Source organism: Winogradskyella costae (genome assembly GCF_013403865.1).
GTDB lineage: Bacteria > Bacteroidota > Bacteroidia > Flavobacteriales > Flavobacteriaceae > Winogradskyella > Winogradskyella costae.
This window is the reverse complement of record NZ_JABFDK010000001.1, coordinates 115,344-173,014: the sequence shown is the minus strand read 5'-3', so window position 1 is coordinate 173,014 and position 57,671 is coordinate 115,344. Positions and strand designations below refer to the sequence as shown.

The 57,671-nt window shown below is 32.8% G+C and carries 59 protein-coding genes (1 of these 59 only partly in view); 35 read left to right on the top strand and 24 right to left on the bottom strand.

The window, feature by feature from the left end:
* Positions 1-421: 421 nt before the first annotated feature.
* Positions 422-1,624: an NAD(P)-dependent oxidoreductase gene (locus tag HM986_RS00765; RefSeq protein ID WP_179333178.1), complete on the top strand. Its 1,203-nt coding sequence runs from the start codon at positions 422-424 to the stop codon at positions 1,622-1,624.
* Position 1,625: 1 nt separating this feature from the next.
* On the opposite strand, the gene HM986_RS00760 is transcribed toward HM986_RS00765, so the two are convergent.
* The 8 genes from HM986_RS00760 to HM986_RS00725 form a co-directional block, all read right to left on the bottom strand.
* On the bottom strand, positions 1,626-2,327 hold the full coding sequence (locus tag HM986_RS00760; RefSeq protein WP_179333177.1) for a hypothetical protein: 702 nt from the start codon (positions 2,325-2,327) through the stop codon (positions 1,626-1,628).
* 4 nt (positions 2,328-2,331) lie between these two features.
* Complete coding sequence (locus tag HM986_RS00755) at positions 2,332-2,997, bottom strand: DUF1361 domain-containing protein (RefSeq protein ID WP_179333176.1); 666 nt, start codon at positions 2,995-2,997, stop codon at positions 2,332-2,334.
* Positions 2,985-3,392: a ribosomal maturation YjgA family protein gene (locus HM986_RS00750; protein WP_179333175.1), complete on the bottom strand. Its 408-nt coding sequence runs from the start codon at positions 3,390-3,392 to the stop codon at positions 2,985-2,987. The genes HM986_RS00755 and HM986_RS00750 overlap by 13 nt, the downstream gene beginning before the upstream one ends.
* Before the next feature lie 15 nt (positions 3,393-3,407).
* Positions 3,408-4,022 carry a SanA/YdcF family protein gene (locus tag HM986_RS00745; protein ID WP_179333174.1) on the bottom strand — a complete coding sequence of 205 codons (615 nt, stop codon included), beginning with the start codon at positions 4,020-4,022 and terminating at the stop codon, positions 3,408-3,410.
* Positions 4,019-4,537, bottom strand: a complete 519-nt coding sequence (locus HM986_RS00740; RefSeq protein WP_179333173.1) for a hypothetical protein — start codon at positions 4,535-4,537, stop codon at positions 4,019-4,021. The genes HM986_RS00745 and HM986_RS00740 overlap by 4 nt, the downstream gene beginning before the upstream one ends.
* A 330-nt stretch (positions 4,538-4,867) precedes the next feature.
* Positions 4,868-6,262 carry a DUF4153 domain-containing protein gene (locus HM986_RS00735; RefSeq protein WP_179333172.1) on the bottom strand — a complete coding sequence of 465 codons (1,395 nt, stop codon included), beginning with the start codon at positions 6,260-6,262 and terminating at the stop codon, positions 4,868-4,870.
* Between the two features lie 99 nt (positions 6,263-6,361).
* Positions 6,362-6,655: a winged helix-turn-helix domain-containing protein gene (locus HM986_RS00730; RefSeq protein WP_179333171.1), complete on the bottom strand. Its 294-nt coding sequence runs from the start codon at positions 6,653-6,655 to the stop codon at positions 6,362-6,364.
* Positions 6,656-6,716: 61 nt separating this feature from the next.
* Positions 6,717-7,325 carry a hypothetical protein gene (locus HM986_RS00725; protein ID WP_179333170.1) on the bottom strand — a complete coding sequence of 203 codons (609 nt, stop codon included), beginning with the start codon at positions 7,323-7,325 and terminating at the stop codon, positions 6,717-6,719.
* A 107-nt stretch (positions 7,326-7,432) separates the two neighbouring features.
* Here HM986_RS00725 and HM986_RS00720 point away from each other — a divergent pair, with 107 nt between their 5' ends.
* The gene (locus HM986_RS00720) at positions 7,433-7,786 is read left to right on the top strand and encodes a hypothetical protein (protein ID WP_179333169.1); all 354 of its coding nucleotides are present in this window, start codon (positions 7,433-7,435) and stop codon (positions 7,784-7,786) included.
* A gap of 39 nt (positions 7,787-7,825) precedes the next feature.
* On the opposite strand, the gene HM986_RS00715 is transcribed toward HM986_RS00720, so the two are convergent.
* Positions 7,826-8,734, bottom strand: coding sequence for a transglutaminase domain-containing protein (locus HM986_RS00715; protein ID WP_179333168.1), 909 nt, complete (start codon positions 8,732-8,734; stop codon positions 7,826-7,828).
* A 97-nt stretch (positions 8,735-8,831) separates the two neighbouring features.
* Between HM986_RS00715 and HM986_RS00710 the strand changes: the two genes are divergently transcribed.
* Positions 8,832-9,200 (top strand): DUF1801 domain-containing protein, encoded by a 369-nt coding sequence (locus HM986_RS00710; RefSeq protein ID WP_179333167.1) that lies wholly within the window; start codon positions 8,832-8,834, stop codon positions 9,198-9,200.
* Positions 9,201-9,374: 174 nt separating this feature from the next.
* Here the strand turns inward: HM986_RS00710 and crcB are convergent, their stop codons facing one another.
* Both crcB and HM986_RS00700 read right to left on the bottom strand, forming a co-directional pair.
* Positions 9,375-9,740 carry a fluoride efflux transporter CrcB gene (crcB, locus tag HM986_RS00705; protein WP_179333166.1) on the bottom strand — a complete coding sequence of 122 codons (366 nt, stop codon included), beginning with the start codon at positions 9,738-9,740 and terminating at the stop codon, positions 9,375-9,377.
* A 189-nt stretch (positions 9,741-9,929) separates the two neighbouring features.
* Entirely contained in the window at positions 9,930-10,949 is a 1,020-nt protein-coding gene (locus HM986_RS00700) for an SRPBCC family protein (protein ID WP_179333165.1), read from the bottom strand.
* A 95-nt stretch (positions 10,950-11,044) separates the two neighbouring features.
* Between HM986_RS00700 and HM986_RS00695 the strand changes: the two genes are divergently transcribed.
* From HM986_RS00695 to HM986_RS00650, 10 genes are all read left to right on the top strand, one after another.
* Positions 11,045-13,081, top strand: coding sequence for a dipeptidyl-peptidase 3 family protein (locus HM986_RS00695; protein ID WP_179333164.1), 2,037 nt, complete (start codon positions 11,045-11,047; stop codon positions 13,079-13,081).
* 257 nt (positions 13,082-13,338) lie between these two features.
* Positions 13,339-14,493: a DUF3095 family protein gene (locus HM986_RS00690; RefSeq protein WP_179333163.1), complete on the top strand. Its 1,155-nt coding sequence runs from the start codon at positions 13,339-13,341 to the stop codon at positions 14,491-14,493.
* A gap of 215 nt (positions 14,494-14,708) precedes the next feature.
* Positions 14,709-15,380 carry a phosphoglycolate phosphatase gene (locus HM986_RS00685; protein ID WP_179333162.1) on the top strand — a complete coding sequence of 224 codons (672 nt, stop codon included), beginning with the start codon at positions 14,709-14,711 and terminating at the stop codon, positions 15,378-15,380.
* Between the two features lie 379 nt (positions 15,381-15,759).
* Positions 15,760-16,902: a toxin-antitoxin system YwqK family antitoxin gene (locus HM986_RS00680; protein ID WP_179333161.1), complete on the top strand. Its 1,143-nt coding sequence runs from the start codon at positions 15,760-15,762 to the stop codon at positions 16,900-16,902.
* 177 nt (positions 16,903-17,079) lie between these two features.
* Positions 17,080-18,447 carry a DUF3696 domain-containing protein gene (locus HM986_RS00675; RefSeq protein ID WP_179333160.1) on the top strand — a complete coding sequence of 456 codons (1,368 nt, stop codon included), beginning with the start codon at positions 17,080-17,082 and terminating at the stop codon, positions 18,445-18,447.
* A gap of 1 nt (position 18,448) precedes the next feature.
* Entirely contained in the window at positions 18,449-18,910 is a 462-nt protein-coding gene (locus HM986_RS00670; RefSeq protein ID WP_179333159.1) for a hypothetical protein, read from the top strand.
* Positions 18,911-19,071: 161 nt separating this feature from the next.
* Positions 19,072-19,641, top strand: a complete 570-nt coding sequence (locus HM986_RS00665) for a hypothetical protein (RefSeq protein WP_179333158.1) — start codon at positions 19,072-19,074, stop codon at positions 19,639-19,641.
* Between the two features lie 466 nt (positions 19,642-20,107).
* Entirely contained in the window at positions 20,108-20,788 is a 681-nt protein-coding gene (locus HM986_RS00660; RefSeq protein ID WP_179333157.1) for an ATP-binding cassette domain-containing protein, read from the top strand.
* A gap of 132 nt (positions 20,789-20,920) precedes the next feature.
* Positions 20,921-21,649: a tRNA-uridine aminocarboxypropyltransferase gene (locus HM986_RS00655; protein ID WP_262890545.1), complete on the top strand. Its 729-nt coding sequence runs from the start codon at positions 20,921-20,923 to the stop codon at positions 21,647-21,649.
* 153 nt (positions 21,650-21,802) lie between these two features.
* Complete coding sequence (locus tag HM986_RS00650) at positions 21,803-22,027, top strand: hypothetical protein (protein ID WP_179333155.1); 225 nt, start codon at positions 21,803-21,805, stop codon at positions 22,025-22,027.
* Positions 22,028-22,085: 58 nt separating this feature from the next.
* Here the strand turns inward: HM986_RS00650 and HM986_RS00645 are convergent, their stop codons facing one another.
* Positions 22,086-22,709 carry a LysE family translocator gene (locus tag HM986_RS00645; protein ID WP_179333154.1) on the bottom strand — a complete coding sequence of 208 codons (624 nt, stop codon included), beginning with the start codon at positions 22,707-22,709 and terminating at the stop codon, positions 22,086-22,088.
* A gap of 107 nt (positions 22,710-22,816) precedes the next feature.
* Here HM986_RS00645 and HM986_RS00640 point away from each other — a divergent pair, with 107 nt between their 5' ends.
* From HM986_RS00640 to HM986_RS00615, 6 genes are all read left to right on the top strand, one after another.
* Entirely contained in the window at positions 22,817-23,701 is an 885-nt protein-coding gene (locus tag HM986_RS00640; protein ID WP_179333153.1) for a LysR family transcriptional regulator, read from the top strand.
* Positions 23,702-23,719: 18 nt separating this feature from the next.
* Positions 23,720-24,211, top strand: a complete 492-nt coding sequence (locus HM986_RS00635) for an AAA family ATPase (RefSeq protein WP_179333152.1) — start codon at positions 23,720-23,722, stop codon at positions 24,209-24,211.
* Positions 24,212-24,225: 14 nt separating this feature from the next.
* Complete coding sequence (locus tag HM986_RS00630; RefSeq protein WP_179333151.1) at positions 24,226-24,876, top strand: hypothetical protein; 651 nt, start codon at positions 24,226-24,228, stop codon at positions 24,874-24,876.
* 42 nt (positions 24,877-24,918) lie between these two features.
* Complete coding sequence (locus tag HM986_RS00625; protein ID WP_179334360.1) at positions 24,919-26,400, top strand: pyridoxal phosphate-dependent decarboxylase family protein; 1,482 nt, start codon at positions 24,919-24,921, stop codon at positions 26,398-26,400.
* Positions 26,401-26,594: 194 nt separating this feature from the next.
* On the top strand, positions 26,595-27,839 hold the full coding sequence (locus tag HM986_RS00620) for a glycosyltransferase family 4 protein (RefSeq protein ID WP_179333150.1): 1,245 nt from the start codon (positions 26,595-26,597) through the stop codon (positions 27,837-27,839).
* A gap of 10 nt (positions 27,840-27,849) precedes the next feature.
* Positions 27,850-32,043 (top strand): phosphodiester glycosidase family protein, encoded by a 4,194-nt coding sequence (locus HM986_RS00615; protein WP_179333149.1) that lies wholly within the window; start codon positions 27,850-27,852, stop codon positions 32,041-32,043.
* 65 nt (positions 32,044-32,108) lie between these two features.
* Here the strand turns inward: HM986_RS00615 and HM986_RS00610 are convergent, their stop codons facing one another.
* From HM986_RS00610 to HM986_RS00595, 4 genes are all read right to left on the bottom strand, one after another.
* A complete protein-coding gene (locus tag HM986_RS00610) occupies positions 32,109-33,014 on the bottom strand; it encodes a TIGR01777 family oxidoreductase (protein ID WP_179333148.1) in 906 nt (301 codons plus the stop codon).
* A 195-nt stretch (positions 33,015-33,209) separates the two neighbouring features.
* Positions 33,210-33,890 carry a tRNA (5-methylaminomethyl-2-thiouridine)(34)-methyltransferase MnmD gene (mnmD, locus tag HM986_RS00605; protein WP_179333147.1) on the bottom strand — a complete coding sequence of 227 codons (681 nt, stop codon included), beginning with the start codon at positions 33,888-33,890 and terminating at the stop codon, positions 33,210-33,212.
* Positions 33,891-33,893: 3 nt separating this feature from the next.
* Positions 33,894-34,301 (bottom strand): hypothetical protein, encoded by a 408-nt coding sequence (locus HM986_RS00600; protein WP_246288437.1) that lies wholly within the window; start codon positions 34,299-34,301, stop codon positions 33,894-33,896.
* A 28-nt stretch (positions 34,302-34,329) separates the two neighbouring features.
* Positions 34,330-34,833, bottom strand: a complete 504-nt coding sequence (locus tag HM986_RS00595; RefSeq protein ID WP_179333145.1) for a DUF4920 domain-containing protein — start codon at positions 34,831-34,833, stop codon at positions 34,330-34,332.
* Between the two features lie 117 nt (positions 34,834-34,950).
* Here HM986_RS00595 and HM986_RS00590 point away from each other — a divergent pair, with 117 nt between their 5' ends.
* The gene (locus HM986_RS00590; RefSeq protein WP_179333144.1) at positions 34,951-36,018 is read left to right on the top strand and encodes a branched-chain amino acid aminotransferase; all 1,068 of its coding nucleotides are present in this window, start codon (positions 34,951-34,953) and stop codon (positions 36,016-36,018) included.
* Positions 36,019-36,085: 67 nt separating this feature from the next.
* Here the strand turns inward: HM986_RS00590 and HM986_RS00585 are convergent, their stop codons facing one another.
* Entirely contained in the window at positions 36,086-36,472 is a 387-nt protein-coding gene (locus HM986_RS00585; protein ID WP_179333143.1) for a pyrophosphohydrolase domain-containing protein, read from the bottom strand.
* A 41-nt stretch (positions 36,473-36,513) separates the two neighbouring features.
* Between HM986_RS00585 and HM986_RS00580 the strand changes: the two genes are divergently transcribed.
* The 4 genes from HM986_RS00580 to HM986_RS00565 all read left to right on the top strand — a co-directional run bounded on the left by HM986_RS00580 (position 36,514) and on the right by HM986_RS00565 (position 40,854).
* Entirely contained in the window at positions 36,514-36,699 is a 186-nt protein-coding gene (locus HM986_RS00580; RefSeq protein WP_179333142.1) for a hypothetical protein, read from the top strand.
* 187 nt (positions 36,700-36,886) lie between these two features.
* The gene (locus HM986_RS00575) at positions 36,887-38,755 is read left to right on the top strand and encodes a tetratricopeptide repeat-containing sensor histidine kinase (protein WP_179333141.1); all 1,869 of its coding nucleotides are present in this window, start codon (positions 36,887-36,889) and stop codon (positions 38,753-38,755) included.
* A complete protein-coding gene (locus tag HM986_RS00570; RefSeq protein ID WP_179333140.1) occupies positions 38,752-39,372 on the top strand; it encodes a response regulator transcription factor in 621 nt (206 codons plus the stop codon). The genes HM986_RS00575 and HM986_RS00570 overlap by 4 nt, the downstream gene beginning before the upstream one ends.
* Positions 39,373-39,531: 159 nt before the next feature.
* Positions 39,532-40,854 carry a DUF5723 family protein gene (locus tag HM986_RS00565; protein WP_179333139.1) on the top strand — a complete coding sequence of 441 codons (1,323 nt, stop codon included), beginning with the start codon at positions 39,532-39,534 and terminating at the stop codon, positions 40,852-40,854.
* Between the two features lie 363 nt (positions 40,855-41,217).
* Here HM986_RS00565 and HM986_RS00560 read toward each other — a convergent pair whose 3' ends face one another.
* Positions 41,218-41,871, bottom strand: coding sequence for a YceI family protein (locus HM986_RS00560; protein WP_179333138.1), 654 nt, complete (start codon positions 41,869-41,871; stop codon positions 41,218-41,220).
* Positions 41,872-42,019: 148 nt separating this feature from the next.
* On the opposite strand from HM986_RS00560, the gene HM986_RS00555 reads away from it, so the two are divergent.
* The 8 genes from HM986_RS00555 (at position 42,020) to HM986_RS00520 (ending at position 50,123) form a co-directional block, all read left to right on the top strand.
* Positions 42,020-42,577 (top strand): nucleotide exchange factor GrpE, encoded by a 558-nt coding sequence (locus HM986_RS00555; protein ID WP_179333137.1) that lies wholly within the window; start codon positions 42,020-42,022, stop codon positions 42,575-42,577.
* Positions 42,578-42,629: 52 nt separating this feature from the next.
* Positions 42,630-43,757: a molecular chaperone DnaJ gene (gene dnaJ, locus HM986_RS00550; RefSeq protein WP_179333136.1), complete on the top strand. Its 1,128-nt coding sequence runs from the start codon at positions 42,630-42,632 to the stop codon at positions 43,755-43,757.
* Positions 43,758-44,135: 378 nt separating this feature from the next.
* Positions 44,136-45,065, top strand: coding sequence for an ABC transporter ATP-binding protein (locus HM986_RS00545; RefSeq protein WP_179333135.1), 930 nt, complete (start codon positions 44,136-44,138; stop codon positions 45,063-45,065).
* Positions 45,065-46,378, top strand: a complete 1,314-nt coding sequence (locus HM986_RS00540; protein ID WP_179333134.1) for an ABC transporter permease — start codon at positions 45,065-45,067, stop codon at positions 46,376-46,378. The genes HM986_RS00545 and HM986_RS00540 overlap by 1 nt, the downstream gene beginning before the upstream one ends.
* 3 nt (positions 46,379-46,381) lie before the next feature.
* Positions 46,382-47,257 (top strand): mechanosensitive ion channel family protein, encoded by an 876-nt coding sequence (locus HM986_RS00535; RefSeq protein WP_179333133.1) that lies wholly within the window; start codon positions 46,382-46,384, stop codon positions 47,255-47,257.
* Positions 47,258-47,353: 96 nt separating this feature from the next.
* Complete coding sequence (locus HM986_RS00530; protein ID WP_179333132.1) at positions 47,354-48,517, top strand: sigma-54-dependent transcriptional regulator; 1,164 nt, start codon at positions 47,354-47,356, stop codon at positions 48,515-48,517.
* A 156-nt stretch (positions 48,518-48,673) separates the two neighbouring features.
* Entirely contained in the window at positions 48,674-49,552 is an 879-nt protein-coding gene (locus HM986_RS00525; RefSeq protein ID WP_179333131.1) for a PPK2 family polyphosphate kinase, read from the top strand.
* 43 nt (positions 49,553-49,595) lie between these two features.
* The gene (locus tag HM986_RS00520) at positions 49,596-50,123 is read left to right on the top strand and encodes a hypothetical protein (RefSeq protein ID WP_179333130.1); all 528 of its coding nucleotides are present in this window, start codon (positions 49,596-49,598) and stop codon (positions 50,121-50,123) included.
* A 102-nt stretch (positions 50,124-50,225) separates the two neighbouring features.
* On the opposite strand, the gene HM986_RS17665 is transcribed toward HM986_RS00520, so the two are convergent.
* From HM986_RS17665 to lysA, 4 genes are all read right to left on the bottom strand, one after another.
* Entirely contained in the window at positions 50,226-50,363 is a 138-nt protein-coding gene (locus tag HM986_RS17665; RefSeq protein ID WP_246288436.1) for a hypothetical protein, read from the bottom strand.
* 281 nt (positions 50,364-50,644) lie between these two features.
* A complete protein-coding gene (locus HM986_RS17635; protein ID WP_218841373.1) occupies positions 50,645-50,968 on the bottom strand; it encodes a hypothetical protein in 324 nt (107 codons plus the stop codon).
* 97 nt (positions 50,969-51,065) lie between these two features.
* Positions 51,066-52,076 (bottom strand): AI-2E family transporter, encoded by a 1,011-nt coding sequence (locus HM986_RS00505; RefSeq protein ID WP_179333129.1) that lies wholly within the window; start codon positions 52,074-52,076, stop codon positions 51,066-51,068.
* Positions 52,077-52,166: 90 nt separating this feature from the next.
* The gene (gene lysA, locus HM986_RS00500) at positions 52,167-53,372 is read right to left on the bottom strand and encodes a diaminopimelate decarboxylase (RefSeq protein ID WP_179333128.1); all 1,206 of its coding nucleotides are present in this window, start codon (positions 53,370-53,372) and stop codon (positions 52,167-52,169) included.
* A 237-nt stretch (positions 53,373-53,609) separates the two neighbouring features.
* Between lysA and HM986_RS00495 the strand changes: the two genes are divergently transcribed.
* Both HM986_RS00495 and sucC read left to right on the top strand, forming a co-directional pair.
* Entirely contained in the window at positions 53,610-54,266 is a 657-nt protein-coding gene (locus HM986_RS00495; protein WP_179333127.1) for a hypothetical protein, read from the top strand.
* A gap of 140 nt (positions 54,267-54,406) precedes the next feature.
* Complete coding sequence (gene sucC, locus HM986_RS00490; protein WP_179333126.1) at positions 54,407-55,597, top strand: ADP-forming succinate--CoA ligase subunit beta; 1,191 nt, start codon at positions 54,407-54,409, stop codon at positions 55,595-55,597.
* An 81-nt stretch (positions 55,598-55,678) separates the two neighbouring features.
* Here sucC and HM986_RS00485 read toward each other — a convergent pair whose 3' ends face one another.
* Positions 55,679-55,933, bottom strand: a complete 255-nt coding sequence (locus HM986_RS00485) for a DUF1456 family protein (RefSeq protein WP_115817394.1) — start codon at positions 55,931-55,933, stop codon at positions 55,679-55,681.
* Between the two features lie 625 nt (positions 55,934-56,558).
* Between HM986_RS00485 and HM986_RS00480 the strand changes: the two genes are divergently transcribed.
* Positions 56,559-56,960 (top strand): TerB family tellurite resistance protein, encoded by a 402-nt coding sequence (locus HM986_RS00480; RefSeq protein WP_179333125.1) that lies wholly within the window; start codon positions 56,559-56,561, stop codon positions 56,958-56,960.
* 109 nt (positions 56,961-57,069) lie between these two features.
* Here HM986_RS00480 and uvrB read toward each other — a convergent pair whose 3' ends face one another.
* Positions 57,070-57,671, bottom strand: partial view of an excinuclease ABC subunit UvrB gene (gene uvrB / locus HM986_RS00475; protein ID WP_179333124.1) — the final stretch only. The gene runs 1,402 nt beyond the window's last position; 602 of the gene's 2,004 nt are visible here — the last part of the coding sequence; its start codon lies beyond the right edge, outside the window; its stop codon occupies positions 57,070-57,072.

The following is a 57,671-nucleotide window of genomic DNA, read 5'->3' as shown; positions in this document are numbered from 1 at the left end:
ATGAGCTCAAAGCTACAATTGAGAACAAGCAAAGGGATTACTTTACTATTATATAAATGTTACTTTAATCTTTGTTATTACAGTGTTTTATCTAAATGTTAACTGTAATTAATTTTGAAATAATGAGGTGTTTTAATTCTTTTTTTATTTCGAAATAAATCTACCTATTTCAAGAAATTTTATGTTGTACTCACTTAACTGATAAATGTATAAGAAGATACTTTATATATTTAAATTGTGTGAGTTTATGATTCTTTTTACTAGCTCAAAAAAAGTTTTAAAACTTGCTTTAAAATTGAAATACATTGAGGTAATTAGTATACGATGTTAAATGATATTAATTTGCTCATAATTATTAATCACACTATTTTCGTAAAAACTATAATTTTCCCACTTTTTTGGGAATGATAATTCCATTGACATGACATTCGCCATCATAAAAGAACGTAAAAATCCACCAGACAGACGTGTGGTGTTTTCTCCTGAACATTTAGCTGAAGCTAGAAGCCAATTTCCAGAGGCTACATTTATAGTTGAGTCTTCGGATATAAGAATCTTTCCTGACGATGCTTATAGAAAATTAGGATTTGAGGTGTTGGATGATGTTTCTCATGCCGATGTTATGATTGGAGTTAAAGAAGTGCCGATTGAAAATTTAATTCCGAATAAGAAATATTTCTACTTCTCGCATACCATTAAAAAACAGCCTTACAATAGAAAATTATTGTTAGCAATGTTAGAGAAAAACATAGAAATGTTTGATCATGAAACTATTGTTAGAAAAACAGGGGCTCGCTTAATTGGTTTTGGGCGTTACGCCGGTTTGGTTGGTGCGTATAATGGTTTTAGAGCTTTAGGGTTGCGTGATGGTTTATTTACATTGCCAAAAGTTGAGACACTCGCCGATTTAAACGAAGTGAAATCTGAATTAGATAAAATAACCATTCCGAATATTAAAATTTTACTCACCGGAACAGGAAAAGTAGCACATGGAGCCAAAGAGATTTTAGATCATTTAGGGATTAAACAAATTAGTGATGCCTTGTATTTAACATCTCAATTTACAGAGCCTGTCTATGTTATGGCAGATGTAATGGAGTATGCCAAACGAACCGATGGAAAAGTAGGTGACCGCTTTAAGTTTTACAAAGATCCATTTGGTTATGAAAGTAATTTTATGCCTTATGCAAAGGAAACCGATTATTTTATAGCAGGTCATTTTTACGGGAATAATGCCCCGTATTTGTTCACCAGAGAAGATGCCAAGCACCCGGATTTCAAGATTAATTTAGTTTCAGATATATCATGCGATATTGATGGTCCTGTGGCTAGTACGATACGACCTTCAACTATTGAAGATCCTTTTTATGGTTATGATCCTCATACTGAAAAAGAAGTGGCTTACGATGCCAAAGGCGCAATAACTGTAATGGCAGTAGATAATTTACCATGTGAATTACCAAAAGATGCGAGTGAAGGTTTTGGTGAAACATTTTTAGAACATGTGATTCCTGCTTTCTTCAATAATGATGAACGGGAAATCTTAAAACGTGCTCAAATGACTGAAAATGGTAAATTGACGAAACGGTTCAGTTATTTACAAGACTATATAGACGGAAAGTAATTTACAGCGGATTGTACTGAATCACATTTAAGCGTTCATCTTCTAAATTTACATACTGATAATTAACCTTGTCGTTTTTATCGAACTCACCATTTTTGTTGGTGTCCGATATACTTTTAAAGTATAAACGGCTTTGCTGTGGAATAACGCTCCAATCGACAATTTGTGCTAATTCTGGAGTTAGCTTTTTCAGACCTTTGCCTGATATGGTACTAATATATAAGGTTTCAACATCGTTAAAATCTAGTTTAGCATCTTTGTTAGTGTCGGCATCTCTAATGGTATATACTAAAAATTGGAGTCCAGTTTGTGCTCTAATATTTTCAAGAAAACGGATAGACGTAATCTCAATAAGCGCATCTGTTAAAGCTGTTAGTTTTTCCGAATTAAGATGTTGGAATTTGATATTACTGAGTTCTCCTGTTATTGAATAGTTGTTATGGTGTGAAACTGAATAGGACGCATGGCTACTTCCTTTACTATAACTTGAAAATCTCGAATTATTATACTCTGTTACATAACCGATAGGATGAATTAAATAGTCCGTACTATCAATAAGAATAGGCAAATCTGCAATTTCGATTTTTGAACTGTCTTTTTTGATTTCAGTTATAATGGTATCATCATGACTTATAGTTTGTGATCTCTCATCACAACTCATAATACACAGTACTAGACAAAATAATGTTAAAGCTCTGTTCACAATTCTAGTTTTTTTCTAAGGTATTCATAGTCTTAAACATCCAAAAGCCTACGATTAAAAATGTTCCAAAGCCTAACGTGAATAACCAGGCTTCAAAATGTTGAAATGGCGCTATAATCATGTTTAGAATATCCATAAATAAATACTGTGGTCCACTTATAATTTCCCAGGAATTATAACGAAGAAATCGTCCTAAGTAAACCCCAAATCCGCATAAAAAAAGTATAGCAATACTTATCATTTCAACAGGAAGGGTTTTAAATTTAGATTTCAAAAGTTTTTGCATGTCTAATATGGAAATATAAAAGAGTAACAAACCACTCAAAGCAAACGACAACACCACCAAGACATCGAGCCATAACAATGAATCGTTTCCTATTTTGATATGAATTAAATCCGTAACGATATAAGGTGCATTGGGCAAAAAGGCTAACCACACCATAAACCAGAACCCAAGTTTTAATTTGCTCAATTTTGATGTGGTATTTAAATACATCGTTATGGCATAAGGGATGATGGCTAAAAAGACATTCCATATTAAAAACAGAAAGGCATAGGACTTGTTGAGTTTCATGCGTACCATGAGTAAAATAATGCTAAATAGTAATGCCACTGTTATTAATGACAAGGTTTTAAAACGCTCTTGAATTAATATTTTTATAGTTTCCATAATCTTATATTTTGTCTGTTTTGTAATTTGAAAATAAATGATTCAACGGCTAAAACGGTTACTATGCCTAACGTATAAGCGAGCAAGTCGGTGACATGGAATGTGCTACCGAAAATAAGTTTAGCCATAAAACTATCTTGTAAATTAAAGTAGGTTAAGAATGGGGTGAGTTGAAGCAATTCGATACCATAAGCAATTAAGAGGACAACCACACTCGATGCCCTCACATTCAAGTTGGTGCATCCTCTAATAATTGCATATAGTAAAATAACAACGAGATAATCGCCAAAGGTGTAGCGAATAAATCCTGTTTTGATGATGAAAGCGATGGCCAATTCTATAAGAAATAGGCTATGTGCGAGTACTAAATAATTTTTATTGAATTGAAATTTCATGTTATATGTGTGATTTTATTTAATAGCAATTTTATCTCCTAAAAATTTAGGATTTACATTAAAGAGCAAGTCTAAACGTGCTTTGGTACGTGCTAAATATTCACGAGGAGGTGTTTTATAAACATCTTTGGCGTTATAGGCTATAGCTTCAATATCATAATGTTGCGCAATGTAAATAGCACGTTCATTATGGAATTTCTGCGAAATAATAGTGATGGCATTTTGACCAAATATTTTCTTGGCTCTTACTATGGAATCTAAAGTTCTAAAACCTGCATAATCTAAAAATATATGTTCAGCAGGAATCCCTTGGGTGATTAAATCATTTTTAAAATCAGTAGGTTCGTCATAGTCTTTTCTGCCATTATCTCCACTGACTAAAATGTAGTCTATTTTACCAGCTTTGTAAAGGGCAACCGCTGCATCCACTCGGTGTTTGTAGAATAAGTTGATATTGCCACTGGGTGCCCATTTGCTTGCTCCAAGGACGAGTCCGACATTGTTTTTAGGGATGCTATCCATATCATCATATGTAAGGTCTTTAGCTTTAAAACTGATCCAATGAAAGGTAACGAACACACCAAAAACTATGCAGATTCCTGTAAGAATTAAGATTTTAAATGTTTTCATACGGCGATGTGTTTAAGGTTTACTAGTTCATGTTTTGGAAAAATAGCAGCTCTAAAATCTGAAATGGATATATGCATGAGCTTTCTATAATCAAAATGATGAAAGGCATTGGCAGCTTTTCCTATTTTGAAAGAATGATGATAATACTTATAGTAATCAGGAAGAATGGCTACACCAAGAATAATGGCTCCATACAAATACGGACTGCGTTTGCCGTTGCCATAGCAAAGGCATTGAAGCGCGATTTCGTCTTCAACTTTAGTGCTGTAACCACAAAGCACATGGTAGCAATCGTGACGCTCAACTTTTGGAATGAGTTCAAAATGATGTTCATCTAAGAATTCTCCCAAGTGTCTTCCAAAGGTAGGTTTTGGAAGTTTTAATAAATCAGACTTTGTGATATTCCAGGGTTTATGATTTTTAAACATATTGGTGTAAATCCGTTGTGAATGTTCAAACAACCAAATGATTAATTGCTTGCGTAATGCTTTTAAAATTTTAAATAGGTTGTTCATGGTAATTTGAGATGATTTGATTTTACAAAGTTGTTGTTGTGATGCCGAGTTTTTCTGCTTCGTATGAGTTCATATCTCCAAATAAAAAGCGACAAGCTGAACACGAAACTGAAATAATAAGTGGCAACAATATGCTTGTTTAATCCAATAATTGCTGCAATACAAAGCGTAAATACACTTATAATGTAATACGGAAAATAGAGTTTGAATACGCGCATTTTATTATGTCGGTATTTGGAAGCCCAAAATATGCACGATATACTAAGCCGTACCAAGATAAAAGTGATTCCACCAACAAAAAGCGAAACAAATAAGATTAGAATAGCCATGTTATTCGGTGTCTATTTTAAAATTATCATATCGTAATTCTTGCCAATTATTAGTTCGTAATTGATACACGTAGTTGTGATATTTTTCTTCGATTTGATGGATAGAATCCCCGTTTAAGTTTTCGTCATCTAACTGCTCATTTAACAATAAGGTGTTATTATCGGATAATGCAATGACATACTTATAATCCATGGATTTGGCATAATTAAAATTGTAATTTGTAATGTGATAATCCCAATTAATTGTGCTAGAAATAATGAGAATTGCAAACGCAGCTTGTGTGTTTATTCGGAATAAATACCAGTTGTTTTTTGCTCCATTTATTTTTAGAAGCGTTGTAAACAATCCAATTGTAGCAAGTAAAAGGTAAACAATGACCCCAATACGTTTGTAGGTTAACCCGAAATAATAGATGTACTGACTGTTTTTAAATACAATGCTCAGCACTAATAAAATATTTAAAATAATCCAAGTAAAAGCAAGGCGTTTTAGGGAGGCGTTTTGTTCGTAAAAATTGAGGTTACCTCGAAATACATAAAGTAAAATCATGATAGCAATAACAATAGAGGCAATGAGCGCATTAATACCATTATGAACTTGGGCAGAATATAAGGATGCTTTAATCTCCTGTTGTGTTGTTATAAAGGTGATATCGGTTAATAAATACATTACAATTAATGCATTTAATAATGCGATAAGAATCACGCCTAGTTGATTTTCTTGTTTTAATTTGGGGATAGAAAATGCTGCTGTTTTATGTAAGGTGTTTTCAGTTTGTAAATCGAGTTCTGTGGCTGGTTCTACTTCTATTGGTGTATGGATATTACTAAATAAATAGTAACCTAAACCTGCGACTAAGACCCATTGTATGTTTATAAATCCAAAATCTATCTGTTCTATTAAATTGCTAAAAACGGGATTTCCTTCTTTGTAAAGTGCAATAAAAGTAATGAGGATTACGGTTGGGATTAAAATGATTTTCGCCCAGTGCAAATAATCTATTTTGTCCTTTTTTTCTAAATTCTCAGTGTTTGGTTTGTGAATGGGGAAAGCAAAATTACGGTGAAATAGTCCTGCGATAGTGGTGTACAAACCATTAAGCCAACTTATGTAAATTGAAGATTTGGTTTCAGATAAATGACCGATTAAAGTGAAGAAAGCAACTAAGTTGGCAATAATAGATAATGAAGAACTATGAAAAAAGATGGTCAGTCCTGTGATTAGGTAAGCTATGGTGTAGATTTTGGTTTTTCGACTTTTAAATTGCGACTTGTTATTTATAAAAAGAATTATAACTGTAAGTATACTGAATAAAAAGAGGTTGAGTCCGATAGATTGGTCGTAGAAGAAGGTACTAAATAAAAGGGCTGCAATAAGTAAGATTAGTTTTTTCATGATTGATTATTTTAAAGTACTTTGAAATTCAAAGTAAATGAGTAAAAAAAAAGAGTTTAATTTTTCGACTATCTTGTTGAGGATAGTCGAACGTTGATTTTATGTTTTATTGATTAATTTTTCAAGAGCTTCAATATGTTTTTTAAATTCTAATTTTCCTAGTTTCGTAGCACTGTATCTTGTATTCGGTTTTCGACCTATAAATTGTTTCTCAACTAAAATGTATTCCGCTTTTTCTAAGGCTTTGGTATGGCTTGCCAAATTACCATCTGTGGCTCCTAATAATTCTTTCAACATTTTAAAATCGGCATACTCGTTTACCATAAGAACCGACATAATGCCGAGTCGTATTCTATGATCAAAAAGTTTATTTATGTTCGTTATTATGCTCAATTTTATTGTTTGTTGTTAATTTCAAGTCTTCAGTCTTCATTTTTTTTGCGATACTACCTGCTCACTTTACATCATATTTAAAATGCATCCAAGTTCCATATACAATATGCATTACTCCAAAGCCAATGACCCAAAGCCAAAAACCATAACCAGGATAAATAGCAGCTGCTAATCCTAATATAATTTGAACAAATCCCAAATATTTTATATCTCCAATACTGTATTTAGAGGCATTGATTAATGCTAAACCATAAAAAATAAGCATTAAGCCTCCCGTTTGTCCATATTTACCTTGACTTAAGATGATTAAAGTATAAAGTCCTCCAGCAATCAAAGGTATTAGAAAATTCACCAATAAGCGCTTAGACGAATTATCCCATATTTTTTCACCTGTTTTTTTTGCCTTTCTTGTGGTAAGAACAATGCCAGTTAACGCACTAAAAAAGGCTACTAAGAATAAAATGAGTAATACGGTTTCAAAAATCCAACCATCAAGCTTTAAAGTGCCATAGCTGTATGTTGTAACCAACCAATAGGTTATGGCAGCGCCAATTAACGCGTATATTCCAGCAAGAATTCCAGATAGTCCACTCAAGGAAATAAATCGAGATGATTTATTCATGAGATTCTTAATCTCAGTAATGTCTTTTAAATAATCTTTCTCGCTCATATTAAAGTACTTTGAAATACAAAGTAAAATAAATAATTCGGTTTGCGCAAGTTTATTTTCGAGATTTCGTTAAATTTATAAATCAACATGTAAATGACATAATCACAATGATCGAATTACTTTTAGCTATAGCAAATATTTCAGGTGGCATCTTACTTGGTCTTGCAACCCTTGATAAATGGGATGGTGAGCATAATTTTTTTAATAAAATAGCAGGCGTTTTAGCTCCTTTTGATACCATCATCGGACTCGCACTTATTATTTTAGCTATACTCGAATTTTGGGATGGCCTATTATTTAACATCGTAAGTATCCTAGGAGGAATTTTACTTTTAACACATGTATTCGGGAAAGTACCTGCTTTAGAGGTGAGCTTAAGAACACTTTCTGCGAAGCTAATGCCTTTTAAAGCTATTATTGGAATTGGTCTAATTGTGATTGGTTTAATTGGATTGTTTTGAACTGGACTTGAAATAAAGATTAGTTTTATGATTATTGAGTTATTGGTCTTTGAAGAGTTTTATTTTGAACTTCATTAATACCACCTGACCGTCAGATATCGCTAAATTTCTTCGTCTTTTGAAACTGTAAGGTATGCTGACTTTATATAATCCGTCTAATTCTATAAATTCTATTTTATCAGATCTACTTATTCCATCAAACGAGTAATAATAGTTTTTCTTAATATCAATTTTAGTAAAATATAAATGAATCATAGAATCGGTTTTTGTGATAATATAACCAGTCGTTCTATCCTGAAGCTTAAGTTCAGATTTATGATATGCTTCATATACGGCAGGAAAATTAAAATAGTCAACTCTTGAAATTGGTTTTTCTAGTAACTGCCATTGACTATCATTTGGAAAATGAGATAGAATTAATTTTTCTGGGTTAATCATAAAATAAGTGTCAGAAAAATTAAAGAAATTGTCGTTATAAATACTATTTCCTGTAGACCAAGTCACATCAATTAAATACCATTTTTGGTCAAGTTTCACAGCATTCCAAGCGTGGTTAGAATTACTTCTTTTCCGTCCTATTTCATTAGCAAAGCGTTTGGCATAACCAGGTATAACAACAGATATAATATCTAATTCAGATAATGTATAATTTAATAGTTGAGCATATCCTTCACATACGGCAGATTTCTTTCTTAATGTTTTCTCAGCAACCCTGTGATTGTATTGATATAGCTTCAATTCAAGTTCTAATTTTGATTTGGCTTTTATTGTTTTGGTTTTCTTTTTCTTTCTTAAAGCTTTGTAATCGTAAGTAATATTATTAGCAAGCCAGTAATATGCAGCTCTAGTTCTCTCTAATTCTGTTTTAAAATCTGTTCTAATTCTATCAGCAAGGCTTTCGATTGACTTAAATTTTGTAGGATAAGTGTTTACAAGCGAATCGATCATCTTGTAATTTTGAGAGCACACCAGTTGTACTGAAAATATAAAAAAGACTAGCAGAAATGTTTTCATATTACTAATTTAGACAAAAATTATTCCAGTTTTGAATCCGGCCGAAGCACACATCCTAAAACAGCAAGAACCTTTCAAATCCATATGTATGCATTTGCAAGTATTGGTTGAGTATACCTTACCAGAAGCTGATTTATTATACAAATGGAGAATGCCATGCTATTATATAGATAAGCGACCAATCTGCTACCTCAATAAAAGTAAAGATTACGTTGATGTTGGCTTTTGGCATTCCGCACATTTATCAAAACAATGGGATGCGTATTTAATTTCCGAAAATAGGAAAGTGGTTAAATCATTACGCTATAAAACACTAGAAGATATTGATGATTCTGTTTTTATTTCAATATTGAAAGAAGTAGAAGGATTGAAGGAAAAAGGGTTCTATAAGAAAGGGTAGGTTTTAGTGTTCAGTGTCAATATGGAATATAGTTATTTGATATTGAGATATTAAGTTAATGTCTCAAATTGGCCTTAAGATCTTTAAATAATCACGAATTTACATCTCAGCGCCTTCACGGGGAACTTTTTTTACTCTGCAACTTTGAGTCTTTGCGCCTCAGCGACATAAAAATTACTTCACCAAAAACATCCCCAAAAACACCGCCAAAAAGCCAACCACAAAACTAGCAATGGTATAAATAGCAAAGCTCATAAAGTCACCCGATTTTAAAAACATATGATTCTCATAAGCAAATGTAGAAAACGTTGTAAAACCACCACAAAACCCGGTTGCTAAAAGTAAGGTTTGACTCTGAGATAAGGTTTCATTTTTAGCAGCCAATCCAAGGATAACACCAATTAGTAAACTACCAATAATATTAGCCGCAAACGTACCGTAAGGAATTCCGGTTTCAGAATTATTAAGCCATTTTCCGATAGCAAAGCGGAGTACGCTACCAAAGCCACCTCCAAGAAATATGAGTATAAGTTGTTTCAATTGTTTTTAGTTTTTAGTTGGTAGTCGGTAGTTGTTGGTTATTCGTGTTTTATATGTAATCATCAGTTTTAAAAAGAGTTATTTAGTCAATTACGAATCAGTCTTTGTGCATCTCAGCGTGATTTTTTTTCAAAATCTGGCGATAATTTTTGAACCTCACACTTCACACTTCACACTTCACACTTCACACTACTTCACCGCCAAATAAATCTCAGCGCGCCAATCTGCTGGATTAGGATAATTCTCAGGTAACGTCAAATACGTCTGAATCATCGGTCCGCCTTCAATCACTTCGAGATTATTCGTTGCAATATAATTCAGTGTGGCATCCCAGGCTTCCTTCATATTAGAAAAATCACCTTCTAAAACCGTTTTTACAGTTTTAAATGATTCTAGTTGTCCCGTTAAAATTTCAGGATCATCAGAAAGTATTTTCGAATTTGTAGGGATACAAGCCGAGAATATAATCGCATCATTTTCAGCATCCCATTTATTATATAGAATAAACGGTTTACCGGCCATAGAGATATTATGTGTAATGGCATAAGCACCAACTTCGCCTAACATGATTTTCGATTTTTTGTCAAAATCATTGAATCTAGTGGACGTCGTGTTATATAAATAATAACCTCCACTGTGTTGTGTGATACCTTCAACATTAATAGTGTAAACTTTCATGTCGGCTTGAACCGCACTGTCTAGAAGCTCTAAACTGCGTTCGTATTCAGGACCAACTTGCTGTTCCATACCACCAGAGAACGCAGACCACATTTTAAATCCAAAAGTCAAATTATCGCCAGAAATTGTCCAAGTCACATCCGTAGTGCCATCTTCATTAGCCTCAAAATCCCAATTTACATCAGATTTTGGGTACGTTGCAAATTGCATCTCTTGTGTAATTGAGGTATTAGGATTTGCACCTGTCGTGCTCATATAGCCTTCATCTCCTTTCTCATTCCATGTGTAAGAACCTCCAACCCCTTTAGTAATATCGCCTAGTGTCACCACTATTTCAGGATTAGTTTCAATCCAAGAACTCCACGAATCCCAAGTCTTAAAATCTACCACAGTGTTATAGATAACAGATGTTGGTGCTTTTATAGTTCGTGTTCGTGTAACTTCGTAAGAATTTGGCTGCACAGCAATATAAATTGAAACACCAATGACAAGGATGAGTAATAATAAGAGGAAGGATTTAAATGCTTTCATTTATAGGGATTATAGTTAGTGGTTTATCAAATATAGTCATTTTATGATATGTGATATAAGTATTACATTTGTGTACAACTAAATAAATAAATTATATGAATTTAAAATCATTATTTAAAATTTGTCTTCTTGCGATCATACTTGTGGCATGTAAGAATGAAGCAAAAGAGGCACCAACCGAAACCGTAGAAGTTGCTGAAGCGGATTTTAGTTTTAATGTTGAAGAATTTGCAGACATTAAAATTTTACGTTACCAAATACCAGGTTGGGAAAACTTAAGTTTAAAAGAACAAAAACTAGTTTACTATTTAACGCAAGCAGGTCTTGAAGGTCGTGATATTATGTGGGATCAAAACTACAGACATAATCTTAAAATTAGACATGCTCTAGAGAATATCTATACCAACTATGAAGGAGATAAAACAACGGACGATTGGTCTAATTTCGAAAGCTTTTTAAAACGCGTTTGGTTTAGTAATGGTATTCACCATCATTATTCTAACGCTAAATTAAAGCCTGCTTTTGGTAAGGAGTATTTAAATGAATTATTAGCAGCAACCAATACCACGTTAGAAGGTGAAGCGTTTGACGTTTTATTTAATGATAAAGATTCTAAAAAAGTGAATCAAGCTAAAGGTATTGATAATGTCTTAGAATCTGCCGTTAACTTTTACGGTCCGGATGTTACTAATAAAGATGTCGCAGATTTCTACAAAACGAAAGTCTCTCCAGATGCCGATAAGCCATTATCGTATGGTTTAAACTCACAATTGGTAAAAGAAAATGGAGTTTTAAAAGAGCGCGTTTATAAATCTGGCGGCTTATATGGTGCAGCTATAGATGAAATTGTAAAGTGGTTAGAAAAAGCACAAGGAGTTGCTGAAAATGAAGCACAAGGTGAGGCTTTAGGTTTACTAATTGACTATTACAAAACAGGTGATTTACAAACTTGGGATGATTATAACGTCGCTTGGACAGCAGCAACCGAAGGTAATATCGATTACATTAATAGTTTTATTGAAGTGTATAACGATCCTTTAGGGTATAGAGGGTCTTATGAAACTGTTGTGCAGATTAATGATTTTGACATGTCAGCAAAAATGGCTGTATTGTCTGAAAACGCACAATGGTTTGAGGATAATTCTCCATTAATGGAAGCACACAAAAAAGACAGTGTTGTTGGTGTGACATATAAAGTTGTGAACGTTGCTGGTGAAGCTGGTGATGCCTCTCCAAGTACTCCAATTGGTGTTAACTTACCAAATGCGAACTGGATTAGAGCTGCCGTTGGAAGTAAATCAGTATCCCTAGGAAACATCATTAATGCGTATAATAATGCAGGTGGTTCTGGTCGTTTAAAAGAATTTGTACACGATGAAGAAGAGTTGCAACTCGAAGAAGAATACGGACAGGTAGCCGATAAATTACACACAGCATTGCACGAAGTAATCGGTCATGCCTCAGGGCAATTAAACCCAGGAGTAGGTGAGACTAAAGAAACATTAAAAACTTACGCTTCTACTTTAGAAGAAGGTCGTGCAGATTTAGTTGGTTTATATTATTTATACGATTCTAAATTACAAGAATTAGGTTTAGTTGAAGATTGGAAAAAAGTGGGGAAAGCAGCTTTTGATGGTTATATCAGAAATGGTTTAATGACACAATTAATTCGTTTAGATTTAGGTGACGATGTTGAAGAAGCACACATGAGAAACAGACAATGGGTTTCGGCTTGGGCTTTCGAAAAAGGAAAAGCAGACAACGTTATTGAAAAAGTAACCAGAGACGGAAAAACATACTTCAATATTAATGATTACGAAAAATTACACGATTTATTCGGACAATTATTAAGAGAAACGCAACGTATTAAGTCGGAAGGAGATTACGCTGCTGTTGAAGCCTTAGTTGAAGGTTATGGTGTAAAAGTAGATCAAGCGATTCATGCTGAAGTTTTAGAACGTAACAAGCAATTTCCTTCTCCACCATATAGTGGTTTTGTAAATCCTGTGTTAGTTCCAGAAATGGATGATGCTGGCGAAATTACAGCAATTAAAGTAACACAGCCAAATGCATTTTCTGAGCAGATGTTAAGATACAGTAAGGATTATAATAACCTTCCTGATGTGAATTAATTTGTAAATTATTATAAATTTCAAAAATGCACTTACAAAACTGTAAGTGCATTTTTTTTGGAATAGAAGTAAATATTTTAGTTGAAAACAACAATTATCAATTATTTTATAACGTTGAATAGTTTTAAAATTGACTATATTTAAGATAATTGGTATATGTAGTATTTAAACACAATTAATATGGTGTGTTTAAAATTGACTTCACACTAAAGATTAAAAACATTTCAAAAAAAAGTAAGCAATTTATATTGGTACTAATGGAAAATATAAAATTTTATAACAAACTAAAAAAATCAACTGATACTCTTACAGAATTATTGGAAACTGAATCTTATTTTTCTGAAGTGCCCAATACGTGGCACGTTGTGGTGGTTGATATTTTAAATTCTACACTAGCGGTTGATGAAGGTAAGCACCATCAGGTTAATCTAACCGCTACAGGGGCTATAATTTCCGTTTTAAATTTTATCAGAAAAGAAAAGCAAAGCATAGAAATACCCTATTTTTTTGGAGGTGATGGAGCGACATTTATTATTCCAACTTTATTTTTAGAACGAATTATACAGATCTTAGATAATTATAGTCTTCATATTAAAAATCACACGAATTTAATACTTAGAGTCGGTCATATTTCAGTTAATTATTTAAGGGGTCAAGACTATGGTTTAAAACTAGCAAAACACCAATTAACCAATCAATTATCGATTCCTATTGTATTAGGTAATGGTTTAAAAAAGGCTGAAGACTTAATTAAAACAAATTTTGAAGAGAGTAGTACTCATTTTGAAAAAGCTCTTTTAAATTTAGAAGGCATGGAGTGTCGCTGGAAGCAGATTAAGCCTATTCAAACTCAAAAAAAAGTAGTCTGTTTATTGCTAGATGCTATACATGAAGACGATCAACGACGAATTTATAAAGATGTTATTAGTGAGATGGATCGATTCTTTGGGACTTTTGATAAGAGGCAACCTATAAAAACGACTAATTTAAAATTAAATTTTAGTATCCGTAATATATGGGAGGAAATGAAGATTAGCCTTAATCAGCAAAAATTAAGCTACGTCTTTAAAAAATGGATGTCAACACTCATCGGTAAATTCTATTTGAACTTTTCAAATGATGGAAAACACTATTTAAAACAAATAGGGCAATTATCGCATACATTTATGCTCGATGGTATGATTAACACTGTTTTTACAGCTGAACAATCTAAAATTGATCTTTTTATAACGTATCTAAATCAACTTGAAAAAGACAAAAAAATCATTTATGGTATTCATATCACACACGCCTCTGTGATGTCTTGTTATGTGTTAGATCGAAAGACCAAACATTCTCACTTTGTAGATGGCACCGAAGGAGGTTATACGTCTGCAGCAAAAATGCTTAAACAAAAGTTGAAACATGTTTAGAACCTTTGTTCAAAGTTGAAATCACATATGAAATCGTAAAATCTATAAGTTCGATTGTATTTTACGATTGAAAATGAGCAGATGACTATCCAGAACAAGAATTTGTCGCAAACGAGTCTGTGATTATAAACCTCCCATAATCGTGACTAATTTTACAGAACTTACAGGCCTTATTTTATTCAAAACTTCCGCATCTTTGCATAAAATTAAACATTGTGAAATTTAAAGACAAAGACCTAATTATATTCGATTTTGATGGCACGCTAATTAATAGTATTCCAGATTTAACCTTGGCTGTAAATAAAATGCTGAAGCATTATAGTTTACATCGCTTAACCATAGAGCAAGTCACGCCTTACATAGGCAATGGCGCAAAACCTTTAGTGCGTAGAGCTCTAGAATATAGAATGCAAGATAAGCAGCTGCCAGACACCTTGCTAAAAGAAGCATTTGACATCTATTTGGCGGCGTATAAAGATGCCATTTGTATTGATACGTTTATGTATCCGGGTGTTTTAGAAACATTAAAAAGTTTAGATAAAAAAGGTTATAAAATGGCGATTTGCACTAATAAACCTTTTGGATTTATTCAACCGATTTTAGACACCTTAGAGATTACAACATATTTTAAATGTTGGGTAGGTGAAGATTCATTAGCTGAGAAAAAGCCAAGTGCAGTACCATTGTTACACTTAGCAAAAGAACTGAATACAACGATAGAAAAAAGCATCATGGTTGGTGATTCTAAAAATGATATACTAGCGGCTCAAAATGCAAACATGGATAGTATTGGTGTTAGTTACGGTTATAATTATAATGAGAATATTGCCAATTATAAGCCAACTGTAGTTGTTGATGAATTTGCGGAACTTACAAAGTTGTTTTAAAGAGGTAAAACTTAGAAAACATAAATTTTGAAAAAGCACTTACAGTTTTGTAGGTGCTTTTTTTTGGTTAAAATGTACGTGACTTTACGTATATGAAAGTTGAAAATATTTAGTAATTTTAAAGATTACTAAAACAACATGAAAGTTGCTGTATCCTGACTTATTTACTGGATATAGTTAATAAAAATTATTATATAACGAGTTGGCACCAATTTAGAGGAACTTCCCTAATTGAAATCAACTGTTCCCTCAATCTAAGTTTTATAACACTAAAAAGTAGTTTAGTTTTGAATAAACTAATTCAACTATAAATAAAGTAATAATTACACTTTTAATCTTTTTTCCGATAACACTAATTGGTCAAAATCAAACATTTAAAATGAATCGTTCAATATTATTAATATTTCTGATTTTTAGCTTTTGGGATTCATTTTCGCAAATTAAAATCGAATCAGTCATTTATTCCAACGAAGAATATTTTCTTTATCCTGAAAGTCAGGACGAAAAATATATGAATTGGAGCAACATATCGTGGTATTTAATTAGAGATAAATATAAGCTTAAGAGAAAAGATGAATCAAATGGAAAATGGATTCAATTTTACAAAAATAATGTTTCAATTCCTGCAAAGGTTTTCGAATTAAAAAATGGCAACTTAAATGGTCAGTATCGTCAATATTATGAAAATGGTCAGTTAGAATTAATCGAAAATTATCTAGATGAAAAAATAACTGGTTTAGGAGTCAATTATTACAGAAGCGGAAAACTAAGAGATAGTGTTAAATTTAGATTAGATACTGCTAGAAACGGTTATGTCTTTTCTAATAAAACCTTTATGAAATCATATTACGAGAATGGTAAACCAAAAAAAATAGAGAATTACGATTCTTTGGGTGTTAAGAATGGAATGTGGAGTGATTTTTACGATAACGGACAAATAAAAATAGAACAACAATACACAAATAAAAATATTGATTTAAGAAACTCAGCTAACAAAAACTCATACGGAAACAGAATAAAAAAATTCACCTATTTCTATCCAAACGGTCAAATTCAATTTTCGCTAAACTACTCAAATGATAAAATTGATAACGGTCTTTTTGTGGAATATTACTCAAGCGGACAGAAGAAAATAACCGGTATTCTTAAAAATGGATTGCGAGACTCTGAATGGACTGAATATTATGAAAATGGAAAAATAAAATCTAAAGGAAATTATTCATCTGATAGCTATACTATTTGTGGCACTGTTCCTTTTACAGACTATCACGAATATAAAGTTGGAGAATGGTATTATTATTATCCTAATGGACAAACTAAAGCAAATGGTATTTATAAAATGTCAACTAGAAATGTTGGAACTAATTGCAAAGGTGGAGCAAATCTTAACTGTGGAACATTAACAAAAGGATGGACTTTTTATAAAGCAGATGGTAACCCAATATATTTAAAGGATGTTCTTAAAAATGAACTAATGGCAAATCAAGAAATTTTGAGAAAACGAGTTTACGAAACGGAATAAAAACTGGTGCCAACAATGTGTATAATTCATTGCTAGTTAGAGCTTACTTACGAAAATTCCGCTGGAATTTTCTATCTGTGATTTGTTTGCTAACTTTAGTGCTTAAACACGCAACGAAATCATACACGAGACCGTTGTAGCAAATACGACAAACGAACGAACATATCAATAGAAGACATGAAAATAAACGAAATAAATATTGAAAATTTTAAATGTTTTGAGGACTTTAAGATTGAGACTGAAAAACTAACAATTTTTACAGGAGCAAACAGTAGTGGTAAAAGCTCACTCTTATATAGTTTCTTAGGACCAATTCAATCTGAGGAGTTTCCAATTCAATTCTCACCAAATGGTAAATATGTGAGAATGGGAGATTATGGAGATATAGTCAATCAACATGACACATCTAAACAGATTAAATTTACCTATAATTATCAATTTAATGATATTGATTATTCTATTGAAACTGTTTGGGATGAGGATAAAATCCGAAAGTTACCAACTCTGACATATCTTCTTGCTAAAACAGAATTTTACACAATAGAGATTCTTAAAAAGTACAAGTATCATTTAACTTTCAAATACTTTGTAGACAAAGACCCAAGAAAAGATATTAATTCACCTGAAATGATGAAAGAGTTAATGTTTAGTATAAAAAAAATAACAAAACAATATGTAAAAGAAAATAAAAAGGAGACATTAAAAGAAAATGAAGAACTTGATGATTTTTTGACACATTTTGCAGCCCCAAAAAAATCAATTAAATTCTCATTTGATAAGTTAGAAGAACTTAATGATACTCTAAGAAAAGAAGGGAATTACTATTTAGATAATTTTTTTAAAGGAATAACATCATTTTTTAAAAATATTGACAAGAAAACAAATTTCATAAGTTCTTTTAGACTCTTACCAGAAAGAACTTATTATGAAACCTCAAAAACTGACTTAAAAATTGGTAAGTATGGTGAAAATTATGTCGACCAAATAATTCTATGGGAATCCATAAAATCAGAAAAACTTCAAGAACTAAAAATTATTATTCGAGAACTTGGATTGTTTTATGACTTAAAAACTGTTCGCCTTGGTGGAGGTAGATACGAACTTTTAGTAAAAAGTAATAAAAATGGGGTTTGGGCTTCAATAACAGATGTTGGTTTTGGAATAAGTCAATTCTTACCAATAATTGTAGCTGATATACAGTTAGGTGAAAATTCTACCCTTTTTATAGCTCAACCTGAAATTCACTTACATCCAAGTATTCAGGCACTATTTGCAAATTATTTAATAAATAATATAAATAACAAAAATAAATCATATTTAGTTGAAACTCATAGCGAATACCTTATTAATAGACTTCGACTAGAAATTGTAAAAGGGAACTTTGAAAATAAAGATGTGAAAACATATTACATAGAAAATTATGGAGACAAAGTAAAATCACATGACATTGAGTTTCTTAAAAATGGTCAGATAAAAAATGCACCCAAATCATTTTTTGAAACTTACATGATGGATTCTATGGATATTACTTTAGAAGCTCTGTAAAATGAAAGATATTTTTATAGACAACAATATCGCTAAAGATTTTGCTACGCCAATAAACCCAGATTATAAAGAATTAATTAGATGGTTAATAACTTATAATAATAATGAGGATGATGCATATTTAGTATTATCACAAAAATTAATGAATGAATATATTGCTTCATCTCAAAGCTGTTTTAAATCAACAGCAATTACACTTATTGTAGACAAACTAACGAAAGAAGGTCGTATAAACTCTTTTGAAAACAAAGAGATAAAAGCTTTCATATCGACTTTTTATAAAGCCAAAGTACTTAAAAAATTACTAAGTAATCATAAAGATAGATTCCATATTCCTATTGTTGTTTTATCTAATCGCCAAATTGCTTTAACTATTGATGCTAATTTTGCTCACGATTTAGTAAACTTTCCGAAATCTAATGTAACAGTTTCTGATTGTCCATCTAAAATAAATTATAAATAAAGTACTTGCTACAACACCGTATATAATTTATTGCTAGCTTCTCGCCTACTTACGAAAGTCCTCGCGGACTTTCTTGGTCGGTAATTATTTACTAAATTAGTTGCTTAAAACACGCAACAAACCATATACAAACACGTTAGCAAACATTTAAACCAAACTTTATGACATTTTTTAGAAGATCATTAATTTTAATTATACTAATCTTTATTGGATGCTCAAGCGATGATTCAAATGAAACTAGTGTTAATAACGGATTCATTATTGATGGAGAATTTTATGAAACAAATCATGCTGCCATTTCAAAAGTAACTCGAGCATCACAAAATTCTTTACCCTCTGTAGAAATAGAATTGTTTTCGAATTTTGATCTTGACTACTTTTCTAGTTTTTTCTTACTTCCAGACGACACGGATGGTGATAGAAAATTAATCACCGGAACTTATAATACTAACGCTGGAAATATAACTTCTAATATTCCAAGAACTGTAGATTCTAAAATAATTCAGTTCAGAAATAATATAAGTTTCAGTAATCTTTTCTACTCTGAAGGTTCAAATAATAGTGGAACTGTAACTATTAATTCTATTACAAATATATTAGACGAGAATGACCGCTATGTGACAACAGAAATTGATATTGATTATCAATTTACGACTAGTGACGGAGATGAAGTAATTGGAAATTTTAACGGACAAGTAGAATTTAGTGACTCATCAGAAGTTCTGAATTAAAAACATTTGCCAACACCGTACTTAATTTATTGCTAGTTTTAGCCTACTTACAAAAAGTCTAGCGGATTTTCTAATTGATTTTTATTTGCTAAATTAGGTGCTTAAACACGCTACTAACCATACACAAAAACCGCTGTAAGTAATTTTGACTTGTAGTCATATTTCAGGTCAAGACATTTAACAAAAAAAAACGCTTGAGAATTCTTAAAAACATATTGCTTTTTCAAAGAAAAATTTTCTTTATATCTTACTTTATAGCGCTGACTCTCGCTCTATTGATTAAAGCAAGTCCTGAAATAATTGCAATATTCTATTTAATGATAGCCACTTTTGTTCATTTATTTGTTTATGACATAATGAATAAAAACAAATATTATTACTACTTCAATTTAGGGTTAAACAAAACAAAACTATGGATTTCAACATTTGTTATTGGCTTAATTAACCTTTTTATTTTAAGTGTAATATGAACAATCTTCATATAGATAGTATAACAAAATCTTACAATGAAAAAGTCATATTAAGTGATGTGTTTATTTCTTGTAAAAAAGGAGAGATCAAAGGGCTTATTGGACGAAATGGTTGTGGAAAATCTACGCTTTTGAAGATTGTTTTCGGAACTGAAAAGGCTGATTCTAAATTTGTAAGAATTGGGAATAAGATTATTAAAAATTTATCTGACGGAAGAAACCTAATCAACTATTTACCTCAAGATAATTTCCTGCCAAATAACATATCGATAAAATCATTAATAAATTTATTCCTTCAAAAAGAAAATAGAAAAATAATATTGGAAAACGAATATGTAAAGCCATTATTAGACAAAAAAAATCAATCATTATCAGGTGGAGAGAAAAGAATAATCGAAATTTTATTAATAATACACTCAAATGCTGAATTCATTCTATTGGATGAACCTTTTAATGGAGTTAGTCCAATAATGAGAGATTACATTATTGATTACATAAAAAAAACTAAGTTATCAAAAGGATTTATTATAACTGACCACGACTATGAAAATGTAATAAATTTAGCGGATAGCATTGTATACTTACAAAGCGGATTTTTAAAAGAAATTAAAGATGAAAATGAACTAGTAGAATTAGGATACTTAACAAAAACGATTTACAACACCGTGCATAACTAATTGCTTTGGCAAGTGCTTATTTGGAAAATTCCTTCGTTATTTTCTCGGATTCGTATTTGTTTACTAATTTAGTTGTATAATCACGCTACAATCCAAACTTTTATCCATTCAGAATAATAAAAGCTCTTCACATTGCAACCAGAAACAATAAACCCAAGACTAACTTGTTACAAATGCATGAGTCCTAAAAGCACTTGTATTTGTAAACACATTCATTCTTTACATACTAAGACGCGTTTTATTATTTTAATGCACCCAAAAGAGTACAAGAAAGAAAAAAATGGAACGGGACACATGACAAAGCTTCAACTTGAAAATTCAGAAATTATAGTGGGTGTCGATTTTACCAATAACAAGCGCGTGAATGCCATACTGAATAATGAAAATAACAGCTCTTTTTTATTGTATCCAGGGAAAGATAACTTCAACTTATCTGTAAGCGGAAGTTCAGAAGTACAGTCTTTTATGGGGCATAAGCCACACCTCTTCATTCTAGATGGGACATGGCCTTGCGCTCGTAAAATGCTAAAACTAAGTAAGAACTTGCAAACCCTGAAACGAGTGAGTTTTGATAACGACATCAAATCAAAATTTATAATTAAACAGCAACCAGAATCACTTTGTTTAAGTACTATTGAGTCTGTTTATACAGTCTTAAATTTACTTAAAGAAGGAGACGTTGAACACTGTGATACAACGGGTTTTCTTTTGCCTTTTGAAAGAATGATTGAACATCAACTCGAATATTTGCTAAACCCAAATAATAAAAACTATCGAGCTTCGGAAAATAGTGAAATTGCGGTAAAGAACATATATAAGAAAACCACAGAAAGAAATACTATTTTTGAAGTAGAGCGTTAATTGTAGTCGTCGTGAATGTTAGTTATTAAAGGTTTTCTATTCAGAAAATCCATTGCAGACGTTCTATTCAGTCATTATTCACTAAATTAGTTGCTTTACCATTCATAACCACACATCTCAGGCTATTCTGATTCAAATTATTAATCCATTACAATGAAATTAAACCTATTATCATGCGACGCTCAAAGACCAGATAAAAGAGCGATAGCTAACTGTATTACTGAGATTTCCGCTAATGGTAATGCGTCATTATCTCATGAACTTACAGAGATTCTTTTAGAAGGAGATGCTGTAGATATCGAAGTTTCAGATAAAAATTCTGGCTCTGCGTTAAGAGCATTACGGAAACTAGATGTTGATTACGAGATTATAGAGTGAGTCATAAAAAACCTTATCTAAACAGCATTAAACGTCTTAAATTTAAAATGTCGTCCATTTAGGTTAGTACAATGGATATCGCCATTCCTATAAAAATTAATCCTGAAATTTTATTCAAGTAGATGCTAGATTTGGGATTGGCCTTAAACTTCTCTGAAAAAATTGCTGCAAATAAGGTTAAGGTGATGTACCAAATGATTCCGATTACTGCGAATGTCAAACCTAAAATCAGGAATGGAATCGGATCATTAATCGCGCTCGGACTTATAAACTGTGGAAATAAGGCTAAAAAGAATAATGCAACTTTGGGATTTAATAGGTTAGTTAAGAATCCAGACCAAAAGTCGCTTTTCCTTATGTTTTGATTCTGATGATTCTGTTCAGAATTCAAAATCGCCTTGTTATTCTTAAGACTGGAAACACCTATGTAAAGTAAATAAAGTGCGCCCAAATATTTAATAATCGTAAACGCATAAGCGGATTTTGCCAATAATACAGATAAACCTATGGCAGCAAAAAAGACATGAGCTAAAGCACCAGAATTAATACCTAACGAAGCGTAAATTCCAGATTTCCGTCCGTGACTAATGGATTTGTTTAATACAAAAACCGTATCCATACCGGGTATCATAACAAAAATTATGGCTGTAAAAATAAAAGTTATAAAATTTTCTATTCCCATGATGCTATTGCGTTATTTTAAAACAATATGTTTTGGCAAAGGAAATACTTTGATGACTATTGAAAAATACATATTTTTACCTTATTAATGCAAAAATCGCATTAAAGATGACGATTCAACAAATCAAATATTTTTTAGAACTTTCTAATGGACTTCACTTTTGGAAAACAGCAGAGAAGGTTTCGATATCGCAATCAACATTAAGTCGGCAAATTCAATCCTTAGAGGATGAATTAGGGTTTCAACTTTTTGAAAGAGATAAGCGGAACGTAAAATTGACAGCTGCTGGTAAATTTCTTCAAGACCATTGGACGACTTCAATTAACGAATTAGATCGCATTTACAAGCAAGCGCAAAAAATTGATATTGGTACTTTGGGCACGATTTCAATTGCGTATCCCGGTTCAATATCATTTGGGTTTTTGCCAAGTCTTATGAATATTCTAACCACAGAAATGCCCGATTTAAAAATTGAATTAACCGAACCAATTGATATCAATCATGAATCCTTACTTCTAAATTATCATATTGATATTTCTTTAAGTCGTGATGAAATCTTAAGTCCTACTATAGTTTCAAAACGACTATATTCAGAATCTGTTTGTTTAGTTGTGCCCATAAATCATTGGGTAACTGAAGAAAATTTTACGGATTTAACAATGGTTCAAAATGAAAACTTTATCATTTCTCCATTGCAGAACAAGACCTATTTTTCAACTTTATTACGTGGCATTTTCAATACTAATGGTTTTAATCCCAAAACAACTATTGAATCTGATTTTGGGAATGTAATATTAAATCTTGTCGCGAAAGATTTGGGAATTTCTATTTTACCCTATTCATTTCAGTTTGCGAAGAACCCAAATGTGCGTTTTATTGAACTTACAGAGAAAGTCGATTTGTATATGAACTGGCGTAGAAATGACCCAAATAAAATTGTGAAACGCATCGTTAATTATTCAGAAGTTCTCGGAGAAACTTACATTCCATAAACACCTAATTAAAATCATATGATTCACCTTATAGTAGGTAATACAGGCTCAGGAAAAACCACCTACGCCAACGAACTAAAACGAAACATTAAAGGGGTTGTGTTTTCAATTGATACTTGGAATAATGTGCTATTTCTTCCTGATAAAAAAGAAACCGATGGTTTAGATTGGTTTTTAGAACGCATTGAACGCTCAGAACGCATCATGTTAAATTTAATTCATCAGTTAGAAGACTTAAAAACAGATACCATCTTGGATTTAGGATTGTCCAAATTTGGACACCGTGAAAAATTCAGGAAGTTCGCGGAAATGAATGGTTATATCATAAAATTACATTTTTTAGACGTTTCTAAAACCAAACGATTAGAGCGTGTCATGACGAGAAATACGGAAAAAGGTGCCACGTTTGAGTTTGAAGTGACAAATGATAACTTCGAATTTATGGAAACATGGTTTGAGAAACCAACCGAAAACGAAATGCGTGATGGCATTTTAATTTCAGAAATTTAATCTTCAAAATCAACATGAAAAAAGCACTATATTTTATTCTTATTCTGGTGACTCAAATCACTTTTTCTCAAAGTTTTGAGGGACGTGTCACCTATAAGACCACTATGGAAAATCCATATCCTGATATATTTACCGATAGTGTTTTTAAAGAAAAAATATTAAAACCTGTTTTTGGTGATCAGGGATTTATGCTTCAAACGTATTATTATAAAGGAGATCAATACATGTCTGAAATAGCTACAGGTTTAGAAAACGGCTTTGAAGTTTATGTGCCAAATAAAAAGAAACTTTATGCGTGGAAAGAAAATTCAACAGAAGCTGTCGTCCATAAAACTGATGTACACTCAGACCTAGATGCTTTTGTTGAGTTGATTGAAACAAAAGAAATAGACACCATTTTAAATATTCCGTGCAAAAAAATACTACTGAAATCAAAAATGGGAACAGGTGGATTGTGGTTGAATACCGATTACCTAAAAGTTAATGCTGGTAATTATGCCGATTTTAAATTAAACCATAAAAATATCATATTTCAAAAGTATGGCTGCTTACCATTTAGAACCAGAATGGGAACAATGACTGTTGAAGTTATTGCGATTGAATCTATGGAAGTGCCTATTGAGAAATTTGAATTACCAAAATTCGAATCTGAAATTGAGCCATAAGTACCTAAGTATTTGTAACTTGTGAGAAAGATCACAAGACCAATGGATAAAAGAGAAAATGCAATCGAAATAAGTAAAGCCGAATTTCAGAAAATAGGCTACCAACTCATTGATACCATATCTGAATTTCTTGATGATATATCAAACCAACCCGTCACAACCACCAAAACACCTTTAGAATTACAACGGCTATTAGGTAATGCCTCCTTACCAAAACACGGAGTACCAACAGATCAACTATTGGCATCAACGTCTAAGCTATTATTTAATAATTCACTATTAAACGGTCATCCTAAATTTTTCGGATTTATAACATCATCAGCAGCTCCAATTGGAGCTTTAGCTGATTTGTTAGCGGCTTCTGTGAATCCAAATGTCGGTGGGCAAATCTTAAGTCCGATGGCAACCGAAATAGAAAAACAAACGATTAAGTGGTTGGCTGAATTTATTGGAGTAGATCCAAGCTATGGAGGTGTTTTGGTCAGTGGAGGCAATATGGCTAATTTCACGGCGTTTTTAGCAGCAAGAACGGCTAACGCACCAAAAAGCATAAAAGAAGATGGCCTTTCGAATACGTCGAAACAGTTAATTTCGTATTGTTCAAAATCAACACATACGTGGATAGATAAAGCAGCAATTCTATTTGGGCATGGTAGCAATTCTATTCGTTGGATTCCCACAGATGCTTCAAATAAAATGAATATTCAAATCTTGGAACAAACCATAAAAGATGATATAAAACAAGGCCATCAACCTTTTTTGGTTGTCGGTACTGCTGGTGATGTAAGTACAGGTGTTATTGATAATTTGGAAGCCGTTGCGGACGTATGTAAAACACACGATTTATGGTTTCATATTGATGGTGCTTATGGTATTCCTGCGGCTGTTATTCCTGAGCTAAAAGGTTTATTTAATGGAGTAGAGGAGGCTGATTCTATTGCACTCGATCCTCACAAGTGGCTCTACAGTCCTTTAGAAGCCGGTTGTATCTTGGTTAAAAACCCAAAACATTTAATAGATACTTACAGTTCACATCCCGAATATTATAATTTTAGTTTAACAGAAGAGGGAGGATCGCTGAATTATTTTGAATATGGACTTCAAAATTCGCGTGGTTTTAGAGCTTTAAAAGTGTGGTTGGCCTTACAACAAATAGGTCGCGATGGTTATGTGAAATTAATACGTGAAGATATCGCCTTGTCAAAATATTTTGCAGAATTGGCAACACAGCATCCAGAATTAGAATGTGTCACTCAAAATTTGAGTATTGCGACACTGCGATATGTCCCTAAAGCTATGGAAGAAAGGGGTGAGGATGTTGATACTTATTTAAACACTTTAAATGAAGCGTTGGTAAATACATTACAAACAGGAGGTGAACTCTTTTTATCTAATGCCATCATCGATGACAAGTATTGCATGAGAGCTTGTATTGTAAATTTTAGAACCACAAAAAAGGATATTGAAGAATGTATTGGGATAATTGTTAAAATGGGTCGAAAAACTCACCAATTACTTAGTTGAAATGGGAACTATTTGGAATATTAACAAATTAACGTATTATCATTTTGTTAAGATTAGCCGTATTAATTTCATTACACATAATTTAATCTTGTTTAAATTTTTGAAGTCATAATTCCGTAGACTCGGTCCTTCAAAATCTTTCAGAACGTTAATGCTTATTCTATATTTAAAGAACACAAAACTTTAGATGTAACATGCGTATAGGTATTATTATTGGACGAATAGGAGGCGTAGATGGTGTCGCTCTCGAAACCGAAAAATGGATAGATGTATTAAAGAAATTAGGCCATGAGGTCTTTATTATGTCGGGAGAATTTGAATCCTGGACTATAGATCGTGAGCATGATTATTTGTTTCCTGCCTTATCCTTCTTTTCTGTTGAAGCAGAATGGGGACAACGTAAAGCGTTTTTTGAACCCGATAAGAATCCGGATGCCTTATTAGAACACATCGAAAAAGCATCAAATAGAATACACTTCGCTATGCGACAATGGATAGCCGATAAGAAAATTGATGTTATTCTTTCAGAAAATGCATCTGCATTGCCATGTCATCTGTCCATGGGAGTTGCCATTAAAAAACTTGTTGAAACTACAGGTATACCTATTGTAACGCACGATCATGATTTTCATTGGGAACGCGGTCAGCGCTATGTGTCTGTACACCCAGAAATTAATCACTATGTCGATAATAACTTTCCATTATTATTACCTAATGTAAAGCATGCTGTTATTAATACGTTTGGAGTAGAAACGTTTAAAAACCGTTTTGATATTGATGCCACTTTGGTGCCAAATGTTATGGATTTTAATCGTGTCTATGGAGTGCCAACGCCAGAGAATGAATTTTTCCTGAGAGATGTAGGCGTTTTAAAAGATGAAATAGCTTTGCTACAGGTCACGCGTATCGTAAGACGTAAAGGGATTGAAACAGCGATTTCTTTAATAGACCAATTAGACGATAAAAAACTAAAATTAGTCATAACTGGAAATAACAATGATGATGAGAATAAGGAGTATTACAATGAATTAATTGACCAAATTCACGACTTAAATCTATCGCGTCAAATCATATTTGCAGCACACAAAGTTTTAGATCATAAAGATTTATCTGATGTGTATGCGCATGGAAGAGCGGCAACTTACTTTAGTACCTATGAAGGTTTTGGAAATGCTTTTGTAGAAACCATACTCGCAAAAAAACCAATATTTGTCAATAATTACAAGCCTGTTTATATGCAAGATATTGGCAACAAGGGCTTTGAAACCGTAATGATTGAAGATAGTAATCTTACGCCAGAAAGTGTACAGCAAATGTCTGATATTATTTATAACCCAAAACGCTGTAAGGAAATTGGAGACTACAATTTTAACATTGGCAAAAAACACTTTTCGTATGAAGTATTAGAAGAAAAGTTAAGCCAATTATTTACATTTTAAGAACCAAAACATGACCGATAAAAAAACACCAAAAATCTCTAATATTTTAAATGAACTAAAAAATGAAAAGATAAATACGTGGTTTGATCTCGGTTTATTTATAGATAAATTTAAGGAGAGAAATTTACCATCCGCTTTTAAAGGAAATGCATCAACCTTTGATGCACATATTGAAAACGGTGGTATTGCATTTTTAACCTTTTATTTTACGATAGATGGTATCACCGTCGAAACTGACAAGTATGCTAAAACCTTCAAAAATATATATCCAGATATTCCCATTCACTTTATAGCTGGTGAAATTAAACAAGAAGCAGACGAGCTTATTCCAAAAACGGCAATCAGAAAAGTTATTCCAGAAATGGAAGCTTTTGATGCTTGGCCTTTATACGAGGATTTCTTCAAAATTAAAATGGAACGCGGTAGTGAAGCCTACAATAATCTTATTGGTAAATTTTGGAAAGAGGTTTTAGTTCTTGTAGAAAAATTAGGCTCTTATATTGAGGAAAATGACATTTCGTTATTATACCTTATTAATGTGTGTTCTAATCCTGGGAATGTGTCTTTGGCTTTGGCTACGGTTTTAATATCGGAATATTTAGGAATTCCGGTTATTAATAATAATCACGATTTTTATTGGGAAGGAGGAAACAGAGCTGTAGAAATAAATAAAAAAGGTCTTAAAAAAGGACCAAGAGATTTCTTTTTTCACAATGCACATGTAGGCGAATTTTTCTCAATTATAGAAACGGTTTATCCATGGGAAAGTCGGTCTTGGATGAATGTGAATATTAATAGAATTCAGCAAGATCATTTGATTAATATTAATGGTCATAATCCAGCGAATGTAGCCTTATTAGGAACTGCTGTAGATACCAAATTACATGAAATGAGTAAGCGCGATATTATAAAAGCGTTTATGCAAGTGTCTTCAATTTTTGCGAATAAAAAAGATTCCATAACGGTTCATACAGCGTCGCATCATACGGAAAGTAAACGCTCATTAAGACCTATTTTATTAGGTCATAAAACCATTAAAAACTTCGATTTTGTAAATAACAATATCGTGTTTTTACAGCCAACAAGAGTCATAAGTAGAAAATCTATTGAGTTGAATTTTAAGCTTATTAAACGCTTGTTTTCGTACGATTCTTTTGCTGATAAATTTCTCACCAATCCACAATTAAAATTGTCGTTGATTGTTTCAGGACCCATTCCACACGGACAACAAAATTATTATCACGATTTAAAAAAGGACTTTTCGACTTTTTTAAAAGACCTTCCAAAAGTGTTTAGATCGCGAGTACTTCTTGGATTTTTATTTAGTGAATTCGATAAAAACGATTTCAAGAAAAAGCATAAAAAACCATTGGATATTGAGCAGCTATTTGATGTAGCCTCTTTAATTTTATTACCAAGTCAAACCGAAGGACGAGGCTTACCAATTATTGAAGCTGCAGCTTGCGGAACACCAATTTTTTGCAGACAATACGAACCAAGAGAAGTCTATGATGAAGTTATTGGTCGTCATTTAGATGAGTCACTTCGTCTTAATGTTTTAGAATTTAAAGGCTCTAAAGTCCCTAAGAAGTTGGCAGAAAAAATCTGTGATCACGTGTTCTATCCACAAAACAGAATGGTCGATGTTACGCACAACAGAAGCGTTATTAAAAAGCGATACAGTTTAGAAGCTTTAGAGGAAAACATGCGTTACATTTTACAACGTATGTATTATCAGTTAGTATCTGTATCTATTGAAGACAATCCACAAGTAATTAATTTATTAAAACAATACAAGGCTTCTGTAGATTTTGAAAATGAAGATCTTAATGCCATTCTCAATAAGAAAACTAGACATTATTTACCAGGTTATGGTCGTTTGGCTTTTATGCATTATTTAAAATCGTTAATAGATCCTAGCTTTTTTAGAGTCGAACAACAGTTGGTGAAAGGACGTGTAATGCGTTATGCTAGAACCATGGAAAATGACATCCCAGATTTGGTAAATACGAATCTAGAAGTCATTCATAAATACTACAATGCCATTGATGATATTTTTAAATATGTAGATGGTGAAATTTCAATTCGTCACGATCATGCGTTGGCGTATCGTCATAGAAATAAAAAGTCCTATGCTTATCAGGCGTTTACTTATCAAGAAGTCACTGGTTTGGTTAACATGATTTATACCGATGTGTTTAAACCTAGTCATCTTCCAGATTTAACCTTAGCACCACAATTTTTTGCCGATTGGGAATTGGCATTATTTCAACTGACGAATAGTAAATATTTAGGGATTGATGATCGAAAAATATTAACCAAAAATTTAAAGAAGAATGTCCCAAAAGGCTATTTTCCGGGACGTTATATTAAGCATGAATTAGAGTATTTTGTATTACAACCTATTCGTGCACAATTAAAATTAACCATAGAACAAGAGTTGACCTCAGAGATACTTGAAGCAAACGTCAATCAGTTAGAGAAAATCTACATTTTTATACACGAACCAAGAATTACAAAATGGTTTTCGAGCGCAGACATAAAAGAGTATTTAGAAAGTGGAAAAGAGCCAGAGTTAGGCTTGTTGTATAATGCAGGAGTCGTACAGATTATAGAGACCAAACAATGGTCAGAAGGTGTTCATTTTCCGCAAATGGGTGCAAAGGCTATCAAGATTTTACGCGCTATTAAAGCCGCTGATGGTTTCTTAATCACCAATGGGGAATATGCTGCCATGATGACTGATATTATTGAAATCGATCATTTCCATATTGGAAAAGTGATGTATGAAATGACCGCTAAAATTATGGGTATTCCTAAAGGGAGTGGGTTTATTCAATTTGTACCTGCAGGAGTTCGGACGACTTTAGCGTATCCTACGCCAATTCAAACCGCTAAAGATTTTGATGTAGTTTTAAAAAGTGATGTATATCAAGACTTAAAAGATAAAATAGGAGAGAAGGCATTGTTAAATATGATGACAAAAGATGCCATTGAAAATGGAACTCCTATTGCTAAGTTGTTGACTCAGATAAAGGAAGATTTAAATGAAAGTAAAACGGTTCAAAAGGTAAAATCTTCTTTCGCAGGAGGTGTTTATGAAGACGGTTTACCTTGGAGTGGAGTTTTAGCAGAAATAGATACAAAAAAACACCATTGGAAATTTGCAGCGCATATTGCTAATAAAGAACCTAAAAATGTACCAGCACTTGTAAAAGAATACAAGAAGAAAAGTAAAAACCCAAACAAAATAGAATTAGCTTGGAATGGTGGTTATATTTTGAATCCGGAATTAGTTGGTAAACTCGGACTGCCTGAGACCTATATTGGTTCTCCTTTAGGCTTATTGATAATGGATAATAAAGTGTTTTGTCCACCACTTTTTAATAAACCAGCCTTTGTAATTTACAAAAACGGTGATGTAGACATTCGAAAAGTAAATAGTAAATCAGGTTTTATTGTCAATGGTAAACAAGCAAAAATGACGTTTTCTAGCACTAACTATAATAAGCATAGTAGTATAGAACCTTGCTTTTATGATTTGTCTTATGTTGAAGACACTTTTAAAGGAGATGGCAATGTCATTGTAAGAATTGCAGGTAATACCGTAAAAGAGATTATTAAAACGAGGAAGAAAGAAGATGTGCCAGTCATTCCGGTTGGGATTACCTTATCTATTCCATCTACATTATTTTCTGACGCCATGTTTGTTGAAGGAAAATCGTTAGATATTCAATTATTAGAACCCGAAGAGAATCCTTATAAATGGGATGAAATTTCATATGCTATTGAAGCAGGACCAATGTTAATTGATGAAGGAAAACAAATTTTAAATATGGAAGAAGAAGGTTGGAAAACCACGAATTCTATTAAAACACAAGCCGCACGATTAGATTTTACAGATATGCGTGGGCCAAAAATAGCTGTTGGAATCACCAAAGCAGGTAAGTTAATGGTATTAATGGTAAACGGACGAATTAGAGAGTCTGTAGGAGCCACGCATTTTGATATGGTTGATATTTTATTAAAATACGGCATGGATAAAGCAATGGGCTTTGATCCAGGCGGAAGTAGCACGTTAGTCGTTGATGGAAATATCATGAATATTTCGCCTTACAATAAAAACTACGAAAAGGATATTTATGCTTTACCACCAGAGCCGAGGTTTGTAGCGAATGCGATTATGGGTTGGATTGATGAGTAATATGTAATAAAAAAGAGGCAAATATCACTATTTACCTCTTTTTTTTATGAATTCCATCTAACCATCTAACCTAACAAATCCTCTAAAGCAGGTTTCAAATTCACATAAGTAAAGTTGAATCCTTCAGCTTCCACTTTTTGAGAACTGACGCGTTGACTTTCAAATAAAAGAATATGCATCTCGCCTAAAATCAGTTTCATGGCAAATTTTGGAATGTTTGGTAATATCAAAGGACGATGTAAAACTTTCGCCGCAGCTTTGGTTAATTCTTTATTGGTTACGGGGTTTGGTGCTACACCATTGTAAATCCCTTCAAAATTGTTTTGTACAGCAAACACAAAAAGTGATGCTAAATCTTTAACATGTATCCAGCTTTGCCATTGTTTTCCACTTCCAAAAGCGGCACCTACACCATATTTTATTGGTTTAACAATTTGTGGTAAGGCACCACCATCATTGGCTAATACCAAACCAATTCTTATTTTGGCCACCTTACAACCCAACGCTTTAAAACCATCAACCGCAGCTTCCCATTCGTGAACAACCTTCCCTAAAAATGTTTCAGAAATCTCAGTATTGGTTTCTTCGTAATAATTTACTAAACTCGTTGGATAAATGCCAATAGCGCTAGCAGATACGACTTGGTCAATACTATAATTGTGCCTTTTTATTGTGTCTTGTAGAAGTTGCGCGGTTTTAGTTCGACTTTCAAGAATGATTTTTTTGTATTTATCTGTCCAGCGCTCAGAAATAGAAGCTCCAACCATATTAATAATGGCAGAAACACCTTCAAAGCAGGTGTGATCTATTTCGTTAATATTTGGATTCCAATAAAACCCTTTATAATTCGATTCGGTACTCAATTTAGATTTCGAAGTCGTTAAATAATGGACATTAATGCCTTGAGAATGACATTGGTCAACAATTCCTTGCCCAATTAGTCCAGTCGCTCCTGTTATTAAGACGGTCATTTTTATTTTTTATGTAAAGATACGAAAGGAGGAAAGCGTACGTATGAGCTTTAGATATGATTTAACGTTTGAAGACTTAGTGTTTTATCTAGTTATCATTTTATAATTAGCACTTTACGTCCCTAGTAGTGTTTTGGGTGTGCGAAAAATGTATTGGAGTCTAATAGTATTTAGGTCATTTCATTTCGCTGAATGTTATGAGCTCATTTTCTGGGCTCTCAGCATTTCCCGTTTTCCAGGTGGTCCAGGTAAGCGTTCTACAACAAAACCGACAGCTTGCATGGCGCGTCTTACACTTCCTTTTGCTGAATAAGTTACCAAAATTCCATTAGTTTTAAGAGCTTCGAACATTATTTTAAAAATATCTTCAGTCCATAAATCGGGTTGAACACGTGCACCAAAAGCATCAAAATAAATGATATCAAAGTTGTCTTTAGAATCGATATCCTTAAAGAATTTTTGTTGTTTTTTTAACTGAAATTTTGGAGTGATAGCACAAGATTCTTCCCAGGGGGTTTCGTGCATCTTTTCGAAAACAGCTTGATGAGTTTGGGAAATCAATTCAACATAATTTAATTGATTGATTTCTTCTGGTTGTACAGGGTAAGCTTCAATTCCTGTATAATTGAGATTTAAGTTGTCTTTTTCTGCTTTTATTAACGTTAGAAAAGCATTTAGACCAGTGCCGAAACCTATTTCTAAAATTGAAATGGGTTGCGTACTGGAAACTTGCATAGAATAAAAAAGCAAACCATGTTTTAAAAACACATGATTTGCTTCTTGTATCGCACCGTGAATGGAGTGGTATTGCTCATTCCATTCTTCTATTTGGATGGTTTTAGAACCATCGGACGTGGTAATTATATTTCTCTTCAAAAATTATTGAATCAGTAGTTTTTTAATCTTAGGAATCGGTCCTGTGCATTCCGTTTTATGACAGTTTAAACAATTGTTAATCGCATTATTATAACGTTCTTTTAATTCGGTAGTAGACAAGGTGTCTATAACTGCTTCTTGAGATGCTATAAATACATTTACAAAACTTTCCCAATTTTGAGTTCTAGATTTACCATTACTCATTTCAGCTGAGTGTAATTTTAATAAATCGATTGGTAAACGTGTTGGTGTTTCACCAGCAACAATTTGTGCTTTTAATTGTTGATTGTATGCGTACATAGCGTTCATAAAACCTGCCATTTCAGAAGGTTGATACATATCGTATACAACAGCTTTCTTTACAGGCTCTTCGGTAACTTTTTCTTCATTTTTACAGCTTACGAGTATCAAAAAAGAAAAAATAACGATGCTTAAAACTTTATTGTTTAAGTAAAACTCCATCGGCTTCAAAACCATATTCAAATTTAGGATCTGTAATCATTGCAATTTCTTCTGCAGTTTTACCAGCATCTTCAGCGTAATGTCTTAATTCTTCAACCGGAGTTTCAGAAACAAAAGCTTTTCCGGTCATTACAACGTCACCTTCAGCATTTAAAGGCATAAAAAAACCGTAATCCTTAAACTTAACCATTACTTGATTTTCATCACCCATGTCTAATGTCATCCAACAACCCTTTTTAGAACAAACCTCAATGATTTTTCCTTTTACTTTAGAAGTAATCGTATCACCAGCTTTTAAGGTTTTATATTGTTCCATCATGTCTGCAGATGTTAACGCATCCGTGTCATTTATTTCTTTTCCGAAAGAGGCATACGCTATTTCTTGTTTTGTTTCTTCAACGGTAACTTCGGCTGTTTTAGAATCGTCTTTACAAGCGAAAGCAACTAAGCTAATTGCAAAAAGTAAAATGATTTTTTTCATTATTAATAGGTTTTGATTTGAATTATTATATAATTACAAATTTAGTCAATTTAACGGAATATAACCTTTTATTAACCACACTGATTACGTACTTTTGTTTCAAAATCATATATAATTATGGCCAATCATACAGATAAAATTAGCATTGAAACTGCTAAAACTTCTAAAATTGAAACGGTAGATTTTAGTAAATTAGACTTTGGTCGTGTCTTTACAGACCACATGTTTGTTTGTGATTATGAGGATGGCAGGTGGCAAGCTCCAAAAATTATGCCTTATCAAGCGATGACGTTTGATCCTTCTGCGCGTGTGTTTCATTATGGTCAGGCGGTTTTTGAAGGTATGAAAGCTTACAAGGATGATGAAGGTAAAGTTTTTCTTTTTAGACCTAAACAGAATTTTGAACGTATTAACAAATCTGCGGCACGTTTAGCTATGCCTGCGTTTTCTGAGAATTATTTCTTTGAAGGGTTAGAGGAGTTGTTAAAATTAGATAATGATTGGATTAAGCCAGGCATAGGAAACTCTATGTACATACGCCCTTTTGTAATTGCAACAGAACCTGCAATTTCTGCGTCTCCAGCAAGTATGTATCGTTTTATGATTATTTGCTCACCAGCGCAATCGTATTATAATTCTCCTGTGCGTGTTTTAGTGGCAGAACAATTTAGTAGATCTGCAAATGGAGGTGTTGGTGCCGCAAAAGCAGCAGGTAATTATGCCGCTCAATTTTATCCTACAAGTTTAGCACAAAAAGAAGGCTTTCAACAAATTATTTGGACTGATGCTGATTCACATACATTTCTAGAAGAAGCTGGTACTATGAATGTCTTTTTTAGAGTCAATGATACGTTAATAACAGCACCTGTTAGTGATCGTATTTTAGATGGAATTACTAGAAAAAGTATTATTCAATTAGCAGATGATTTGGGAATTACTTGTGAAGTTAGACAGATAAAAGTTGAAGAAATTAAAAATGCGGCAAAAGATGGTAGCTTAAAAGAAGTGTTTGGTGCAGGTACTGCTGCCGTTATTAGTGAGATTTCTGCATTTCAACATCGTGATGAGTTGTTTGAGATTTCTGGTGCTGAAGATTCTTATGCTAAATTATTTAAACAAACCTTATTGAATATTCAGTATAATGTTTCTGATGATATTCATGGTTGGAGACATGAGGTAAAATAAATCTATCACATAACATATATAAAAAAGCAGCCACACCTCGACTACGCTCAGTGAACGGCTGCTTTTTTTATGATTCTAAAATAGCCTTAATATGTGGCTTAAAGTAATTAGGACCTTTTAAAACTTTACCATCTTCACGATAGATCGGTTCTCCGTCGGCTCCTAATTTACTCATATTACTACGTTGGATTTCTTCAAATACTTCTTCAATTTTATGTTGCATTCCGTGTTCTATAATAGTACCACAAAGTATGTAAAGCATATCTCCTAAAGCATCGGCAACTTCCACTAAATCATTAGTCTTAGCAGCTTCTAAATATTCTTCATTTTCCTCTCGCATTAACTCGTAGCGTAATAGGTTTTTGTCTAAACCTAAGTCTGCCTTTGGTGTTTCGCGATGTCCTATTTTGAAAGCCGTGTGAAACGCTTTTACGGCTTTAATTTTGTCTTGCATAGTTGTGGTTTTAATCCTTATTTTTGTATAAAAATAAGAAGATGTTTAGTACTGGTCAATTGATTTTTGGAATATTATTTTTTATTGCTTTTGTAATTGTTATTGCGTATCAGTATCGCAAGGATCTTCAACTTCATAAAAAACATTATAAAGGTACGGTATGGGTACTCATTGCTTTTATAGGTTTCATTGGTATGATTGCATCAATTAAGTATATTTTTATGTAATCGTCTGCTTTTTAGTCTTTTTGTCTCAAGATTAATTAACAATTCAAATTTTATCACTTATTTTTAGAAATATACCTTTCATTAGGTATGTTTTAGTGTGCTTTTACTTTGCACCTTTGACGTGTTAAATCTTTTTACCTCAAAATGTAATTTTGAGATTATAAATTTCTAAAACTTTTGAGATTTTATGCAAGTAAAATACATGACAAAAAATGTTATAATTATATTATCTTTTATGCTATTGCCTTTAACATGTTATAGTCAGAAGCAACAAGATTCGCTGTATGTCATTTGGGAAAATACGAAACTAGCAGATACTACAAGAGCTAATGCATACAGAGGTTTTATTTATAAAAACTACTTTGAAAGTAAAACAGACAGTGCTTATGCTATGGCCTTACGTTTAATGGACTTTACAGAAGCGCAGCAATTAAAAAAAGAGCGAGCAAATGCACTTATATTATTAGGTGAAATAGAACATATATTTGGTGATAATACAGGAGCTTCAAAGCACTTTGGTTTAAGCTTAAAGCTTTATGAGGAGCTAAATGATAAGAGAGGACAAGCAAAAGCAATTAATGGCCTAGGTGTTTCTTATAGAAAAGTCTTTAATCTCGATGAAGCAAAAGCATATTACGAGAGATCATTAGCGCTTAGTAAAGAAATAAATGATACTATTTTAATTTCTCAATCTTTAGTTAATATTGGAAACATCTATAATTGGCGTTATAAATCCGATAAAGCATTAGATTATTATCAAGAAAGTTTAGAGCTGTCTAAAGCGATTAAAAACAAACGGAATGAAGCTTTAGCTTTAATTAATATTAGTGATTCCTATATTCAAAAAAAAGACTATAAGCGAGCGAAAAGAACTATAGACAATGCTATTAAAATTGGCGATTCTATGGGAAATATTAATACGTTAGCTCATGCTTATCGTACGCTGTGTTCTAGCTACTTTAAACAAAAGGATTATGACAAGATTATAATTACGGCGAATAAACTACACGATTATGGTCAGCGGCTATCTAATCATGAAATGATTGATGGAGCCTACTTTTTCCTTTTTGAAGCCTATAAGGGAAAAAGAGATTTTGATTTAACTATAAAATATCAAAATTTAAGACAGGATACTAAAACCACTATAGATGATATTAGTGCTGTAAGAATGTTAGAGAAAATAAAAATTGATAACCACCGAACAAAAGACAGTCTTATTCATATAAACGAGGCATTAAAAACAGGGATGACGCATCAAAAAGAGAAAATGAATCTGTTTTTGGCTTGGTGTGGAAGTTTAGCTGTAATTTCAATTATCGCTGTTTTGGTGTATAGAAATATAAAGCGGAAACAATATAAGGCAGAGCAAGATCGTCAAAATGAAATTGATGAAAAAGAAAAAATTCTCAACGAGTTAGAATTATCTACCATTGATGCGATGATTGAAGGGCAAGAAAAAGAACGTCAACGTTTGGCTGCTGAGCTACACGATAGTGTCGGTGCAACATTGGCAGCTGCAAAATTACAATTCGAGTATTTCGTAAAACATAGAAATAAACATTTAGATTCGGAGGAACAAACAACAAAAATAAGCACATTATTAGAAAATGCTTATGCTGAGATTCGTTCTATGGCACATCTAAAAAACTCTGGGGTAATAGCAAAAAATGGTTTGCTGCCAGCGGTAGAAAAATTAGCGAAAAATGCATCAGGCATAAACGGATTAGAAATTGAAGTGCAGAGCTTCGGCTTAGATCAGCGTTTAGATAATTCATTAGAAATATCGATTTTTAGAATGATTCAAGAATTAGTAACTAATATTATTAAGCATGCTAAAGCAACTCAAGGAATAATTCATATTACTAATCACTCTGATAATCTTAATATTATGATTGAAGATAATGGGATAGGTTTTAATCCAAAACAACTATCAAAAGTAAAGCCGGGAATGGGAATCACAAGTGTCGATAGACGCGTGGAGTCTTTAGATGGGAAACTAACAATTGAATCAGAGATAGATAAAGGAACAACAATAATAATAGATTTACCATTATGATAACAGTAGCCATAGCAGAAGACCATCAATCTTTTATTGATGGAATAAAATTACTTTTAGAATACGAAGACGATATTAAAATTGTAGGCACAGCAAATGATGGGGAGGCGCTTTTAGATATGGTACGTTTAAAGCAACCAAGTGTGGTAATTACGGATATCAGAATGCCAAAAATGGATGGTATTACAGCAGCAACGGAGATAAAAAAAGAATTCCCAAAAACAAAAATATTGGGATTTACAATGTTCGATCAAAAAGATGCCATTACACAAATGTTAGCTGCAGGGGCTTCGGGCTATTTGTTGAAAAATTCACCTTTGGAAGAAGTCTTAAAAGCGATAAGAGCTGTGTATAATGGTAATACCTATTTTGATGCTAATATAGAAATAGAGGCAGAAAATGATACTAATAAAAGTGCTAAAAGCATTCTGACTAAGCGGCAAGTTGAAATTTTAAATTTAGTAGCAAAAGGTAAAACATCTCGTGAGATTGCAAACGAACTTTTTATAGGTACACATACGGTTGAAACGCATCGTAAAAACATGATACGAATTTTAGGGCTTCAAGGTAAAGGTGAGTTAATGCGTTATGCCTTAGATAAGAAGTATAAATTTTAGGCATAAAGGTTTGTTTAATGTGAATGTTAAAGGCGAAAATATACCCAGTTTTGGGGATGTCACCCTAAGAATTAATTTTTAACCTTTGAAAAAGGTTTTATATCTAGAAAAAAACTCATTTAAAATTTTAACTTCGCTATTAACCAACCTTAATTAATTATGAAAAATACTAAACTATTAAACCTTGCTTTTTTTCTTTTAATTCTTAACCTTTCCTTTGGTCAAAGCTATGTCGGCCACTCTATCGATAATTACTCTGGTATTCAAGGTGTGATTTATAATCCGTCGAGTATTGTAGGCTCTGGTTTAAGAACAGATATTAACTTAGTGTCAGGTAGTGTCTTTGGCGGTAGTGATTATTTCGGAATTAATGTCAGTGATCTTATGAATTCAGATGGAGCCTTTGACTTTGAAGATGATGCTGAAAAATTCCCAAGTAACGCCAATAACTTTTTTTTAAACGCAGATATTGTGCTTCCGTCGTTTATGTTCAACCTTACTAATAAGAGTAGTATTGGTATTGTAACTAGAGCAAGAGCAAACTTTAATATAAACAATATAAGTGGTGAGCTTTTTGAAGCTATTGAGGATGATTTTGATTCAGATGAAGATTTTGAATTTGACTCTAAACACTTAAACGGAACCGTACATTCTTGGGCAGAGATAGGGGTGGCATATGGTAGAATACTTATGGAGAAACCCAACCATGTATTAAAAGGAGGCGTGACCTTAAAATACCTTTTAGGTGCAGGTAGTTTGTTTATGAGTAGTCCGGGTTTAGAAGGGAATTATGATCAATCCACAGAAACATTAGAAACCTCAGGACAATTAAATTATGGTACAAGTGAAGATTTTGATGGTGATGATATGGATTTTAGTAACCTCACCTCTGGTTTTGGATTAGATCTTGGTTTTACATACCAGTGGTACACGGATCGTGAGAATGATGAGTTACCGACCTATAAGGATCCTTATAAGTTAAAGATAGGTCTTTCGGTAACAGATATTGGTGCTATAAATTATGATAACGCTACAGTGACTCGTTACGATGTAAATGCCATTGTAAATACGGCAGATACTGAAGAGGATATAGAAGACTTCTTGGATTCTAACTACCCAAGTGTAGAAACCAATGAAACAGCAAAAATAAAATTACCCACAGCACTACATATACTTGTAGATTATAGATTTACAAAAAAATGGTTTGTAAGCGCACAAGCAGATTTATCAATGGCAAAAAAAGGATCAGAATTAAGTACAGCAACGCTAAATACCGTAACTGTAGCACCAAGATTAGAAACTAAATGGTTTAGCTTTTATGCACCACTTAGTTATAGGCAATACGATGATTTGTCTTTTGGCGGTGGTATCCGTTTAGGCCCATTGACTGTAGGTTCTGGATCTGTTTTTACAAACCTTTTGTCAGATAGTTCTAAGACTACAGATGTTTATGTGGGATTAAAGATTCCATTGTATAGATAATATTTGATGACATTAACAACTTAAAAATACCCGCTATTGGGTATTTTTTTAATTTATAGCGTGATGTAGATTTACAGTGCTATTAATTAAAGATTGTTACGGTGAAATGCTTTTATTCTTTAAACCGTTTCTATAAAGAAATAACTATTAATTAATGATATAAGTTGACGACACATAGTTTTAGGGAATTATAAATGTCAACTTTAACTAAGAATCCCCGTTATGGGGATTTTTTAGTTTGACTAAGTCAATCTTGAGCTGTTAGATGAATGCTTTAATATGGTATGTTTAAAAATTTTTTCACTGTAAAGCAAAAAAAAGCAGCCACGAGAATGACTGCTTTTCATAATAAATTATCTGGGTTTATGCTTTATTCGCTGTGACGGTAATTTTCAATTCCATATCATCATTGATGAATTTATCACCTAAATCATCAAAAAATGATTTTGATCCATACTTAATATTCCACTTAGAACGGTCTATTGTGAACGCTTCACTTGTTAATGTCATCGAATCTTCATTAATAGAGACCGTTACAGGGAAACTAATATTATTTGTAGTTTCTTTAATTGTTAAATTACCAGAAAGCATAGATTTTCCATCAGTAGTTTCCGTTCCGGTAACTTCAAATTTTGCATTAGGGTGCGATTCAACATTAAAAAAATCGGCACTCATTAGGTGACCTGTTAATTTTGCATTTCCTTCTTCTTCAGCAGGAATATCGCTAACAACAATACTAGCCATATCAATAGCAAATTTACCATACTTAACCGCTCCATCACTAATGTTTAGCTTTCCTCCACTAAGAGCAATTGTACCGTTGTGGGTGCCTGTTGGTTTAAAACCTTTCCATTCAATCATAGATTTGTCTATGTCTACAACGTAGCTAATAGAGCTAGTTGCAGCAACCGCAGCATCTTTGGCTTTCGTTGTGTCAGCTTCCTTAGCTTTATCACCACAACTTGAAAATGTAATTATAGTAACTAGCGCAAAAAATTTTAAAAAATTTAATTTCATATTAAGTGTTTTTTATTTGAGTTGATAACACAAAGATATGAAATACTGCATTTAAAGTATGATAAAAAAATGTTAATGACATTTTGACATTTTTATAATAATGGCAGTACTTTTGCCAATCTAATTGAAAGCAAAAAAAGAACTCAAAATGAGTAAAAAAGATAAAAACAATAAGGTTGAAGATTCACAAGTAGAGGATCAAGCAACAAGTACAGTAGAAGGTGATGTGGAAACGCAACAAGAGGAGTTAAAATCTCCGGAAGAACAGTTACAGGATCAATTGATTGTTGAGAAAGATAAATTTATGCGTTTGTTTGCGGAGTTTGAAAACTACAAAAAACGAACAACTAAAGAACGTATCGAATTATTTAAAACAGCAAGTCAGGATGTCGTAATGGCAATGTTGCCAATTTTAGATGATTTTGAACGTGCTTTGTCACACATTGAAGATGACAAAGAAGCAGAAGAGTTAAGAAAAGGAGTCTTGTTAATTTATAACAAATTACAGAATACATTAGAGCAAAAAGGCTTATCAGTAATAGAGGTAAGACAAGGCGATGTCTTTAATGCAGATAATCATGAAGCAGTAACGCAAATACCGGCACCAACTGATGACCTTAAAGGAAAAATCATTGATGTTATTGAGCGTGGTTATAAATTAGGAGAGAAAGTTATTCGTTTCCCAAAAGTGGTAATCGGACAATAATATTGAAATACGAATTTGCACATTTCTGCGAAAATCAAGAATTAATTAGTTGATGAAAGAAGATTATTACGACATATTAGGAATAAGTAAAGGAGCAACTGAAGCTGAGATAAAAAAAGCTTATCGTAAAATGGCATTAAAGTATCATCCAGATAAAAATCCAGATGATACAAGTGCCGAAGAGAAGTTTAAAAAGGCTGCAGAAGCATATGAGGTTCTAAGTAATGCTGACAAAAAAGCACGTTACGACCAATTTGGTCACCAAGCCTTTGATGGCAGTGGCGGCGGAGGCTTTGGCGGAGGCGGCATGAATATGGATGACATTTTTAGTCAATTTGGTGATATCTTCGGAGGCGGAGGCTTCGGAGGTGGAGGCGGATTCAGTGGCTTTGGTGGAGGCGGAAGGCAGCGTGTTGTTAAAGGCAGCAATTTGCGTATTCGTGTTACTTTATCATTAGAAGATGTGGCTAATGGAGTTGAAAAGAAAATTAAAGTAAAACGTAAAATACAAGCGCCAGGTACAACTTATAAAACATGTAGTACATGTAATGGAGCTGGCCAAGTCACTAGAGTTACTAACACCATTTTGGGGAGAATGCAAACAGCTGCGGCTTGTCCGACTTGTGGTGGGGCAGGACAAACTATTGACAAAAAACCAGCCGATGCAGATGCCCATGGTTTAAAAGTTTCTGATGAAACAGTTACTGTTAAAATTCCAGCAGGTGTAGTAGACGGTATGCAACTTAAAGTTACCGGAAAAGGTAATGACGCACCAGGTAATGGTGTTGCAGGTGATTTGTTAGTTGCAATACAAGAGGAAGAGCACGCAACTTTAAAACGTGAGGGTGATAACTTGCATTATGATATGTATGTAAGTTTACCAGATGCCGTTTTGGGTAACTCTAAAGAAATAGATACTGTTACAGGTAAAGTGAGAATAAAAATTGAACCAGGTGTGCAATCTGGTAAAATTTTAAGATTACGAGGTAAAGGTATTCCTAGTATCAACGGTTATGGTAAAGGTGATTTGTTAGTTCATGTAAACGTCTGGACACCAAAGACTTTAAGTAAAAAGCAAAAAACATTTTTTGAAAGTATGAAAGAAGATGAGCATTTTGAACCTAAACCAGAAAGCTCGGATAAATCTTTTTTTGAAAAGGTAAAAGATATGTTTTCATAAAGGTCGCCTATTTAATAAAAAATAGTATATTTGAATTATCGCTAATCTAATTAGCGGTAATTTTTCTTTTTCATAGCAATTTTTTCCCATCCTTGTCTAACCATAAGGGTGGGTTTTGTTTTTAGGTCCTAATAGTTTAGTAATGAGCTTTATTTATGTTGTGTTGTACTAATCAAATATGAGATAAAACAATTACGAACTTCTCATACGCCATTAAATTCTTGAGATTTATTAACGATTTTTTCAATCTGAAGCTCATATTTCATACTAGTTAAAGAAATATTCAATAATTACCGAAATAGTAAGATATTCTTATTTTAGAGTCTATAACATTTAATATATTTACGTAATAACCACATCTTAAAAACTTAGTTTAATATGAACGACTTATTAGTTGCTAATTCCGTTTCAAAAAATTTCGGAGAATTTAAAGCACTAAATCAAGTATCTATTGCTGTGCCAAAAGGTAGCATATTTGGCTTACTTGGCCCAAATGGAGCGGGGAAAACCACCCTAATCCGTATAATAAATCAAATTACCATGCCAGATGAAGGTTCTGTGTTACTAGATGGTCAACCACTAAAACCAGAGCATATCAGAGATATCGGCTATTTACCAGAAGAGCGCGGATTATATAAATCCATGAAGGTGGGTGAGCAATGTTTGTATTTAGCACAATTAAAAGGTTTAAGTAAGACAGAAGCAAAATCCAGATTGAAATATTGGTTCGATAAATTAGACATCGGTGATTGGTGGAATAAAAAAATCCAAGAACTAAGTAAAGGACAAGCTCAAAAAATCCAATTTATTGTAACCGTTCTTCATCAACCAAAATTATTAATTTTTGATGAACCTTTTTCTGGTTTTGACCCTATTAATGCTAATTTAATTAAAGATGAAATTTTGCAGTTAAGAGACGAAGGAGCTACAGTAATTTTTTCAACACACCGAATGGAATCTGTTGAGGAGTTATGTGATCATATCGCCTTAATTCATAAATCTAATAAAGTATTAGACGGAAAATTAAACGATATAAAACGTCAGTATAAAACAAACACATTCGAAGTCGGATTAGAGTCATTAGATAGAGAAAAAGTGATTTCTGAAATACAAGATAAATTTGAAGTGCTCCCTGCGACTTTTAGAAATTTAAATGATGATATTAAGTTGAATATTAAAATAAATGAACAAACATCACCTAATGATTTACTGTCATTTTTAACATCAAAAGCTCAGGTGCATCACTTTGTAGAAGTGATCCCTTCCGCTAGCGATATATTTATTCAAACTGTAAAAAACAATCAATAATGAATCATTTACCATTAATTATAAAACGTGAATACCTTACAAAAGTGAAAAACAAATCATTTATTGTAATGACGTTTTTAAGTCCGTTAATAATGATTGCACTTTTTGCAGTGGTGGCCTATTTATCGCAATTAAATAACGATAAGGAACGTACCATTTCTATTTTAGATGATACAGGTTACTTGGAAGACGTATTTGAAAATACTGAGTTTACAACATACACAAATCTCAATGGATTAAGCTTAGACGATGCCATTGCATTGGTCAAAGAAAAAGAAGATTACGGTTTATTATATATTGGCAATGCAAGTTCTTTAAATGATGTGTCTGGTCATGTGAAATTTTACTCTGAAGAGTCCCCGTCTTTAAGTGTTATTTCTGGTTTAGAACGTCAGATTGAAAAACGATTAAAGGAAAAGAAACTTGAATTAGATGGTGTTACTTTAACACAAATAGAGGCTTCTCAAACTGATATCGAAATAGCGCAAGAAAGTTTTGATGGAGAAAAGAGTTCTAAAATTGATAATGTTGTGAAGCTTGCATTTGGTGGAGCTGCGGGTTATTTATTATTTATGTTTATCGTAATCTATGGCAATATGATTATGCGTAGTGTAATTGAGGAAAAAACAAGTAGAATTATTGAAGTTATAATTTCATCCGTAAAACCCATTCAATTAATGATGGGGAAAATTATAGGAACGTCATTAGCTGGTGTTACGCAATTTGTAATTTGGGTCATTTTAGGTGGTGTTTTATTGGTTGTTGTTTCTACCATTTTTGGTATTGATTTAACACAAGTGCAAACACCACAGCAAGAAATGATAAATCAAGCGATGCAAGCGGATGGCACGCAAGCAATGGCAGAAAACTTAATTACAGCTATTAGTAATTTACCTTTAACTAATCTTATTATAGCCTTTTTATTCTTCTTTATAGGAGGGTATTTACTCTATAGTTCGCTTTATGCAGCGATTGGTGCGGCAGTAGATAATGAAACGGATACACAACAATTTATGTTGCCAATTCTGATGCCTTTAATTTTGGCAGTTTATGTGGGAGTGTTTACGGTTATTGAAGATCCACACGGTACTATTTCAACAGTATTTTCGTTTATTCCATTTACGTCTCCTGTGGTGATGTTAATGCGAATTCCGTTTGGGGTTCCGTTATGGCAGCAAGCCTTATCGTTATTATTGTTACTAGGAACATTCATTTTTGCTGTTTGGTTTGCAGCTAAAATATATCGTGTTGGTATTTTAATGTATGGAAAAAAACCAACATACAAAGAACTATTTAAATGGTTAAAGTATTAAACGATGGCGCAGGATTTAAGTGAAATAGAAGACAAAATAACAGAAAGCGGTGCTTGGCAAACTTTAAGCGATTTCCTAGGGTTACACATTAATATTGGTAAAGATATTAGCATTTCAATTTTTGATATTCTAATTATCATAACAGTCATTTTTGTTACTACTATTGCCTTAAGAATAGTTTTAAAAATTATGACACGAAAAGTACCTGAAGAGAACAAGGGTAAGTTTGGTGTTGTTTATGGTTATTTTAGATGGCTTGTATATATCATTATACTCCTCATAACGTTGAACAGCGTAGGTGTAAATGTAACAGCTGTTTTTGCCGCTTCTGCAGCACTTTTAATTGGAATTGGTTTAGCACTGCAAACTTTGTTTCAAGATATTATTTCTGGAGTATTTATACTCATAGACCAATCCGTACATGTTGGGGATATTATAGAAATAGATGGCAAAGTCGGTCGTGTGGATGAAATTAAATTACGAACCACAAGAGCAGTAACCATTGATAATAAGGTTTTAATAATTCCTAATCATTTATATTTAGAAAACAGCTTGTATAACTGGACACAAAATGGCACGACAACTCGTGAAAATGTTGAGGTTGGTGTCGCTTACGGAAGTGATGTTCAGTTGGTTAAAAAGTTATTGCTGCAGGCAGCAAATGCAAATAAGAGTGTGCTTTCGGATCCAGAACCAGGAGTTGTTTTTACTAATTTCGGGGACAGTTCTTTAGATTTTAAAGTGTCATTTACCTTAGCAGATAGTTTTAAAGCGCAGTTTCCTAAGAGCGAAATTAGGTTTGAAATCGATCGTTTATTTAGAGAACATAATGTGTCTATTCCTTTTCCGCAACGCGATATACATATTATACAAAAATAAAATATGTTTATGATTTACACCTTTCAAAGTTGGGCTATAACATAATTTTAGTAGTAGTTTAAAGTGTTCAAATCATATTCAATAAAAAAATAAATTATGCCAAAAATATTAATAATCGAAGATGAAGCTGCTATACGACGGGTGTTGGTTAAAATACTTTCTGAGGAAAATAGTACCTACCAAGTAGAAGAAGCAGAAGATGGTTTAGTTGGAATTGAAAAAATAAAAAAAGAGGATTACGATTTAGTGCTTTGTGATATCAAAATGCCAAAAATGGATGGTGTTGAAGTATTAGAAGCCGTTAAAAAGATTAAACCAGAAACACCAATGGTTATGATTTCTGGTCATGGAGATTTAGACACAGCCGTAAATACCATGCGTTTAGGTGCTTTTGATTATATTTCTAAGCCACCAGATTTGAACAGACTTTTAAATACCGTTCGTATTGCTTTAGATAGAAAAGAACTCGTCGTTGAGAATAAAATGCTTAAGAAAAAAGTGAGCAAAAATTACGAGATGATTGGTGAGAGCGATGGTGTAGAACGAATAAAAGACATGATTGATAAGGTGGCACCAACAGATGCTCGTGTATTAATCACAGGACCTAATGGAACAGGAAAAGAGCTCGTGGCACATTGGTTACATCAAAAAAGTGAACGCTCTAAAGGTCCAATGATTGAAGTTAATTGTGCTGCAATTCCTTCAGAATTAATTGAAAGTGAATTATTCGGCCATGTTAAAGGTGCTTTTACCTCTGCAGCAAAGGATAGAGCAGGGAAATTTGAAGCAGCCAATGGTGGGACCATATTCTTAGATGAAATTGGCGACATGAGTTTGTCGGCTCAAGCCAAAGTATTACGTGCCTTACAAGAAAGTCGCATTCAACGTGTTGGAAGCGATAAAGATATAAAAGTCAATGTTAGAGTAATTGCAGCGACCAACAAAAATCTTAAGAAAGAAATTGAAGAGGGCAAATTTAGAGAGGATTTGTATCACAGATTAGCCGTGATTTTAATTGAAGTCCCGTCTTTAAATGATAGACGCGTAGATATTCCTCTTTTAATAAATTATTTTTCTGAAAAGATTTCTAACGAGCACGGAACGGCTAAAAAGTCATTTTCAGATAAAGCTATTAAATTGCTTCAGAATTATGACTGGACGGGTAATATACGAGAATTGCGCAATGTAATAGAACGTCTTATTATTTTAGGAGGAAATGAAGTAAGCGAAAGTGATGTTCAAGCTTTTGCTTCAAAATAAAAGTTAATCTCCATCGTAATAGTAAAATTAACACACTATTTTACGATGAAACTTTCTCTATAAATTGTTCCTTTTGGAATCGCTAGAGGCAAAATTAAGAGTAAATTAGAATAATGATTCTGCTACTTTAAGTAATCGTAAATTATATTTAAATCTATGAAAGACGTTCAAATAAAAGATTTCAAAATTTCATCTCAAATTAATATTAAAGATTTATCGACAACATTCGATTTAGATGCTAGTGAAAAGAAGATAGAAAAGGAATTAAGAAAAGTTAGTCGCGATTTAGCAGATATCCAAAATAGAATGTATGCACACGGAAAATATTCTGTGCTTTTTTGTATTCAAGGTATGGATACAGCTGGTAAAGATAGTTTGATTCGAGAAGTTTTCAAAGAGTTTAATGTTAGAGGTATTATAGCGCATAGCTTTAAGAAACCAACAGATTTAGAATTAAAACACGATTACCTATGGCGGCATGTAAAAGCATTACCTGCAAGAGGTAAATTCGGTATTTTTAATAGAACCCACTACGAAAATGTATTAGTTACAAGAGTACATCCTGAATATCTATTATACGAGAATATTCCGAATGTAACAACGCTCAGTGATGTCGATGATACGTTTTGGGACAAGCGCTTCAATCAAATTAATAATTTTGAAAAACATATTGCCGATAATGGTACCATTATTTTTAAATTCTTTTTGAATCTTTCAAAAGAAGAGCAAAAAAATAGATTACTACGACGTTTAGAGAAGCCTAATAAAAATTGGAAGTTTTCGCCTGATGATTTAGACGAGCGTGAGCATTGGGATAGTTACCAAACGTGCTATGAAGATGCGATTAATAAAACATCAAAACCTCATGCTCCTTGGTATAATCTTCCTGCAGACGACAAGCCAACAGCGCGCTATATCGTAGCAAAAATACTTTATGATACACTTAAAGAATATACAGATATTAAGGAGCCAGAATTACCTGAGAGTCAAAAAATGAATATAGATTCTTACAAGAGTCAACTTGAAAATGAATAAGATTAAACTCTGATTTTTAGAATCTATTAATATTAAATTTCACATGTCTAGTACCCTTCAAAATAATAACGACGTTCCATATTACGAATTACCTGAAGCTTCAGAAGAGTTTACAGCAGGCACTATGGCAGCCCGCATGGTTGATGCCTTAGGGTTTCGATTTTATTGGGCTACAGATAGTTTAACGTCTGAAAATTTAGCATTTAAGGCCAATCAAGAAGGAAAGTCTACAGAAGAAACGATAAGTCATATTTATAACTTATCGAATACTATTGTAAATTCAACTTTAAAGCAATCTAACAGCAAAGTAAAAGAGACACTGTCTTATTTAGAATTGAGATTTAAAACTTTACACAACTTAAAAACGGCTGCAGATATTTTAAGAACGAGTGATGATATTTCGCAATACAAAATTATTATTAGAGAACGCGAAATTCCATTTTGGAATCAAATTAACGGTCCGATTGCGGATTCAATTTGGCACTGTGGTCAAATAGCTATTAATAGAAGGACTACAGGTAACCCTATAAATCCTAAAGTGAATCATTTTACGGGTAAGATTGGGACCTAAATTCATAATCGGCATCGTTTTTTATTTTAAAACAAGCCGCACTCCTAAATATCGTGAAAAGGATTTCGGCAAATACAATATCTAAACCTTTTATAGTGTTATTTAGTTGCCTTTTATTGGTGTCGGGAAATGAGGTGCTTTAATTTCATTTTTAATACCTAATTGTTTTATTAATTCTTCGATGGCTTTTTCAAGTTGGGGATCTTTTCCATTAGACAATGCTTTTGCATCTTGTCTCACTTTAATATCTGGAGCGACTCCTTCATTCTCTGCAATCCATTTATTATTTATAGAATCAAATACAGCGTTGTCTGGCGCCGTTAAACTTCCACCATCAATAAGTGCATAATGTGTCGATGATTTTACCAGGCCTCCCCAATTTGAAGTGCGCCACCTTCAACTGAAATAGTATAAAGTCTGTTATATGGATGTGGAGCAGTTTCCTTGTTAATAGCAAATCGTGTATGTTTACCATCGTTTGTTCAATCTCTAACAGTAGATCGATCTGCTTGGGTGCCACGTTAAGCGTTTTGGTTCTCCTCCGTTTTTAGAAACCATATACACATTGTTTGTGCCAGCTCAATTAGAACTGAAAGCAATCCAATTACCATTAGGCGAAAAGTAGGGGTAGATTCACTTGCAGAAGTAGAAGTGATGCGTTTAGCTTCGCTAGAATTTAATGCTAAAACCCAAATATCACTTCCATAGGTATGCGTAATATGTGTTGCACTTAAATCAGGTTGCCAAAGTAGCCTTGTGCCTTGCGTAAAAGACAGCATGCTAGTAAGCAGGAATAATGAAATAAATAGTGAGAATTGAGGCAGCGCATTGAATTTTGACGTCATGTGAGGAGGTTGATTCAATTAATTATAACGAGCTACAAAGTTGCTAATAGCTTAATTATCATTATTATAATTTAATTGGATTGAAAAAATGACCCACTTAAGACTTGCTGTACTCCTCTTTGTAGATTCTAACTAATGCCATAAAAATGCTGATTAATAAGGGGCCAAAAATTAACCCTATAAATCCAAATAGAGGGACACCGACTACTACACCAATAAGTGTGATTAAAGGATGGACATCATCTAATCGCTTTAAGGCATATAGTCTGATAATGTTATCTGTTAAACCAACAACAACAACACCATAAATTAGTATTCCCCATGCTTGAAATGCATTACCCGAGGATAAGGATAGTATAAATACAGGTATAATTCCTATAAATGTTCCTATAAAAGGAATCATAGACCCGATGGTTACTATAACAAACCAAAAGAAGGGTTCTTCGACACCAAAAATCAAAAAACCAATTAGAGCAATTATACCTTGAGCTAGTGCAACCAAAGGAATACCAATAGCGTTAGATTTTACCATGGCTTGCACTTCTTTACCGATCTCATTAACATTATCGTTATTCAGAGGCAAGTAATCTCGTAAGGATTGTCTGAGTTCTTTGCGATTGGTAAGCATAAAAAACAACATAAAGTACATTAAACCTATCGCAATCAGTAAGTTAAATGTGTTTCCAGCCATGCTTTGTAAACTTTCAGAAAGCCATGAGGTAATGCCTTGTGTATCAATTTGAGAATTGATATCAATACCTGTTTCAAATTTTATTTTACTAATCTGATCTTTAAAGGCATCAATAACTTTTTCACTATTACTAGCAACATCCGAAATTTTGTTACCCAACATTATTCCAAAACCAGTAAGTGGAATCATTATAACTATGAAGGATCCTAGCATTAAGGCTATTGCAGCCAGTGTAGGTCTCCAATTATATTGATTTACCAACTTTTTCATTAATTTCCTTAATAATATGTAGAAGGTAATCGCTCCTAAAACACCACTCAGATACGGTAACATTTCACTAAAAATCAAACTACCAAAGAGTAGGATTAATAGTAAAACAAAGATTTGACGAATTATTTTAGGAGGAATTTGAGTCATATTTATAGCGTTTACAATTATCCAAAGGTAGTTGCAAACGCTATAGTAATGTACTCTAAAACAAAAAAAGATTAACGCAATTAAGTCGATTTATAGGACCATATCAACTTGATTATTTAAGATGTCATCAAAAGTTTCGCGCTTTCTTATTAAGTGAGCTTTACCCTTGTAAAGTAATACTTCAGCTGGTCTATAACGCGAGTTGTAATTGCTAGCCATAGAATAGCAATAAGCACCTGCATTTTTAAAACATAAAATATCATTTTCATTGATTTCAGAAATGCGTCTATTATTGGCAAACGTATCAGTCTCACAGATATAACCAACTACAGAATAGAAACGTTCGCGTCCTTTTGGATTTGAAATGTTTAGAATATCATGTTGAGATCCGTATAACATTGGTCGTATTAAATGATTAAAACCAGAATCGATTTGAGCAAAAACAGTTGAGGTAGTTTGCTTTACCACATTTACTTTAGCTAAAAATACACCAGCTTCACTTACTAGAAATTTACCAGGCTCAAATGCTAAGGTTAAATCTTTACCATATTCTTTACAGAATTCGTTGAAACGCTGCGATAATTTTTCGCCTAATTCTTCAATATTGGTTTCAATATCTCCTTTTTTATAAGGCACTTTAAATCCGGAACCAAAATCTATAAATTGCAGTGTTTTGAAGTTTTTCGCAGTTTCAAATAATATTTCACTAGCATATAAAAAGACATCAATGTCTAAAATATCACTTCCAGTATGCATATGAATACCGTTAATATTCATATTTGTGTTTTCTACAATACGAAGTAATAGAGGAATCTGATGTATTGAAATTCCGAATTTACTATCGATATGTCCAACAGAAATATTGGTATTTCCACCTGCCATGACATGTGGATTTATTCGAATACAAACTGGAACTTTTGGATGCTTAGTTCCAAATTGTTCTAGGATAGACAAATTATCAATATTAATCTGAACGCCTAATTTTGCAGCTTCTTCAATTTCCTCTAAAGACACACCGTTTGGAGTAAAGATAATATCCTCTGGTTTAAATCCGGCTTTTAACCCTAAACGTAATTCTTGAATCGAAACCGTATCAATTCCTGATCCCAACTTATTAAATAATCTTAAAACAGAAATATTAGACAATGCTTTAACGGCATAGTTTAGCTTAAGATTTTTTACCTTACTAAACGCTTTTGTTAATCGCTTATATTGAAATTCTATTTTTTCGGCATCATAAACATAAACGGGACTTCCAAAATCCTTCGCAATCTGTAATAAGGTATTCTCTTTCATTTTTTAATCTTAAAGTTAGATGGCGAAAATAAATGTAATCCCTATAATAAACATAAAAATGATAAAATATTGCTACTTTTGCACAATATGTTAAATAGTTAACAAAACAAAACACGTATTTAAAAGTAAAATATTTTCTTTAAGTGATACTGAAGCCTTTAAATACGAGAACGAAGTGGTTCCATACGTTCTTAATTTTATTATTATGTTTCTTTAAAATCATCAAAATTTAAACGTGTGAAGACCATCGCCTCTTGTGTCCAAGATATTATAGTTGCCAGTCCTTTTTTAGAGGAAGGTTTATCTAAGGAAATTATTAATTTTTCTGCTTTAGCTAAAGAGTTGAATGATCCGATTTCTAAAATGTTACGGAAGCCTATAAAAGACGGAGCTATTATGATGGCCTTGCGCCGTTATCAACAACCGTTAAATCTCGAAAATTCGAAAAGCTTAAAGAAAGCCTTTAATGAATTAGGTGATATTACGGTGCGCTCTAACTTAAGTGATTTTACATTTGAAAACTCAAAAACCTTAATACATAGTCATTCTCAAATTTTAGAGAAAATTAGCGAAAATCATCAAACTTTTTATGCGTTTACACGAGGCATGTTTGAAAGTAATATTATTATATCCACCTCAGAGAAAGAGAGTGTTCTCAAAGCGTTCAAAGAAGAAAATCAAATAGGATTACAAGAAAAACTGTCTGCGATAAGTATTTATTTGCCTAAGGGGAATTCTAAAATAGTTGGCTTGTATTATCAGATTTTTAAACGTTTAGCTTGGGAAAACATTACTTTATATGAAGTGGTTTCAACAACTAACGAATTTACGATTGTTGTTGAGGATCATTTAGTAGATAAAGCATTTTCGGCTATAAAACGATTAATAGACTAACTAATATCTAAATTTCATTCTCAACTGAGTGCTACTAATTTAAAAAGGGTAAGGTATTAAGGTCAAATCAATTTTAAAAACTATTGGTAGAAACTATTAGTATGCTTATTTTTGTTGGACCAATAAATTTCTGATTAAAAATGAATTTACACGAATATCAAGGAAAAGAATTATTAAGCAGTTTTGGGGTACGAATTCAACGTGGAATTGTAGCTCAAAGTGCTAAAGAAGCTGTTGATGCAGCAAAGCAATTAACAGCTGAAACTGAAACAGGTTGGCATGTTATAAAAGCACAAGTTCATGCAGGTGGACGTGGAAAAGGTGGTGGCGTTAAGTTGGCTAAAAACCTTAAGGAAGTTGAAGAAATTGCAGGACAAATCATAGGAATGGATTTGGTAACACCTCAAACTTCTGCAGAAGGAAAACGTGTTCATCAAGTTTTAGTTGCAGAAGATGTTTATTATCCAGGTGAAAGTGAGCCGAATGAATACTATATGTCTGTTTTATTAAATCGTGCTACAGGAAGGAACATGATTGTATATTCTACAGAAGGTGGAATGGATATTGAAACGGTTGCTGAAGAAACTCCAGAATTAATACATAACGAAGAAATTGATCCTGCAACAGGGATTTTACCTTTTCAAGCGCGTCGTATCGCGTTTAACTTAGGTTTATCTGGTACAGCTTTTAAAGAAATGACAAAATTTGTAACGGCTTTATATACCGCTTATGATAAATCGGATGCATCATTATTTGAAATTAACCCAGTTTTAAAAACTAGTGACAGCAAAATAATGGCTGTTGATGCTAAAGTAACTTTAGATGCAAACGCATTATACAGACATAGAGATTTAGCTGAATTACGTGATTTACGTGAGGAAAACCAAATTGAGGTTGAAGCAGGTGCTTTAGGCTTAAACTATGTAGACTTAGACGGAAACGTTGGTTGTATGGTAAATGGTGCTGGTTTAGCAATGGCAACAATGGATTTAATTAAGCAAGCGGGTGGTGAGCCAGCTAACTTTTTAGATGTTGGTGGTACTGCTGATGCGGCTAGAGTAGAAGCAGCTTTCAAAATCATATTAAAAGATCCTGCTGTAAAAGCAATCTTAATTAACATTTTTGGAGGAATTGTAAGATGTGATCGTGTTGCACAAGGTGTCATTGATGCTTATAAAAACATGGGTAATATTACTGTACCAATCATCGTACGTTTACAAGGAACAAATGCAGATATCGCTAAAGAATTAATTGATAATTCTGGATTGGATGTTATGAGTGCAACTGAATTCCAAGAAGCAGCTGATAAGGTGCAACAAGTTTTAGGATAAACATTACTTTAGTCGGGTTCTCAAAATTTGACAGGTATTGACATAAATCAAAAAGAGCAACATTAACTGTTGCTCTTTTTTTTATTTTGGTGTATTAGGTTTCTTCTCTCCTTTTTTAGGCATTGGCCCTCGTAAATGAATGATTAAACCATTTAAGAAATTACGAAGTATTTGATCTCCACACTCCATGTATTTAGGATGATCTTCATTTCTGAACATCGCGTTCAATTCACTTTTAGAAATTCTAAAATCTACTAATTCTAGGATTTTTACGATATCATCATCTCTTAATTTGTGTGCAACCCTTAATTTTTTAAATATGTCGTTATTTGTCATTTTATAATAAATTTATGATCCTTTTATTTATTGAAACTTGTTAATTTTTATTGATAGGTCTAGCCTTATAAGTCAACCATTGATAAGCTTACAAAAATAACTAGCCTAAAGCTTTTCTTTATGTTCTCCTCTCTATTTTTCATTGGTATAAGGTTATTAATGGGTTTGGAGTTGCAGAGTTCTATTCCTAATAATTATATTTATGATAGCTGTCAATGTATTCCTGTATGCATCAACTATCTGTTTTCCTGTAAGCGGCTTTTTTGATGTCATATAAATTTTATGTTTCATGCCTATAAATCACAGGATAGGATTTTTAAGAATTTTATAATTTGTAGGTAATTACAACCATATAGTTTTTAAATAATTTAATTGAGATGATTTTGTAGTTAAGCGCGTAATATGTTGTTTTCTAGTGTTTTAAATTATGTTTTTGTTCGCTAAAAATGCAAATATTGGCAGGTGTAAATACTTCAAATTTATTGTTTCTATGATGTTTTGGTGTGACAAAAGTTTAAAAAAATCGACCAAGTACATTTAATTTTTCGACAAGATACATTATATCAACGACAATAAAATAATCTATCTCTTTAACTTTACACTATAAATTAATCCCCATATAATCATGATTAATCGCGTTGAAAAATTAAGTTTGCTTTCCGAAATGATTGCATTCGCTCAAACAGATGAGAATATAAAATCTATTGAATACAAATTTTTATATAGCATTGCTAAGCAGTTAGAGATTTCAAAAGAAGATTTTATATACCTCATTGAACATCCCATAACCTATATAAACTTAAAGTCACATAGCGAACGTATTGTTCAATTTCACCGATTGGTATTGCTAATGAATCTAGATCATAAAGTTGCACCAAAACAATTGGCGAAAATTCACAACTTTGGACTTAGAATGGGCTTGAGCCATGAGTCTATTAATCGTGTGTTAGACTTAATGGATAGCTTTCCTAATAAAATCGTACCACCAGATTTTTTGATTGATATATTTAAGGTGCAATACAATTAGTCGGAAGAATAAAGTAACGAATGAATGTTAATAGTGAATAATTATTATACTAATTCACTTCAAACTCTACACTTTGTACTTTTTACTGACCACTGACCACTGACCACTTTTAAACCTTCAACTTCTCCAATTTGTTCTGATAAGCCGTAATTTCATCTCTATAACGCGCGGCTTCTAAAAAGTCTAAAGCTTTTGCAGCTTGTTCCATCAATTTACGGCGTTCTCTAATTTTCTTCTCTAATTCCCCTTTATTTAAATAATCACTTTCTGGTTCTGCTGCGATTTGTGCGTCTAATTCTGTTCTGTATGTGCTTACAGAGTTTTGCGTTAAAGCACTGTTTAAACTCTTGTTTAATGCCTTAGGAACGAGGTTATGTTTTGTGTTGTATGCAATTTGTTTTTCACGACGATATTCCGTTTCGTCCATTGTTTTTTGCATGCTCTTCGTAATTTTATCAGCATACATAATCGCTTTCCCATTTAAGTTTCTTGCAGCTCTACCAACGGTTTGTGTTAAAGAACGTGCTGAACGTAAAAAACCTTCCTTATCGGCATCTAATATGGCAACTAAAGAGACTTCAGGTAAGTCTAAACCTTCACGCAGTAAGTTGACACCTACCAAAACATCAAAGACACCTTTTCGTAAATCTTGCATTATTTCCACGCGTTCTAGAGTATCTACATCACTATGGATATATCTAGTTCGAATTG

What these genes read in the sequence shown, in the direction of transcription:
- HM986_RS00640 (WP_179333153.1), top strand. Translation starts at nt 22,817, where the DNA reads ATGACGATTCAACAAATCAAATATTTTTTAGAACTTTCTAATGGACTT.
- HM986_RS00700 (WP_179333165.1), bottom strand. Translation starts at nt 10,949, where the DNA reads ATGAAAGCATTTAAATCCTTCCTCTTATTATTACTCATCCTTGTCATT.
- HM986_RS00485 (WP_115817394.1), bottom strand. Translation starts at nt 55,933, where the DNA reads ATGACAAATAACGACATATTTAAAAAATTAAGGGTTGCACACAAATTA.
- dnaJ (WP_179333136.1), top strand. Translation starts at nt 42,630, where the DNA reads ATGAAAGAAGATTATTACGACATATTAGGAATAAGTAAAGGAGCAACT.
- HM986_RS00650 (WP_179333155.1), top strand. Translation starts at nt 21,803, where the DNA reads ATGAAATTAAACCTATTATCATGCGACGCTCAAAGACCAGATAAAAGA.
- HM986_RS00755 (WP_179333176.1), bottom strand. Translation starts at nt 2,997, where the DNA reads ATGGAAACTATAAAAATATTAATTCAAGAGCGTTTTAAAACCTTGTCA.
- HM986_RS00480 (WP_179333125.1), top strand. Translation starts at nt 56,559, where the DNA reads ATGATTAATCGCGTTGAAAAATTAAGTTTGCTTTCCGAAATGATTGCA.
- HM986_RS00570 (WP_179333140.1), top strand. Translation starts at nt 38,752, where the DNA reads ATGATAACAGTAGCCATAGCAGAAGACCATCAATCTTTTATTGATGGA.
- HM986_RS00555 (WP_179333137.1), top strand. Translation starts at nt 42,020, where the DNA reads ATGAGTAAAAAAGATAAAAACAATAAGGTTGAAGATTCACAAGTAGAG.
- HM986_RS00545 (WP_179333135.1), top strand. Translation starts at nt 44,136, where the DNA reads ATGAACGACTTATTAGTTGCTAATTCCGTTTCAAAAAATTTCGGAGAA.
- HM986_RS00720 (WP_179333169.1), top strand. Translation starts at nt 7,433, where the DNA reads ATGATCGAATTACTTTTAGCTATAGCAAATATTTCAGGTGGCATCTTA.
- HM986_RS00740 (WP_179333173.1), bottom strand. Translation starts at nt 4,537, where the DNA reads ATGAACAACCTATTTAAAATTTTAAAAGCATTACGCAAGCAATTAATC.
- HM986_RS00750 (WP_179333175.1), bottom strand. Translation starts at nt 3,392, where the DNA reads ATGAAATTTCAATTCAATAAAAATTATTTAGTACTCGCACATAGCCTA.
- HM986_RS00680 (WP_179333161.1), top strand. Translation starts at nt 15,760, where the DNA reads ATGAATCGTTCAATATTATTAATATTTCTGATTTTTAGCTTTTGGGAT.
- HM986_RS00615 (WP_179333149.1), top strand. Translation starts at nt 27,850, where the DNA reads ATGACCGATAAAAAAACACCAAAAATCTCTAATATTTTAAATGAACTA.
- HM986_RS00695 (WP_179333164.1), top strand. Translation starts at nt 11,045, where the DNA reads ATGAATTTAAAATCATTATTTAAAATTTGTCTTCTTGCGATCATACTT.
- HM986_RS00590 (WP_179333144.1), top strand. Translation starts at nt 34,951, where the DNA reads ATGGCCAATCATACAGATAAAATTAGCATTGAAACTGCTAAAACTTCT.
- HM986_RS00765 (WP_179333178.1), top strand. Translation starts at nt 422, where the DNA reads ATGACATTCGCCATCATAAAAGAACGTAAAAATCCACCAGACAGACGT.
- HM986_RS00580 (WP_179333142.1), top strand. Translation starts at nt 36,514, where the DNA reads ATGTTTAGTACTGGTCAATTGATTTTTGGAATATTATTTTTTATTGCT.
- HM986_RS00675 (WP_179333160.1), top strand. Translation starts at nt 17,080, where the DNA reads ATGAAAATAAACGAAATAAATATTGAAAATTTTAAATGTTTTGAGGAC.
- HM986_RS00585 (WP_179333143.1), bottom strand. Translation starts at nt 36,472, where the DNA reads ATGCAAGACAAAATTAAAGCCGTAAAAGCGTTTCACACGGCTTTCAAA.
- HM986_RS00620 (WP_179333150.1), top strand. Translation starts at nt 26,595, where the DNA reads ATGCGTATAGGTATTATTATTGGACGAATAGGAGGCGTAGATGGTGTC.
- HM986_RS00635 (WP_179333152.1), top strand. Translation starts at nt 23,720, where the DNA reads ATGATTCACCTTATAGTAGGTAATACAGGCTCAGGAAAAACCACCTAC.
- HM986_RS00525 (WP_179333131.1), top strand. Translation starts at nt 48,674, where the DNA reads ATGAAAGACGTTCAAATAAAAGATTTCAAAATTTCATCTCAAATTAAT.
- HM986_RS00690 (WP_179333163.1), top strand. Translation starts at nt 13,339, where the DNA reads ATGGAAAATATAAAATTTTATAACAAACTAAAAAAATCAACTGATACT.
- HM986_RS00535 (WP_179333133.1), top strand. Translation starts at nt 46,382, where the DNA reads ATGGCGCAGGATTTAAGTGAAATAGAAGACAAAATAACAGAAAGCGGT.
- HM986_RS00595 (WP_179333145.1), bottom strand. Translation starts at nt 34,833, where the DNA reads ATGAAAAAAATCATTTTACTTTTTGCAATTAGCTTAGTTGCTTTCGCT.
- HM986_RS00670 (WP_179333159.1), top strand. Translation starts at nt 18,449, where the DNA reads ATGAAAGATATTTTTATAGACAACAATATCGCTAAAGATTTTGCTACG.
- HM986_RS00660 (WP_179333157.1), top strand. Translation starts at nt 20,108, where the DNA reads ATGAACAATCTTCATATAGATAGTATAACAAAATCTTACAATGAAAAA.
- HM986_RS00505 (WP_179333129.1), bottom strand. Translation starts at nt 52,076, where the DNA reads ATGACTCAAATTCCTCCTAAAATAATTCGTCAAATCTTTGTTTTACTA.
- HM986_RS00630 (WP_179333151.1), top strand. Translation starts at nt 24,226, where the DNA reads ATGAAAAAAGCACTATATTTTATTCTTATTCTGGTGACTCAAATCACT.
- HM986_RS00665 (WP_179333158.1), top strand. Translation starts at nt 19,072, where the DNA reads ATGACATTTTTTAGAAGATCATTAATTTTAATTATACTAATCTTTATT.
- HM986_RS00530 (WP_179333132.1), top strand. Translation starts at nt 47,354, where the DNA reads ATGCCAAAAATATTAATAATCGAAGATGAAGCTGCTATACGACGGGTG.
- HM986_RS00540 (WP_179333134.1), top strand. Translation starts at nt 45,065, where the DNA reads ATGAATCATTTACCATTAATTATAAAACGTGAATACCTTACAAAAGTG.
- HM986_RS00575 (WP_179333141.1), top strand. Translation starts at nt 36,887, where the DNA reads ATGCAAGTAAAATACATGACAAAAAATGTTATAATTATATTATCTTTT.
- HM986_RS00645 (WP_179333154.1), bottom strand. Translation starts at nt 22,709, where the DNA reads ATGGGAATAGAAAATTTTATAACTTTTATTTTTACAGCCATAATTTTT.
- HM986_RS00735 (WP_179333172.1), bottom strand. Translation starts at nt 6,262, where the DNA reads ATGAAAAAACTAATCTTACTTATTGCAGCCCTTTTATTTAGTACCTTC.
- HM986_RS00625 (WP_179334360.1), top strand. Translation starts at nt 24,919, where the DNA reads ATGGATAAAAGAGAAAATGCAATCGAAATAAGTAAAGCCGAATTTCAG.
- sucC (WP_179333126.1), top strand. Translation starts at nt 54,407, where the DNA reads ATGAATTTACACGAATATCAAGGAAAAGAATTATTAAGCAGTTTTGGG.
- HM986_RS00520 (WP_179333130.1), top strand. Translation starts at nt 49,596, where the DNA reads ATGTCTAGTACCCTTCAAAATAATAACGACGTTCCATATTACGAATTA.
- HM986_RS00610 (WP_179333148.1), bottom strand. Translation starts at nt 33,014, where the DNA reads ATGACCGTCTTAATAACAGGAGCGACTGGACTAATTGGGCAAGGAATT.
- lysA (WP_179333128.1), bottom strand. Translation starts at nt 53,372, where the DNA reads ATGAAAGAGAATACCTTATTACAGATTGCGAAGGATTTTGGAAGTCCC.
- HM986_RS00715 (WP_179333168.1), bottom strand. Translation starts at nt 8,734, where the DNA reads ATGATCGATTCGCTTGTAAACACTTATCCTACAAAATTTAAGTCAATC.
- HM986_RS00725 (WP_179333170.1), bottom strand. Translation starts at nt 7,325, where the DNA reads ATGAGCGAGAAAGATTATTTAAAAGACATTACTGAGATTAAGAATCTC.
- HM986_RS00560 (WP_179333138.1), bottom strand. Translation starts at nt 41,871, where the DNA reads ATGAAATTAAATTTTTTAAAATTTTTTGCGCTAGTTACTATAATTACA.
- HM986_RS00745 (WP_179333174.1), bottom strand. Translation starts at nt 4,022, where the DNA reads ATGAAAACATTTAAAATCTTAATTCTTACAGGAATCTGCATAGTTTTT.
- HM986_RS17635 (WP_218841373.1), bottom strand. Translation starts at nt 50,968, where the DNA reads ATGACGTCAAAATTCAATGCGCTGCCTCAATTCTCACTATTTATTTCA.
- HM986_RS00565 (WP_179333139.1), top strand. Translation starts at nt 39,532, where the DNA reads ATGAAAAATACTAAACTATTAAACCTTGCTTTTTTTCTTTTAATTCTT.